General features: G+C 39.0%; 48 protein-coding genes (2 of these 48 running past the window's edge). 23 read left to right on the forward strand and 25 right to left on the reverse strand.

The features are described 5' to 3' along the window. From R2Q70_RS10350 to R2Q70_RS10380, 7 genes are all read right to left on the reverse strand, one after another. On the reverse strand, positions 1–399 hold the 5' end (the start) of the coding sequence (locus R2Q70_RS10350; protein WP_316807521.1) for a RagB/SusD family nutrient uptake outer membrane protein. The gene continues 972 nt to the left of window position 1, outside the view; 399 of the gene's 1,371 nt are visible here — the first part of the coding sequence; its start codon is at positions 397–399; the stop codon falls past the left edge of the window. 10 nt (positions 400–409) lie between these two features. Further along, positions 410–3,721 (reverse strand): TonB-dependent receptor, encoded by a 3,312-nt coding sequence (locus R2Q70_RS10355; protein ID WP_316807522.1) that lies wholly within the window; start codon positions 3,719–3,721, stop codon positions 410–412. An 89-nt stretch (positions 3,722–3,810) separates the two neighbouring features. Then, positions 3,811–4,833, reverse strand: coding sequence for a FecR family protein (locus tag R2Q70_RS10360; protein WP_316807523.1), 1,023 nt, complete (start codon positions 4,831–4,833; stop codon positions 3,811–3,813). 58 nt (positions 4,834–4,891) lie between these two features. Next, positions 4,892–5,440: an RNA polymerase sigma factor gene (locus tag R2Q70_RS10365; RefSeq protein ID WP_316807524.1), complete on the reverse strand. Its 549-nt coding sequence runs from the start codon at positions 5,438–5,440 to the stop codon at positions 4,892–4,894. Between the two features lie 72 nt (positions 5,441–5,512). Further along, entirely contained in the window at positions 5,513–6,556 is a 1,044-nt protein-coding gene (locus R2Q70_RS10370; RefSeq protein WP_316807525.1) for an aminotransferase class I/II-fold pyridoxal phosphate-dependent enzyme, read from the reverse strand. Positions 6,557–6,559: 3 nt separating this feature from the next. After that, complete coding sequence (locus tag R2Q70_RS10375) at positions 6,560–7,585, reverse strand: glycosyl hydrolase family 18 protein (protein WP_316807526.1); 1,026 nt, start codon at positions 7,583–7,585, stop codon at positions 6,560–6,562. 57 nt (positions 7,586–7,642) lie between these two features. Then, on the reverse strand, positions 7,643–8,887 hold the full coding sequence (locus R2Q70_RS10380) for a D-alanyl-D-alanine carboxypeptidase (protein ID WP_316807527.1): 1,245 nt from the start codon (positions 8,885–8,887) through the stop codon (positions 7,643–7,645). 135 nt (positions 8,888–9,022) lie between these two features. On the opposite strand from R2Q70_RS10380, the gene R2Q70_RS10385 reads away from it, so the two are divergent. The 6 genes from R2Q70_RS10385 (at position 9,023) to R2Q70_RS10410 (ending at position 15,757) form a co-directional block, all read left to right on the forward strand. Then, positions 9,023–10,270, forward strand: a complete 1,248-nt coding sequence (locus R2Q70_RS10385) for an aspartyl protease family protein (RefSeq protein ID WP_316807528.1) — start codon at positions 9,023–9,025, stop codon at positions 10,268–10,270. Between the two features lie 94 nt (positions 10,271–10,364). After that, the gene (locus R2Q70_RS10390; RefSeq protein ID WP_316807529.1) at positions 10,365–12,878 is read left to right on the forward strand and encodes a zinc-dependent metalloprotease; all 2,514 of its coding nucleotides are present in this window, start codon (positions 10,365–10,367) and stop codon (positions 12,876–12,878) included. A gap of 168 nt (positions 12,879–13,046) precedes the next feature. Continuing rightward, positions 13,047–13,913 carry a phosphodiester glycosidase family protein gene (locus R2Q70_RS10395; RefSeq protein ID WP_316807530.1) on the forward strand — a complete coding sequence of 289 codons (867 nt, stop codon included), beginning with the start codon at positions 13,047–13,049 and terminating at the stop codon, positions 13,911–13,913. A gap of 16 nt (positions 13,914–13,929) precedes the next feature. Further along, positions 13,930–14,856 (forward strand): hypothetical protein, encoded by a 927-nt coding sequence (locus R2Q70_RS10400; RefSeq protein ID WP_316807531.1) that lies wholly within the window; start codon positions 13,930–13,932, stop codon positions 14,854–14,856. 104 nt (positions 14,857–14,960) lie between these two features. Continuing rightward, entirely contained in the window at positions 14,961–15,152 is a 192-nt protein-coding gene (locus R2Q70_RS10405) for a cold-shock protein (RefSeq protein WP_010599196.1), read from the forward strand. Positions 15,153–15,229: 77 nt separating this feature from the next. Continuing rightward, a complete protein-coding gene (locus tag R2Q70_RS10410; protein ID WP_316807532.1) occupies positions 15,230–15,757 on the forward strand; it encodes an RBBP9/YdeN family alpha/beta hydrolase in 528 nt (175 codons plus the stop codon). A gap of 72 nt (positions 15,758–15,829) precedes the next feature. On the opposite strand, the gene R2Q70_RS10415 is transcribed toward R2Q70_RS10410, so the two are convergent. From R2Q70_RS10415 to R2Q70_RS10430, 4 genes are all read right to left on the reverse strand, one after another. Beyond that, positions 15,830–16,312 carry a hypothetical protein gene (locus R2Q70_RS10415; RefSeq protein ID WP_316807533.1) on the reverse strand — a complete coding sequence of 161 codons (483 nt, stop codon included), beginning with the start codon at positions 16,310–16,312 and terminating at the stop codon, positions 15,830–15,832. Then, entirely contained in the window at positions 16,309–16,890 is a 582-nt protein-coding gene (locus tag R2Q70_RS10420; protein ID WP_316807534.1) for an RNA polymerase sigma factor, read from the reverse strand. The genes R2Q70_RS10415 and R2Q70_RS10420 overlap by 4 nt, the downstream gene beginning before the upstream one ends. Positions 16,891–17,106: 216 nt before the next feature. Beyond that, positions 17,107–17,427: a multidrug efflux SMR transporter gene (locus R2Q70_RS10425; RefSeq protein WP_316807535.1), complete on the reverse strand. Its 321-nt coding sequence runs from the start codon at positions 17,425–17,427 to the stop codon at positions 17,107–17,109. Positions 17,428–17,496: 69 nt separating this feature from the next. After that, positions 17,497–18,063, reverse strand: a complete 567-nt coding sequence (locus R2Q70_RS10430; RefSeq protein ID WP_316807536.1) for a Crp/Fnr family transcriptional regulator — start codon at positions 18,061–18,063, stop codon at positions 17,497–17,499. A gap of 139 nt (positions 18,064–18,202) precedes the next feature. On the opposite strand from R2Q70_RS10430, the gene R2Q70_RS10435 reads away from it, so the two are divergent. Continuing rightward, positions 18,203–18,568, forward strand: a complete 366-nt coding sequence (locus R2Q70_RS10435) for a DUF6249 domain-containing protein (protein ID WP_316807537.1) — start codon at positions 18,203–18,205, stop codon at positions 18,566–18,568. A 190-nt stretch (positions 18,569–18,758) separates the two neighbouring features. Here the strand turns inward: R2Q70_RS10435 and R2Q70_RS10440 are convergent, their stop codons facing one another. Genes R2Q70_RS10440 through R2Q70_RS10450 form a run of 3 tightly spaced genes read right to left on the reverse strand, consistent with a single transcriptional unit; the run spans position 18,759 to position 20,869 of the window. Next, positions 18,759–19,184, reverse strand: coding sequence for a hotdog fold thioesterase (locus tag R2Q70_RS10440; protein WP_316807538.1), 426 nt, complete (start codon positions 19,182–19,184; stop codon positions 18,759–18,761). Next, a complete protein-coding gene (locus R2Q70_RS10445) occupies positions 19,174–19,683 on the reverse strand; it encodes a DinB family protein (RefSeq protein ID WP_316807539.1) in 510 nt (169 codons plus the stop codon). The genes R2Q70_RS10440 and R2Q70_RS10445 overlap by 11 nt, the downstream gene beginning before the upstream one ends. Next, on the reverse strand, positions 19,664–20,869 hold the full coding sequence (locus R2Q70_RS10450; protein ID WP_316807540.1) for a HAMP domain-containing sensor histidine kinase: 1,206 nt from the start codon (positions 20,867–20,869) through the stop codon (positions 19,664–19,666). The genes R2Q70_RS10445 and R2Q70_RS10450 overlap by 20 nt, the downstream gene beginning before the upstream one ends. A 223-nt stretch (positions 20,870–21,092) precedes the next feature. On the opposite strand from R2Q70_RS10450, the gene gltX reads away from it, so the two are divergent. From gltX to R2Q70_RS10505, 11 genes are all read left to right on the forward strand, one after another. Continuing rightward, positions 21,093–22,601: a glutamate--tRNA ligase gene (gene gltX / locus R2Q70_RS10455; protein ID WP_316807541.1), complete on the forward strand. Its 1,509-nt coding sequence runs from the start codon at positions 21,093–21,095 to the stop codon at positions 22,599–22,601. Positions 22,602–23,328: 727 nt separating this feature from the next. Beyond that, positions 23,329–23,859, forward strand: a complete 531-nt coding sequence (locus tag R2Q70_RS10460) for a hypothetical protein (RefSeq protein WP_316807542.1) — start codon at positions 23,329–23,331, stop codon at positions 23,857–23,859. Positions 23,860–24,302: 443 nt separating this feature from the next. Then, entirely contained in the window at positions 24,303–24,992 is a 690-nt protein-coding gene (locus R2Q70_RS10465; RefSeq protein ID WP_316807543.1) for a hypothetical protein, read from the forward strand. A gap of 189 nt (positions 24,993–25,181) precedes the next feature. Then, a complete protein-coding gene (locus R2Q70_RS10470; protein ID WP_316807544.1) occupies positions 25,182–25,622 on the forward strand; it encodes a hypothetical protein in 441 nt (146 codons plus the stop codon). A gap of 283 nt (positions 25,623–25,905) precedes the next feature. Then, positions 25,906–26,742 (forward strand): neutral zinc metallopeptidase, encoded by an 837-nt coding sequence (locus R2Q70_RS10475; RefSeq protein WP_316807545.1) that lies wholly within the window; start codon positions 25,906–25,908, stop codon positions 26,740–26,742. Positions 26,743–27,004: 262 nt separating this feature from the next. Further along, on the forward strand, positions 27,005–28,138 hold the full coding sequence (locus R2Q70_RS10480; RefSeq protein WP_316807546.1) for a hybrid sensor histidine kinase/response regulator: 1,134 nt from the start codon (positions 27,005–27,007) through the stop codon (positions 28,136–28,138). An 18-nt stretch (positions 28,139–28,156) separates the two neighbouring features. Beyond that, on the forward strand, positions 28,157–31,738 hold the full coding sequence (locus tag R2Q70_RS10485; protein ID WP_316807547.1) for a response regulator: 3,582 nt from the start codon (positions 28,157–28,159) through the stop codon (positions 31,736–31,738). A 17-nt stretch (positions 31,739–31,755) separates the two neighbouring features. Next, positions 31,756–32,130 carry a two-component system response regulator gene (locus tag R2Q70_RS10490; protein WP_316807548.1) on the forward strand — a complete coding sequence of 125 codons (375 nt, stop codon included), beginning with the start codon at positions 31,756–31,758 and terminating at the stop codon, positions 32,128–32,130. Further along, positions 32,127–32,945 (forward strand): protein-glutamate O-methyltransferase CheR, encoded by an 819-nt coding sequence (locus R2Q70_RS10495; protein ID WP_316807549.1) that lies wholly within the window; start codon positions 32,127–32,129, stop codon positions 32,943–32,945. The genes R2Q70_RS10490 and R2Q70_RS10495 overlap by 4 nt, the downstream gene beginning before the upstream one ends. Further along, on the forward strand, positions 32,930–33,514 hold the full coding sequence (locus R2Q70_RS10500) for a chemotaxis protein CheB (RefSeq protein WP_316807550.1): 585 nt from the start codon (positions 32,930–32,932) through the stop codon (positions 33,512–33,514). The genes R2Q70_RS10495 and R2Q70_RS10500 overlap by 16 nt, the downstream gene beginning before the upstream one ends. 34 nt (positions 33,515–33,548) lie before the next feature. Then, positions 33,549–33,914 (forward strand): response regulator, encoded by a 366-nt coding sequence (locus tag R2Q70_RS10505; protein ID WP_316807551.1) that lies wholly within the window; start codon positions 33,549–33,551, stop codon positions 33,912–33,914. A gap of 6 nt (positions 33,915–33,920) precedes the next feature. On the opposite strand, the gene R2Q70_RS10510 is transcribed toward R2Q70_RS10505, so the two are convergent. From R2Q70_RS10510 to R2Q70_RS10525, 4 genes are all read right to left on the reverse strand, one after another. Further along, entirely contained in the window at positions 33,921–34,880 is a 960-nt protein-coding gene (locus R2Q70_RS10510) for a DUF3137 domain-containing protein (RefSeq protein WP_316807552.1), read from the reverse strand. Beyond that, positions 34,880–35,434, reverse strand: a complete 555-nt coding sequence (locus R2Q70_RS10515; protein ID WP_316807553.1) for a LemA family protein — start codon at positions 35,432–35,434, stop codon at positions 34,880–34,882. Before R2Q70_RS10515 ends, R2Q70_RS10510 begins: the two co-directional genes overlap by 1 nt. A 52-nt stretch (positions 35,435–35,486) precedes the next feature. Next, on the reverse strand, positions 35,487–37,322 hold the full coding sequence (locus tag R2Q70_RS10520) for a hypothetical protein (RefSeq protein WP_316807554.1): 1,836 nt from the start codon (positions 37,320–37,322) through the stop codon (positions 35,487–35,489). Positions 37,323–37,383: 61 nt separating this feature from the next. Then, positions 37,384–39,171, reverse strand: a complete 1,788-nt coding sequence (locus R2Q70_RS10525; protein WP_316807555.1) for a hypothetical protein — start codon at positions 39,169–39,171, stop codon at positions 37,384–37,386. Between the two features lie 342 nt (positions 39,172–39,513). On the opposite strand from R2Q70_RS10525, the gene R2Q70_RS10530 reads away from it, so the two are divergent. Next, positions 39,514–40,155 carry a DUF47 domain-containing protein gene (locus tag R2Q70_RS10530; protein WP_010599217.1) on the forward strand — a complete coding sequence of 214 codons (642 nt, stop codon included), beginning with the start codon at positions 39,514–39,516 and terminating at the stop codon, positions 40,153–40,155. 12 nt (positions 40,156–40,167) lie between these two features. Further along, the gene (locus R2Q70_RS10535) at positions 40,168–41,178 is read left to right on the forward strand and encodes an inorganic phosphate transporter (protein WP_010599218.1); all 1,011 of its coding nucleotides are present in this window, start codon (positions 40,168–40,170) and stop codon (positions 41,176–41,178) included. Positions 41,179–42,291: 1,113 nt separating this feature from the next. On the opposite strand, the gene R2Q70_RS10540 is transcribed toward R2Q70_RS10535, so the two are convergent. Together R2Q70_RS10540 and R2Q70_RS10545 are read right to left on the reverse strand one after the other, a co-directional pair. Further along, the gene (locus tag R2Q70_RS10540; protein ID WP_316807556.1) at positions 42,292–43,587 is read right to left on the reverse strand and encodes a carboxypeptidase-like regulatory domain-containing protein; all 1,296 of its coding nucleotides are present in this window, start codon (positions 43,585–43,587) and stop codon (positions 42,292–42,294) included. Then, complete coding sequence (locus R2Q70_RS10545; RefSeq protein WP_010599220.1) at positions 43,580–44,158, reverse strand: RNA polymerase sigma factor; 579 nt, start codon at positions 44,156–44,158, stop codon at positions 43,580–43,582. Before R2Q70_RS10545 ends, R2Q70_RS10540 begins: the two co-directional genes overlap by 8 nt. A gap of 467 nt (positions 44,159–44,625) precedes the next feature. On the opposite strand from R2Q70_RS10545, the gene R2Q70_RS10550 reads away from it, so the two are divergent. Then, on the forward strand, positions 44,626–45,861 hold the full coding sequence (locus R2Q70_RS10550) for a DEAD/DEAH box helicase (protein WP_010599222.1): 1,236 nt from the start codon (positions 44,626–44,628) through the stop codon (positions 45,859–45,861). A 59-nt stretch (positions 45,862–45,920) separates the two neighbouring features. Further along, positions 45,921–46,832 (forward strand): AEC family transporter, encoded by a 912-nt coding sequence (locus R2Q70_RS10555; protein ID WP_316807557.1) that lies wholly within the window; start codon positions 45,921–45,923, stop codon positions 46,830–46,832. Between the two features lie 304 nt (positions 46,833–47,136). On the opposite strand, the gene R2Q70_RS10560 is transcribed toward R2Q70_RS10555, so the two are convergent. Beyond that, positions 47,137–48,564: an L-serine ammonia-lyase gene (locus tag R2Q70_RS10560; RefSeq protein WP_316807558.1), complete on the reverse strand. Its 1,428-nt coding sequence runs from the start codon at positions 48,562–48,564 to the stop codon at positions 47,137–47,139. A gap of 124 nt (positions 48,565–48,688) precedes the next feature. Between R2Q70_RS10560 and R2Q70_RS10565 the strand changes: the two genes are divergently transcribed. Continuing rightward, on the forward strand, positions 48,689–49,690 hold the full coding sequence (locus R2Q70_RS10565) for a TonB family protein (protein ID WP_316807559.1): 1,002 nt from the start codon (positions 48,689–48,691) through the stop codon (positions 49,688–49,690). Between the two features lie 4 nt (positions 49,691–49,694). Here R2Q70_RS10565 and R2Q70_RS10570 read toward each other — a convergent pair whose 3' ends face one another. From R2Q70_RS10570 to groL, 4 genes are all read right to left on the reverse strand, one after another. Beyond that, on the reverse strand, positions 49,695–50,354 hold the full coding sequence (locus tag R2Q70_RS10570; protein ID WP_316807560.1) for an MgtC/SapB family protein: 660 nt from the start codon (positions 50,352–50,354) through the stop codon (positions 49,695–49,697). A 22-nt stretch (positions 50,355–50,376) separates the two neighbouring features. Then, positions 50,377–51,396, reverse strand: coding sequence for a PorP/SprF family type IX secretion system membrane protein (locus R2Q70_RS10575; protein ID WP_316807561.1), 1,020 nt, complete (start codon positions 51,394–51,396; stop codon positions 50,377–50,379). Continuing rightward, on the reverse strand, positions 51,396–57,311 hold the full coding sequence (locus tag R2Q70_RS10580) for a PKD domain-containing protein (protein WP_316807562.1): 5,916 nt from the start codon (positions 57,309–57,311) through the stop codon (positions 51,396–51,398). The genes R2Q70_RS10575 and R2Q70_RS10580 overlap by 1 nt, the downstream gene beginning before the upstream one ends. Positions 57,312–57,627: 316 nt before the next feature. Continuing rightward, positions 57,628–57,671, reverse strand: the 3' portion of a protein-coding gene (gene groL / locus R2Q70_RS10585) for a chaperonin GroEL (protein WP_316807563.1). The gene runs 1,591 nt beyond the window's last position; 44 of the gene's 1,635 nt are visible here — the last part of the coding sequence; the start codon falls outside the window, past its right edge; it ends in the stop codon at positions 57,628–57,630.

Raw genomic sequence — 57,671 nt, forward strand, 5'->3', positions numbered from 1 at the left:
TGTTGCATCCGCCATGCTGATACCCGGAGCTCTATCTAAAACGATATTGCTGCGGTAAATCGCTTTATAATGTCCTTGCCACGATGCCGCTAAAATATTGTTGGCCGAGGTTTCTGAAAACACTTCGATGGAGTTACGAACACCAGCTCCGGAACCCGGATCGTTGTCGGTAACATTATCTCCCCGTATTTCGCCTAAGGTAAGCAGGTTGTTTCCGTATAAACTATCGGTTTGCAAAGCATCGTAACAGCTAACCAGGCCGCCTTGTAAACCTTTTTCATCCACATAAAATGTATTCTCAGTGTATGAATCAAGGGGTTTTAAATCTAAAAACTTTTTACAGGATGTAGCCGAAATAATTAAGCTGCCTGCTATGATTGGTATGATATATTTATTCATGATCTTCATTTTATAAAGTGATGTTTAAACCGATTGAAGTTGTTTTAGCCGTTGGATAAACGCCATAATCTTCGCCATTTGTTGTTGCGGCAGAGCGGTTGGTAACTTCAGGATTGTAACCGGTGTATTTTGTAAACGTAAATGGATTTTGCATGGAAACATATAATCTCACTTTGCTTAAAGATAGCTTTTTGATTAAATCTGTTGGGAAAGTGTAACCTAATGCAATGTTGCGGATACGTAAATAAGAACCATCTTCTACATGCCAGGTTGAAGTAGTTCCGTTACTTCCTTTGGCTACACGATTTGCCCTCACATCTTGTCCGCTACCCGGATTACTTTCAGAAACCCATCTATCTAAAGAGCTGATCATGTTATTCATATTACCTTCTTTATTGGCAAAATATCTACGTGAAAGGTTAAGGATTTTGTTTCCGTAAACACCTTGCATCGACACATTCAAATCAATGCCTTTATATTCTGCGGAAGTTGCAAAACCGTAAGTGAATTTTGGAAGATAATTGCCTACAATTTCACGATCCTTGGTTAAATCAATTACGCCATCACCATCAACATCCTTAAATTTAAAATCACCTGGTTTCGAAGTATTCAGATCATAATTCCCCTGAGTATCCAAATAATGAGGATAAGCATTTACTTCTGCCTGATTAGCAAAAACGCCCAAAACAACTGGTAAATAATATGATCCGATTGGCTCACCAACTCTGGTTAAAAAGTATGCGTTGGCAACTGAACCTGTACTGATGATATCTGCATTGCCTGGTCCTAACTCAACAACTTTATTTTTGTTTTTAGAGAAGTTGGCACTTGCAGTCCATTTTACGGCTCCAAATTGTTGTTGCGTACCAAGGTTAATATCGATACCGCGGTTATTCACTTTACCAATGTTTTTCAATTCAGAAGAAAAACCTGTGGTTAAGGGCACCGGAACGTTTAACAATAAATCAGTGGTGTTACTGTTATAGGCATCAACTGATAAAGTTAATTTATTGTTGAAAAATGCCGCATCGAAACCAACGTTCAACTGAGTTGTTTTTTCCCAGCTTAAATCATCATTTGGCTGCGCAAATGGAGCTGCACCATTCACAACGCCTGGCGTTCCACCGCCGAAAATGTACCCGTAATTGGTCATGGCACCTTGAGCCAGGTAATTCGGGATATTAAAGTTACCGGTTTGACCTAAACTCGCCCTGATTTTCAAATCAGAAATCGCTTTCGCATTTTTCAGGAATTCTTCTTCCGATAATCTCCAACCCACAGAAGCTGATGGGAAATAACCCCATTTGTTATTTGATCCAAATCTTGAAGATCCATCGGCCCTTACCGAACCGGTGAATAAATATTTGCTTTTATAGCTGTACTGCAACCTGGCAATACCCGAGGCTAAAGACCATTGTTGTCGGGTTGAAGTTCCATTGGTTACTAAACCGGCACTTAAATACTCAATCTGATCACTGATAAAACCTCTGGTTGCTACGGCATAATTTCCACTTAAATCATCTTTCTGGTTTGACCAGCCTAATAAAGCGCTTAAATTATGATCGCCAAAAGTTTTAGTGTAGTTTAAAGTATGTTCTAACAGCCAGTTAGTTTCTCTTATTGTTCTCGAACTTGCCTGTGCATCGGATAATGGATTGCCAGCGGTATTTGACAATGGAATAATTGATGGTCTGAAGGTATCTTCAGCACTGCTGAAAATATCTACACCCAACTGAATTTTGTATTTCAGATCTTTGATGATTTCAGCCTCTACGAACGTACTTCCTGTTAATCTGTTCGATCCTACATCATCTTTTTGCAACATGGCCAAGGCAACCGGGTTCCAGGCTTGTGTTTCGCCATTACCTGTAATTATAGAACCATTTGGCAAAGTGGTTACCTGTCCCGGGCTCCATGAGTTTTGAGCAAAACTATAGCTTCCATCTGCGTTGTAAACCGGCCAAAGCGGCGAATAATGTAGCGCTGATGCCACGATACCGCCAGTATTTAAGCCATTGGCGTTTCCTGCATTATAGGCACCATTCGCGTTCAACCTTTTTTCTTTGATTAAAGATGGCGTAATATTCACACCATATCTGAAAATTCCTTTTTTACCATCCAGATTAAGTCGGCCGCTGTATCGTTTAAAACCGCTGTTTAAAATAATACCATCCTGATCAAAATATTCAAGTGAAGCATAATATTTCATGGTTTCGCTTCCGCCTGCAGCAGAAATTGAATGGTTTTGAATTTTTGCTGTTCTGAAAATTTCATCCTGCCAATCAGTATTTGTTAAACCCTGCTGTCCATTTAAATAGGGAAGAATTTCTGTTGGTATCACTGCGCTGGTATTGTTTCCAGAATTAACCAATCGCTGTGCATTGCTGTCATTAATGTTGTAATTAACGCGTGGTAAACCGGTTGCCGCATTTCTTCTGTTGATGGCATCCATTGCGTCAGCATAGGTATTATTTCTCGATTCAAGGGTCATTTGTGCATACTGATAAGCATCCATCATATCAATTTTGTGCGCAAGGCTTTGCCAGCCGGTATAACTGTTTACGCTGATGGCGGCTGCACCTGTTTTACCTTGTTTGGTAGTAATTAAAACCACGCCGTTTGATCCACGGGAACCATAAATGGCAGCTGATGATGCATCCTTTAAAACCTCAATGGAGGCAATGTCGTTGGTGTTAATGGTATTGATGTTATCATTCGAGATTGGAACACCATCGATTACATACAGTGGATTCGAACCGGCAGTAATGGTACCAACGCCACGTACTTTAATTGAAAGCGCACCTCCAGGTGTTCCTGATCCCTGCGAAACCTGAACACCAGCCATTTTACCTACCATCGCTTCTGCAGCATTGTTAATCGGCTGGTTTTCCAAATCAGAAGCCTTAATACTGGCAATGGCAGTAGTTACGTCTTTCTTTTTCTGACTACCATAACCAACCACTACCACATCGGTTAATGATGATGCTGCCGGGTTAAGCTGAATCAGCAAAGTAGCTTGTTCGCCGGCTTTAAGTAAATAATTTTCGATGGTTTTAGTGGTGTAGCCAATAAAAGAAGCACTGATGTTGTAAGGAACACCTGCAGATAATCCGGTGATCTGGAATTTTCCTTCGGGGTTGACCATAATCCCTTTCTTCTCATTGGTTTTGGTGTTGAGTAAAACGATGGAGGCACCAATTAGCGGGGCGCCGGTTTCATCTTTTACAATCCCGGTAATCTCTGATGTTTGAGCCCAGGCCGTTGCCGCTACTGATACAATCAGCAAACAAAGCAACAAGTGTTTTGTAAATTTTCTAAGCATAGTGAAATGATTAATTTGTTTGTTTTAGGCAATAGATTCCCCATACTGCATTTGATGACAGCATCGTTCTTCGGTAATATTTGTTTGTTTTATTTTTTGATTAAGTAACCCTCTGCTACTTTTTCCTTTGTTAGTTTGTTTAATTCTGTGAGCTCTGTAAGTATCTGGTTTATCGTTTGATTTAAGTTTAGTGTTCCTGTAAACGACATTTCTGAGAAATCATCGGCATTGAATATAATTTTGGTGTTGTAATGTTGCTCCAGTTTCGCAAATACCGCTGCTAGCGGCGCCTGGCTAAAAATTAATTCTGATTTGATTTCTTTCTTCGAATGAATTTGATTTAAGGCCTCTACATTTAATTTATTTTCCACCCTGTTAAACACCAAAGCATTTCCTGGAAGCAGGATTTTGCTGAACATTGAGTTTTTGCCTGCTGAATCAACATCTTTAACCCACACTTTTCCGGTATGAAGTTTTACTGTAATGATTTTGCTTTTTTCATCGGCAACGATGGTAAATGATGTACCTAATGCGGTAGTAGAAACACCCTTCGCATAAACCACAAAAGGATGCTTTTTATCCTTCTGTACATGAAAATAACTGGTGCCCGATAAAAAAACTTCACGTTTTGCTGCTACAAAAGGAAGGGCATATTTTAATTCTCCACCTGGATAAATTTTAACAGTAGATTGATCCGGAAGCGTGAATTCCTGAATTTTATCCGTGAAATTGTTAATCGATTTTAAGCTGATCTGGTTGGCCTTGCTTGTCTTTTTCGGAATGAACTTCGCAACCTTTTCCTTAAAATCAGGTTTTTGAGAGGCATAAAAAATAGTGCTTACAACCAATAAAACTGCCGCGGCTATAGAAGTAACGGTAAGCCATAAGTGTTTGTGTTTTTTGCGCAGCGTTTGTTTCTTTATGGCTTCAAACATTAAGTCGCTGCGCTCAAACGTCATTGGGAAATCTTCGGCATCATCCCATTCTTCTTTTTGCACCAAATGATCTGGCAACTCGTCAGTTTCCCGCAAATAATTTTCCACCACCAGCTTTTCTTGCGGGGTACATTTATTCTTGAAATATTTATCCAACAGCTGATCAGAAACATTCATATTAAGCAATACGATTGAACTGACTGAAAACCCGTAACCGAAAAAAATAAATTTTTATTTATTTCAAAAGCCCGAAAAGGATAAGGAGATACGCGATACTGGCATAGCCACTAAGCTGCTTTGTAGCTAAGGAAATATGTTTTTCTACCGTTCTCGGAGATATGGAGAGTTTTTCTGCGATTTCTTTATACGAATATCCATGTAATCGATTGAGCACAAAAACCTGTTTACGGGTAGGGGGCAAACAGCTCAAAACCACATCCAGTTCTTGTTTCGCTTCGTAAAGTTTTGATTCTGCTGCCGAGGTTTCCAGCAATTCCTGATGGTAGGTTTGAAGATTTCGGTTATCGTTTGCGATCTTTTTAAAATAATCAAGCAGCGTGGTTTTGGCAATTTTAAAAAGCTGAACATCCAGCGGAAAATCCTCAGATAGGGTATGTTTGAACCGCCAAAGCTTTATAAATGCCAATTGGGTAAGTTCTTCAGCCTGGTTTTCGCAAGCCGTTTTCTTGAAAAAATAAGCGTAAACTTTCCTGTGCCATAGTTTAAAAACTATTTCAAAAGATAAATGATCTCCTTCTTTGATATTTTGGATATAGTTTGACACAATGGCTCAAAACTATCTGGTTAGTATTAGCTGGAAATAAATATAGTGTTAATTAATTCATTTGCTAACTTTTTATTTTAACACCGAAATCAGTTGATCAATATCTTCTGGCTCATGCCAGCTGCTTAAAACTATTCGATTGATGGGTTCGCTATCTGCATTGGGGTAGGGAAAAGAAGAAATCAAAATATTGTGTTTCAAAAAATCCTTCGCTAAATTCGGGTAATTGTTCAGATAAGCGGGAAAACCCTGTTCAAATTTCCATGTCAAGTTAATTGCATCGCTAAAGTGGTCGATGTTTCTTTGCAACTTTTTCCAGGCGGTTTGGTATAAATCTTTTGCATGTATAAAGGCATAGAGCGCAGCTGCAGCAGGTGGAGATGCGCCAACAAAAATGTTCGTGCTTTTAAGCTGTTGAATGATTTCCTTCGATCCCAATACCAGTCCAGCATCAACGCCCAGTGCTTTAGCCATCGATGCCACAACAACGGTTTCTACATTTCTGAGTTTGGGCAATTGGCTAAAAGCGCCCAATCCAATGTTATTTATGCCTATTCCGTGTGAATCATCAACAATGAGTATAATTTTTTTGTCGGGTTTAATTTCTTTCAGAAAATCGAAATCGTAAATTTCAGGAAAAAGATTATTCATGGAATTGCTAATCAGCACATGGTTTTCCTCCTCCGATGAATTTATGGTTTCGATGGCGTGATTTTTCCATCGACTAAATGAATCAGTTGTGGTATCGGGTTGTGCATTTAACCAGAGCGCCGGATGTGTTGCCGGCGCATATATTACCTTTCCAAAAGGTGACAGCGATTTAACGGTGAGTTGTGCGGCCAGATAACCGCTTGAAGTAATCAATGCATCATCGGCTAAAAATCTTTGTGCCGCCTCCTGCTCAGCATCTTCATAAATGCCTAGCTGAATATTGTTGTTTCGGCTGGTGCCATTATTCAGTCCAAATTTCTTAATGCCTTCAATGTATAAATCAATAAAAATCTCATTTTGAGAAATACCCAAATAGGCTGTTCCGCCAAAATAGAGGTAAGTTTTTCCGTTAACGACAACGGTATTTGAAAAAGGTTGATTAATCGATCTAAAATCGCTGTTCATTTGTTAGTTGTAATTTCTGCCCAGCTCATCATTTGCCGCCTTGATGATTGATTTGCTGCCATTATCATCATGGTAAAACTCCCAGAACATAATTCCATTGGCCGTTTCTTTAGCAAGTTTGGCTTTTTTCTTCGTGGTTAATATACCATTAAAATAATATTGAACACCATCAATGGTCGCATAATCGAGATTCACATCTGCGTTTGCGTTAACGAAATCGCGGTAGGCTTTTGATGCATTTGCTGCATTTTTACCATAAGCAGGAATGCCCAATACTGTTTTTTCTTTGGGCATACTGCGGGTGCCCATCCAATAGTTTAAACTCGCTACCGCCATGTTGTAAGAAGCATGCTGAATCGGTTCATCTTTGTCCCAGCCAATGCCATCATAAACCATAATGTTAAAGAAATCAACCGCTGGAAATACATCAGATTTCAAACCATCACGAATACTTCCGGCGTATACGCCAGGTGTAATGGCAGCGCTCAAAAACTTATTGTATTTGTGCAGCGAATCAGATAGTTCTTTCATCAACAAAACATAATTGTCAGCAGAGCCATCGGCGGTGCTTGGATATTCCCAATCCATATCTACACCATCTAAATTATTGGTTCGGGCAAAGCCTAGCACATTTTTAACAAATAGCTTCCTTGCGGTGGCCGATGCTGCCATTTCTACAAAAATGCTGCGTGTGCCTGAAACCGAAATGCCTGTTTTAACACCATTTGCCCTGGCCTTTTGCATCACAGCCGCAAACCGCGATGGCTGTTCTAAACTGGCCAATGAACCATCGGCATTTGGGTTCAAAAAGGCGTAGAACAGATGGGTAATCATCTTAAATTTTGCATCGGCAACACCATTCGGATCGCGATAGCTTGGAAAATACGCTATAACCTTGAAACTGTTATCTGGTATGTAAGGTTTTGTTGGATCAACAGGTTTTGGTGGTTCAATAATATCTGCGCTTTTTTTGCAGGATGAAATTCCGATTACCAAAATCGTGGCGAACAAAAAGTAGATTTTTTTCATAGGATTAGGTGTTAATGTAAGTTTACATATTATCGCTATTAAATTTCTAAAATCTCCCTAAAAACTATCGTGAATGTAAGTCATAATTCTGACCATTTCGGCCCTAACTTCTGCAGTTGGTTTATTAAAATTGTTATTCATGAAAGCATATATGTAGGTTTTTCCTTTTTTAGTGAGCACATAACCGCTTTGATTGTGAACGCCACCTAACGACCCAGTTTTACCATACACAAAGGGTTGATCTGTTTTCGGGTAAGCATTTCTTAAGGTTCCACTTTTCCCACCTGCAGGCAACATATCAAACAACTTTTCACGGTTGTTCACCAGGTGGTAGATAGAATCCAAAAGGTAAACATTATCTCTTGGCGTAAATAAATTCTGGCGTGATAAACCCGAGCCATCCGCCCATTTTACCTTGTCAGGCAGAAAAGAAAGGTATGTTTTGGTAATATGTTGAATGGCTTTCGTAGTGCTTAATGTGTCACCCAATTGGTCGGAACAAACCAGCAATAGGTGTTCTGCTATAAAGTTGTCGCTCGGCAACATCATATGCTTCAAAACCGAATCACGTTTAGCACCCGGAAGTGTTTTCGCATTGGCAGGGATTTTCATGTTTATGACACCAACTGATTTGTGTAGGGTGTCAGAAAGCACTTCTACCGTAGTTTGGATGCTTGTTTTGTATGGATTTTGCTGATTATAGCCAGGTTTTACATCAACCAATGGATATTTGAAATGGTTGGTCAAAAAATCTCTTGTCACCTGAAATCCGCCAGTGGTTTTACTCGAATCTACTTCAAAACAATGCGCAAAAACTTTTGGTGAGATGTTAATTTTATTCCTGCTGAGGTAAGTAGAGGTAACCATATTATCCATGATCGGCATTTCGGTAATTTCCGGCTGATAGTAATAATCATAATCATCCCAGCTCCAGCCATCGCCGAAAAAGGTACCGGTATATCTTCCTGGGGCAAAAAATAATTTCTTATTCGATGCTTGTAAAAAGTTATAAGCCGATTTATCTTTCACTGCAAACTGTAAAAATGAAGGATCTCCTGTACCCCAAAATATTAGTGAATCATTACGTTCTACATATTTTAACGCCGGCATTTGCTCAGGCAACATTTTTAAACTGGCAAAAAAAGTATAGAGCTTGGTGTTTGAAGCTGGTGTGAAATATTTATCAGCATCTTTCTCAAAAATCATCTTCTTATCTTCCATGTTATAAAGCGCAAAACCTACCTGATATTGCTTAATCACCGGTGAGTTTTTAAATTCTTTAGCCACCTTTTTTGCGATCATTTTGTCGGTTGAACAGCTCGATAAACTAAATAAACCGATAACGAAAATAACGAAGAACGTAGGCCGAATTTTATTAAGAAACATGTTAATGATTTAGAGGTGATAATGATCAACTAATTTATTAAATTTAATTTAATGTTAACCAAATATGCTTCTGTTATCCGCGTCGGTATCCACAAAATTACCATTTGTGTGGGCTTCCTGTTATTTGGCTTACACGCTATGGGGCAAGAGTTTGCCTTTCCTGCGAAAAAACAAAAGCAATCCATCCAGTTTAAGTGTGTTAAAAACCTGATTATTATTCCGGTTTATATTAATGAAAAGGGTCCGTATAACTTTGTGTTGGATACGGGTGTTGGCCCCATGATTATTACCGATCCATCCATTATCGACACTTTGAATTTTAACTTAATGAGAAAAATTAAACTATCTGGACTTGGTTTAGATATTGTTGATGCATACGTTTCTCAAAACATTTCTGCAAAAATTGGACGGGCTAAAATTAACTACATTCCAACCGCCGTTTTAAAGGAAGATTTGTTCAACTTGTCCGGGCATTTGGGCCTCAAAATTTATGGCCTGATTGGTTATAGTTTTTTCAATAGTTTTATTGTAGATATTCGCTACAGTGAAAGCAGGATCATTTTCAGCGATGTAGACAGCAAGGTTAAATACAGAGGCGATAAAATCCCTATCGTTATCGAAAATTTAAAACCCTACGTAGATGTTGTGGTAGATATGTATGGGGGCAATAAAGTGGGCGCAAGGCTTTTGATGGATACCGGCGCCAGCCATGCACTTTCAATGGAAATGTTAACAGGAAGTGCATTCCCGCTTCCGGAAAAAAAAATTAAAGCCAATTTGGGGATGAGCTTGAGCGGGCAAATTAAAGGTTATGTTGGCCGGGTGCATGCTTTTCATTTAGGTAAATATACTTTTAAAGATGTGGTTTCGGGCTTTCCTGATTTTAACTCCATTTCACAAAAGATAGATTTAACTTTTCGCAATGGCAATTTAGGTGCTGAAGTGCTGCGCAAATTTGATGTTCAGTTAAACTATCAGGAAAAGTTTATGTACCTGAAACCAAATAGTTATGCGAATGTGCCCTTTCAATATGATATGATTGGCATGGTCATTTACCTGGATCAGGATAAATACAAACGTTTAATTGTTGGCGAAATTGATGAAGGTTCGCCGGCAGAAAAGGCGGGTTTGTGTCCTTATGATGAAATAATTGGCGTAAATTTTAAACCCGTAGAAGCCTATTCCTTAAATGATTTATCGGAAATGTTTAAATCAAAAGCAGATAGAACGGTTATTTTTGAGATGGTGAGAGACAATAAGGTTTTTTTTAAAGTGGTTCGGCTCGAAAAGCGAATTTAATTGATCGGTAATTTTATGGTTACAAAATGTTTATAAGGTAACAAGGCTATAACTTCGGGCTCTTATTATCATAAAAACCACATAAACATTATAAATGAAGAAACAAGTTAAGGTACTTGCATTAGCGGGTATTATGGTGCTTGGTTTGGCTGGAACAGATTCAGTACACGCACAAAAAAAATCAAAAAAGGGTTCAACTACCCCGGCCACTCCTACAGCAGCAACTGCTGCGGCAGCAAAAAAAGAAGGAATTAAACCATTTTCGGAAGTAATTACTGCGAAAGCAAGAACTACAAACGGTTTATTTAAAATCCATAAGGTTGATGATAAATGGTATTTTGAAATTCCAGATTCTATTATTAACCGCGAAATGCTTGTGGTAACCCGTTTAGCAAAAGCACCTGTAGGTATTAAAGTGGGTAATCAACAATATGGTGGCGAGGAATTAAACGAGCAGGTTTGGAAGTGGGAGAAAAGAGGTAAGCAGGTTTATATCCGTGTACCGAGTTATGCAACCAAAGCAGATCCAAAAAGTGATATGTTTGAGTCAGTACAAAATTCTAACCTGGCGCAAATTTTGGCAAGTTTCGAAATTAAAGCTTACAACAAAGATACAACAGGTGTAGTGATCGATGTAACCGATTTCTACAATGGTGATATTATGGCGATTGGAGCTACTGACCAAATCCGTAAGGCTTATAAAGTAATTACTTATGACGCAACACGCTCCTATATCGATACGGTGAAAACTTTTCCAATTAACATTGAGGTTAAAACGGCAAAAACGTATCGTGCTGCTGAATCACCTACTGATAACAGCAATGGCGCTGTAACTTTAGAATTCAATACTTCGATGTTATTGTTGCCAAAAACACCAGTAAAAGCAAGGATTATGGATAGCCGCGTAGGCTACTTTGGTCAGTCGCAGATTGATTACGGTACAGATGCGCAGAAAGCAGAACGTACGGCATACATCCACCGCTGGAATCTGGTTCCGAAAGATACGGCAGCTTATATGCGGGGTGAATTGGTAGAACCGGTAAAACCGATCATCATTTATATCGATCCGGCTACACCGAAAAAATGGGTTCCATTTTTAATCCAGGGCATTAACGACTGGCAGGTGGCTTTCGAGGCTGCAGGTTTTAAAAATGCCATTTTTGGCAAACAGGCGCCAACAGCGCAAGAAGATCCTCAGTTCAGTGTAGAAGATTCGAGATATTCAGTAGTTCGTTATTTTGCTTCGGATATTCCAAACGCTTACGGCCCACATGTAAGCGATCCACGTACAGGTCAGATTTTGGAAACACACATTGGCTGGTACCACAATGTGATGAGTTTACTGCGTAACTGGTATTTTGTGCAAACTGCGGCAGTTAACCCTGAAGTGCGTAAAGCAAAATTTACCGATGCGCAAATGGGCGAATTGATTCGTTTTGTTTCCTCTCACGAGATTGGCCACACTTTAGGGTTGCCACATAACTTCGGTTCCAGCTATGCATATCCGGTTGATTCTTTGCGTTCGAAAACATTTACGGATAGCCACGGAACAGCACCTTCAATTATGGATTATGCCCGTTTCAACTACATTGCTCAACCTGGCGATGGTGTAACAAAACTTCACCCACAAATTGGTGAATATGATAAGTGGTCAATTAAATGGGGTTATTCATGGATCCCGGGCAACAAAACCGCAGAGCAGGAAAAAGAGGTTTTAAACCAATGGACTTTAAAAAATGCTGGTAATCCACTTTATTTTTATGGCCGCCAGGGAACCACTTTAGATCCTCGTTTACAAAGTGAAGATTTGGGTGATAATGCCATGAAAGCCAGTAACTATGGTATCGCAAACTTAAAACGTATTCTTCCGAATGTAGAAAAATGGACTTACCAAAAAGGTAAAGAGTACAGTGATTTGAAAGAGATTTACACCGAAATTGTAGGCCAGTACAACCGCTACATGGGTCATGTACTTACCAATGTTGGTGGCATGAGCGAAAACTTTAAAACTTACGATCAGGCTGGCCCGGTTTACAGCTATTTATCAAAAGCAAAACAAAGGGAAGCCGTTTCGTTTTTTAACCAGCAATTGTTTACTACACCGCTTTGGTTAATCAATAACGATCAGTTGAGTAAATTTGATAACGGCACACTTTTAAACAGAATTAAGGCTGTACAGGCCAATACTTTGGTTAATCTTTTAGCGGCACCAAGAATTGCCCGTTTATTGGATAACGAAGCTAAAAATGGAACAGCAAAAGCTTATACATTGCCTGAGTTATTCAAAGACATCAAAACTTCGGTTTTTGCGGCAGGTAGGGCCGATGCTTTCAAACGCAACTTACAAAGGGCTTATGTAGATCGTTTAGGCTATTTAATGACGACAGAATCAGAGTTGCCTCCAGGTTTTCCTGCCGAATATGCTGCCAGCTATGGTTTAACACCAATCAATGTGAGCTTATCAGATATTCGCCCGTTGGTTAGAGCCGAATTGAAAACATTATCTGCAACAACGAAAGCCCGCTCTGCTGCTGGCGATGCAATTACGAAAGCACATTACGATGATCTAAGTGTGAGAATTAAAAACATTTTAGATCCGAAGAAATAGTTTTGGAATTAAAGGGGAGTTAAAAGTTGAAGGTTAAAAGTTGAAAGTGATCAACCAGGACATTCAATCATTTAAACAATCTATCATTCCATCATTTTATTAAAACGGAGTAAGCCTTTTCATTGGTTTACTCCGTTTTTTTTTAATTTTAGATCAAATCATCAACCCATGTTAAAAACAATATTTATTTATACGCTGCTTTCATTCACAAGCTTTATCAGCTTCGCACAAAATGTCGATTCGGTAACAGTGGTAAAAACCAAATGGGGAAAAACCAGAATCGCGAAGCAGGTTAAACTTTATCGGCATCATTTTAATCAGAAAAATTTGTTTGCAGCAAATGAGAATATTTCTTTTCTGGAGATAAAAAATACTGGTAGGAGAGCCATTTTTGCTTTGGGTGCTGAAGAAAAAGAACTGATTACCACCAGTAACTTCGGTATTCGTGATACGGCGATTGCGGCTTTAAATGGTAATTTTTTTGACGTAAAAAATGGAGGATCAGTTGATTTTGTTCGGGTAAATGGAAAAGTGATCAATACCAACCGCCTGGATAAAAATGGGGAACGGGCAAGACATCAGCAAGCCGCAGTAGTGATAAATGATGGGAAAATTATGGTTAAAAAATGGGATGGAAGCCCAGATTGGGAAACGAAGCTTAGCGAACAAAACATCATGCTCAACGGGCCGTTATTAACTTACAACACAAACGATGAATTGTTGGATACCACATCTTTCACCCGTTTGCGTCATCCGCGGACCTGTTTGGGGATAAAACCTGACGGGAGAATCTTGTTGTTAACTGTTGATGGGCGAAATGAAAACTCAGCAGGAATGAGTTTACATGAATTAACAAAACTGATGAAATGGCTGGGATGCACAACCAGCATCAATTTCGACGGCGGTGGCTCTACCACTTTGTGGGTAAATGGAATGCCTGATGGCGGGGTAATCAATTATCCAACAGACAATAAAAAATGGGACCACGAGGGGCAACGTAAAGTGGCCAATGTGATTTTGGTAAAAAAGAAATAGTTATTTTAGCCGCTAGATGATCAAAAATATAATACAAATCTTTTTTTTAAGTCTGATGCTTTCTGCCTGTAGCTCAAAGAATAAAAAAAACGATGCTACACAGAGAGATTTTCAATTTGAGCCCGTAAAAGGGATTCGTTATGAAGAGGTAAAACGCCGTTTTAGTAACGGATTATCTTTTAACGAGCAGGGTTTTATGCAAAAACCATCGTGGATTATTGAGGTGGTTTCTGAAGATACGATGTCTGCCTGGAGTCCGCAGAAGCAACGTATGCAGAATTTTTACCTGCAATACGACCATGGAAATGTGTATAATTTTGCAGAAGAATTTTTCAAAGTAAAACATATCAGTAAAGATAGTTTGGTTTTTCAGCGCATTCAGGTAGATGGAAGGGTAATTGCCGACGATATTCGATCGGATGTAAACATGACTTTTTACGCTCAGGATTACATCAAAAACAAGCTTAAAACAACAGCCGAAATTTTGCAGCGCCCTACAAAAACCGATACAGCGTATATCGAAAAACGAGTTGCTGAAGTGAACCGTACCGATACCACCGCTTTTGCTGCTACAGAACCGGTTCAGTTCCTGCCAAAAAGTAAAATTGTAAAGGTTAAAAAATTTAGCAGTGTAGATAAATTGAGTAAACGTACTTCGGCTTACGATTACATTTTTCCCCGTTACCGAATAGAAATTGAGCGGGCATATAAAGATTTTGCTTATGAATGCCTGGCGGTGGTAGATTACACCGGAAACATAAAAATTTTGGGGGTAAATGGAGTACTTCCGGAAACTGCCGAGGGCAAGAAAAAGATGATGCAGGGTGTGGCCGATATCTACATTAGAAATCTATTTGACGTGGCTCCCGGAACCACGTTAGGCATTCCGCATAACAGCGAAATTACAATGATGATTGTTGGAAAGGCAATTAAAAAGCCTTAGTAATCTGCTGTTTACAAAGTTTTAACGTTAAAAAAATGTTAAAATTTATTTTGATTTTAAAAATTAAAACTTACCTTGCAGACTTAATTTTAATATTTAATACAATGCAAGAAGGCACAGTAAAATTCTTCAATGTAACTAAAGGTTTTGGCTTTATCATCCCTGCGAATGGCGATAGCGAAATTTTTGTTCATTCAACAGGTCTTATCGACGAAATCCGTGAAAACGACAAAGTACAGTACGAAGTTGCTAACGGTAAAAAAGGCTTAAACGCCGTTAATGTGAAAGTAATCTAATTATTATCATATTTACACTGAAGCCCTGATTGCATAAATCGGGGCTTTTTTATTTTCAAAAATTCTTGAATTTAAGTATGACCAACTATTTTATCATCCCAGGTTTGGGTAATTCGGGCCCTGATCATTGGCAAACACATTTTGAACATTCAGGCAATAATTTTCACCGAATCAATCAACAGGAATGGGATGCGCCTGCCTCCAAAGACTGGATTGAAAAAATCGAATCTACTTTAATAAATTATGATTTATCAACCGTTGTTTTAATTGGCCATAGCTTGGGCTGTGCAGCTATTGCCAACTGGGCAAACGCATACAAAAAAACAATTAAAGGCGCTTTGTTGGTTGCGCCAAGCGATCTGGAAGCGCCACGTTACGACTTCCCAACGGTAGGTTTTGATCATGTTCCTTTAACTAAAATTAATTTCAAAACCATTGTAGTGGCAAGCAACAACGATGAATGGGTGAGTTTGGAAAGGGCAGCACTCTTTGCCGATCATTGGGGTAGTGAGTTCATCAACATTGGCGATGCTGGTCATATCAATGCGGTTTCAGGCTATGGCAAATGGCCGGAAGGATTGGAGATTTTGAAAAGATTGGGATAAATGAAACCCGCAGGTTTTGCAAAACCGAAGCTTAAAAATCCAGCTTAAAACATAAAACCTGCGGGAAGATAATTATTTGTGCACCATTTTCTTCCTCAACAAATAATCTAAAAAAACCAACCCTAATACTAAATCAGCAAATAAGAAACTGTAAAGCATGGTTGGCGTAATGAATTTGTTCAAGTTAAAATTGGCATTTATTTTAAAATTGAGATCTGAAAATTTGATGTCAGCATTAAAAAGCGCATAACTAAAAATCGCCAATATTGAAATGACGAAAAATGCACCAATTCCATAAATGATATTGGTATTTACTTTCGTTTTCATGGTTACAGGGGCAGGTGCTAAGGCTATACCTTCCATCACATTTCTGGTAAAAGACATTGAAGGTTCGTCCAATTCCATTTTGCCAAAAGCTAAATTTAAACTCAATAATGCCTCATACTGAAGCTTAATTTCCGCATCCACATTAATTTTGTCTTCGATCAATTTTGCTTCGGAAACGCTTAGATTTTCGTCAATGTAATCCCAAAGCTGTTGTTCTATTGTGTTCATAGTAACTCCTTTACTTCATCTTGTAACAAATATTGTAATTTTTCTTTAAGCCTGTGCCTTGCCCGGTGTAGTTTCACTTTAATGGTATTTGGCTCCACATTCAGCATTTCACCTATTTCCTCCAAACTCTGCTCGCCCTGATAAAACAGGGTGATGATGGTGGCATCGTCAGGCATGAGCATTTGAATGGCCTCATTTAAATATTTGTGGCTGTCTTGCCTTTCGTAGCCATTCGCGTTAAAGCTTGAAGTATGATTTTCAAGTTGTAAAAACGTTTCCTCATCATTAATGGATGATGTATCCAATCTTTTCTTACGTAGAAAAGTCATGGCAGTGGTATAGGTAATGCTATACAACCAGGTGCTAAATTTTGCGGTCTGTTTAAAAGTTCCTAAAGCTTTGTAGGCCTTGATGAAACAATCCTGGGCAATTTCTTCGGCATCTTCCCTGTTTTTAGCAAACCTTAGAGCAAGCGTAAATACAAATCGCTGGTGGCGTTTAACTAACAAAGCATATTGACCGCAATCTCCGTTCAATACGTTTTGAATCAGCATTAAATCTGTAAGTTTTTGCTCCATGCTTACCTCTAAGACTACATTAGCGATCGGCAGGTTACAGGCTTGCTTTAAAAAAGTTGCAGGTTATGAGTTACAGGTTATAAGTTACGGGTTACGGGTTTGGATGCTTACGTAATCCTTAAAGTAAAAAGTATAAAGTAAAAAGTATAAAGTTGCCGCATGGTGCCAGAACAGTATTAATTGCCTCAGCCATGTAACCTGCAACTTTTAACCCGACTAATGAGAGGCAAAAAACTTCAAACCAGCAATTGATCCAATTAAGGTGCAGATGAAAAATATCCGCCAAAAGGTAGCCGGCTCATTGAAATATGCAATGCCAATAATTACCGTCCCCACGGCGCCAATGCCCGTCCATACGGCGTAAGCGGTGCCCATTGGCAAGGTTTGGGTAGCTTTATTCAGCAATAAAAAGCTCAAAACAATACATATAAAAAATGCGGCGCTCCATTTGATATTGGAGAAATTGTTTGATAGTTTAAGACAAGTGGTAAAGCCAACTTCGAAAAGGCCGGCAATAATCAGGATGATCCAGTTCATAGTATAAATGTTTGCACAAAGGTATTACCATTGATTTGTGCTACATTTTACAAATGTTAAAAAATGGACTTATTTGTAGCTCGCCCTGATTCTGCTCAACGTAACTTGTGTAACTCCTAAATAGGAAGCGATATGTTTCAGTGCAACTGTTTTGATTAATTCAGGCTGTTGGTTCACAAATTCCCGGTATCGCTGCGTTGCATCTTTGAATGAACGGTCGATTAGCCGCCTTTCTGTAGCTATTAGCTCCCGCTCGGCAATTTTTCTGCCCCAGTTTGCCAATGCTAAATGTTGCTCGTATAACTTAAATAAGTCAGCCAGTTTAATCTGGAACAATGACGAATTTTCTAAGAGCTCGATGTTTTCATATCCGGGATTATTATTGATATAACTGTTGTACGACAGTAAAACATCACCTGCCTGCCCAAACCAAAATGTAATCTGTTGATTTTCTCCATCCGAATAGGCCCTGGCAATTCCGCTTTCCAAAATATAAAAATATGGCTCAACTTTATCGGCGTGTATCAGTATGGTACCTTTCTTATGGTTAACCAACTTGCAATGCGTAGCCAATAAGTTTAAAGCGTCATTGTTTAGCGAACTAAATATTTTGATGTTTTTTAATTTCTCCTGCAAAGCCTGATGTTTATAGAATAAAGCTATAGATTTTTTTTAAGCAAGCCTGTAACCTGATTAAAAACCTTGTAGTCATAATACACAGAACACGATTCAATAAAAAAGAAAAACAAAAATTCACACTTAAAATATTAAAATCATGTTAGGTATATTAGTTCCAATTTCACTTTTTTTAGGCGCATTCGCGATGATATTCGGAATCCGCTATTTGTCAAATAAAGAAAAAATGGCCATGATCGAGAGAGGGATTGACCCGGGGGTACAAAGGGCAACGCCAAAGCCATTTCTAAGTTTGAAATTCGGTTTATTGTTAATGGGTTTAGGACTTGGGTTATTAGTTGCCATATTTGTGGTAAGAGGCGTTTTCGGTAGAGATATGACAAGTGGTGAGATTAGTCAATCGGTAGCGGTTTATTTCGGATGCATCGGGGTGTTCGGCGGATTGGGTTTAATCGTTTCTTACGTAATTGAAAAGAAATGGTTGGATCAGGAAGCCCTAAAATAGTTCGGTTCACCGATAGTTTCCAGCAGATTTCGCTGACTTTCGCAGACTGCTTACGTACGTTTCAACGAGCGTGTAAATAAATGATCTGTTTTACGATTTAATCATCAGGCTATTATTGCACCCGTTGCAAACGAGCGCAGGCGAGACATCCTTAGTTTTCTGCGGTAATCAGCAAAATCTGCGGGATTCTTTATGCAGTCGGTTTGTTAATTACCGCTACCGTTAACCTGCTAATGCAACTCATCTTGCCGCGATCATTATAAATTTTGATATCCCAGATGTGGGTTTTGGCACCAATATGAATTGGCGTACAAACACCTTTAACCAAGCCGCTTTTTACAGGTCGCAAATGGTTGGCATTTACTTCCAAGCCAACGGCAACATATTTTTCGGGGTCAATAAGCATATAAGAAGCAATGCTGCCTAAAGTTTCGGCTAAAACCACAGAAGCGCCGCCATGCAAAATACCTGCAGGCTGGTGTGTACGTTCATCAACAGGCATGGTGCCGGATATAAAATCGTCGCCGATTTCGGTAAACTGAATATCCAGCAAAGCACCGATATGGTTTTTCGGCCGTCCATTCAAATCTTCAACAGTAAAATCTTTAAACCACATGATAACGTTCTTTTAATACACCAACATGATGAATGATGTGCCCTGCAGCAATAAATAAAATAGACTTTACATTGATCTCCCGTTCTGAAGCAACACCTTTTCTCGCTAATTCTGCCTCATTCAAACTTTTAAAAAAGTAAAGATTGGCTTTCCGCAGTGCCGAAAACTCCTCAATCATATCTTCGTAATTTCGTTCACTAAAACGAGCATTCAACACATATTCATCTTCACCAAAACCCGGCAAGTGCTGCGGTTCATTTCTGGCAAATGCAGTCATCCGGTAAACGAAAATCCGCTCACAATCTATAATGTGGCCAAGCATTTCTTTCAAAGTCCATTTACCCTCTGCGTAAGCAAAATCTTCTTTTTCTTTGTTCGATTCGAAAAGCGCCGGAATGCTGAAAACCTGTTCTTCCAAAACTTCCATAATGTCGCCATCAACTTTGCTGATGTAGGTTTCGCCCCAAGCCGGATACTCGTTAGGTTGTGGTCGGTTCATATCTTAAACTGCTTTTTAAAATGATTCTGAAGGTTGTTCCTTTACCAAGTTCTGATTCTTTGACGAAAATTTCACCGCTGTGGTAGTTTTCTACAATACGTTTGGTTAACGATAAACCAAGGCCCCAGCCACGTTTTCTCGTCGTGTAACCTGGTTGAAACACGGCATCGAATTTCGATCTCGGAATTCCTTTCCCACTATCAGTTACATCGATAAATACCTGTTCTTTGGCTAGGTTTTCGATGATGTTCACGGAAATAGAACCTTCATTTTCAATGGCATTGGCTGCGTTTTTCAACAGGTTTTCAATCACCCAATCAAATAAAGGTACGTTTAGCAAAGCCCGAACCTGCTCATCACCAGTAATGCTAAACTTCACTTTGTCTGAGGTACGCACTTTAAAATACCTGATAAAATCGCTGATTACAATATAAACGGTATGGTCTTCCAGGATAGGTTTGGAGCCAATTTTAGAAAAACGATCGGTAATAATTTCCAAACGTTTAATGTCATTTTCCATTTCGGCAATCAATGGATCGTCTTCTGCATCAAATTTTGATTTCATCAGCTCCGTCCATGCCATGAGCGAAGATATCGGAGTACCGAGCTGGTGCGCCGTTTCTTTCGCCAAACCCACCCAAACATGATCTTGTTCATCCCGCCGGGCAGAACTGAAAGCGGTATAGGCAGTTAAAAGGAAAAGAAAAATCACACCCATTTGAATGTATGGGAAATATCTGAGCTGGGTAAGGATAAACGAATCTTTATAATAGGCAAGCTTCTCTTGTCCCATAATATTCATAACCACAGGTCGGTGTTGCTTTCGCATGGTAGATAGTTCTCTAACAAAATACAAACTGTCGTAAACGAGCTTATCATTATCTGGATACCATGTCTTTGTACTGTCTAGGCCGCTTGATGATAGAATCGTGCCATCATTATTCACAACAATAACAGGCATTTTTGTATTCTCACGAACGTCTTCAACTACACTGGTAAAGTTATCATTATCATACAAAAGCATTGATCTTTCTGTAATCTTAACCCAAAGCTGAAATTGTGCAGCCTCTTCCCGCTCCATTTTTTTTACGAAAGAGTCAGTGTAAAAAACTGATGCTATGCCGATTAGGATCGCAAATATGAGCAGGAAAAATTTCCAGCGGCGCTTCTTTTGATAAGGGTTCATGCTTTAGGTAGGCAAATTACAATAACAAAACGATAAAAAAAGAAAACCATTATGATTTTTAGCAAACCATAAATAAGTTATTTCACGCATAATTGCTTCATAACAGATGAGAACAGTATAAAATAAATGAAAAACATATCTTTGTGCTGAGCATAGTGCATAGCGCTTCAGGTATGGATTACACCATAGCTTTCGCCCTTAACTCCCTGCTCTTTGCTTCATTATGGATAAAAAAGTTAGAGTAAGATTTGCCCCAAGCCCAACCGGAGGACTGCATTTAGGCGGTGTTCGTACGGCGTTGTTTAATTATTTGTTCGCCAAAAAGAATAACGGAACCTTTGTGTTGCGTGTAGAAGATACCGATCAGAACCGTTTTGTAGAAGGTGCAGAACAATATATTGTAGATTGTTTAAACTGGTGCGGCATTGCGCCGGATGAAAGTCCGAACAAGCCGGGCGCTTACGGACCCTACCGCCAGAGCGAACGCAAACCGAGTTATGACAAATTTGCAGCACAACTAATTAGTGATGGCTACGCTTATTATGCTTTTGATACCCCGGAAGAATTGGAAGCAAAGCGAAAAGAAATACCAAATTTTCAATACGGGCAGGCCACACGTATGCAAATGCGCAACTCTTTAACACTTACGTTGAGTGAGGTAGAGGAGCTATTGGCTGCTAAAACGCCACATGTGGTAAGGATAAAAGTTCCTGAGGATGAGATTGTTCATTTTAATGATTTAATCCGTGGCGACGTAAGTTTTGAAACTTCGTTGGTTGATGATAAAGTTTTATTAAAGGCGGATGGAATGCCAACCTATCATTTAGCCGTTGTGGTTGATGATAAGGCTATGGAGATTTCTCATGCTTTCCGCGGCGAAGAATGGTTACCATCAGCGCCTATTCACATTTTATTATGGAAATATTTAGGTTGGGAAAACGATATGCCAGCTTGGGCACATTTGCCGTTAATCTTAAAACCTGATGGACATGGTAAACTAAGCAAACGCGATGGCGATCGTTTAGGTTTCCCGGTTTACGCCATGAACTGGACAGATCCAAAAACCGGTGATGTTACCAAAGGTTTCAAAGAAATGGGTTTTCTTCCAGAGGCTTTCGTTAACATGTTGGCTTTATTGGGCTGGAATGATGGAACTGATCAGGAATTATTTTCACTAAAAGAACTTGAAGATAAATTCTCTATTGAAAGAATCAGCAAAGCCGGAGCAAAGTTCGATTTCGAAAAAGCAAAATGGTATAATCACGAGTGGATCAAATCGGAAAGCGCAGAGCGTTTAGCGCCAAGCGTAAAAGTAGCCTTGCAAAAAGCGGGAATTGAAGTTGAAGATGAAAAATTCTTAAATACTGTAATTGATCTGATCAAAGACCGCTGTAATTTGCTGCCTGATTTCGTAGCGCAAAGCGGATACTTTTTTACTTCGCCTGCTGAATATGATGTGAACGCCGTAAAACCAAAATGGAGCGCTGAAAAAGCAGATTTCTTTAACGCCTTTGCTGAAAAACTAACTTTAACTGATGCCGTAAGTGAAGAAACAGCATTTAAAGCATTGGCAGAAGAAAAAGGATTTAAACCTGGAGAATTAATGCTACCCTTCCGAATTATGTTGGTGGGAGGCAAGTTTGGTCCGGGAGTTTTTGATATTGCTGTACTGTTAGGCGTTGAAGAAACAAAAACAAGGATAGCTAAAGCTGTGAACTTGTTTAACATTTAATGATAAATACAAGTACGAATCAAGCCAGAAAGAAATTTCTGGCTTTTTTATTGTTCGTGCTTATTCATAATTATTTTTCAATTTGTAATTGTTTATCTAAAAACAATTCTGATATTAGATTTTCATCATCCCTAAAATAACCAGAAAATTATTTTAAAACATATGATGAATAAATTAACACTCAACAAAGGTAAAGCGACCGCTTGCCTGATTCTTTTTTGCCTATTATTATTGGAGACTAAAATTGATTGGTTCTGACTTTAGCGGACAGTTGCAGCCCCCCTTTTTTATTTCCCCTGCTAACGTACGCCTGTGGCGTATAAAATAGCAAGAAGATTCTTAAACAGAATGATTAGAAAATCAAGGATAAAGGGTGATTTTCAATTAAATATTTATAATAATTTTAAGCAAGTGCACACGCGACACGCGTGCGCCAGCGAGGGGCATCTCGAAGTTTTAATTAAATGAGGATTTGAAATCCTCTGTTAACGCACGCCTGTGGCGTATAAAATAACAACATGATTCTTAAACAGAATGATTAGAAAATCAAGGATCAAGATGATTTGCAATTAGATATTTATAATGATTTTAAGCAAGTCCACACGCGTGCGCCAGCGAGGGGATTTTCAATTAAATATTTATAATAATTTTAAGCAAGTGCACACGCGACGAAATAATGCCACCATTTGGGTTGATTTTTATAATTTTAATATTAATGATTAATATAATGAAACTTGAGTTAATTTTAATTTTGAGCTATTTGGTTTTTACAGGTTGTCGCTTTGAACATACCAGATGTACAAAATTAACGCCTTCAGACACAACGTTAATAATCTATAATATTCTAAATGGAAATAAATTCTTGGAAGAAAACACTGAAACTGACACTATTTTTTTTTTAAGGAACAAATTTTTCAATAAAAGTTTTCCTACACACACAAAGCATTTTGTTGTAAAAAGTTTGGAAGATAATTCAAGGGCAAGAATGTTTAATCTTGGCCCAGGATTCCCAAATGATGGTCGTCAAAGGTTTACTGTTTTTAAATTTAGTTACAAAAATGACACAGTTAAAACTGGAATAAATGAGCATGGTACCAATTTATTTTATGAAACTGAATTGGTACAGCATCAAAAACACTGGACAATTACAAAGCAAAATATTTCACCAGGTGGTAAACTAGAAAAATTCGACTATGAACATGAGCAATGGTACAAGGAGCTAATAAAAAGATTAAAGCCTAGTAAATCAGACTTTTAGCGGCTGCATTTTTATATGAGGCCCTTTGCTGGTGCATGCCTGTGGGCTCATGTTTTGGAAAATATGATCCTACTACAAAAATAATACTAATAAAAAAGGAAATGGTTATAGGTTTAGAAACCATCCAGCTCTTCGAGATGTTCTGAAAGGCATCTCGAAGTTTTAATTAAATGAGGATTTGAAATCCTCTGTTAACGCACGCCTGTGGCGTATAAAATAACAACATGATTCTTAAACAGAATGATTAGAAAATCAAGGATCAAGATGATTTGCAATTAAATATTTATAATAATTTTAAGCAGGTGCATACACGACACGCGTGCGCCAGCGGGGGGGGGGAGAAAAACTGATTGCTCCTTCCAGAGTTTATTTTAGAAAAAAATAAATCAATGATATGAAGAAGATTTTTTTTTACCATAATAGCATTTTTAGCTGTATTGACCTTGGCACTTGCTCAAACACAAAATGATAAACAAATCATTATTGAAATTCAAAAGTTGACTCGGTTAAAGTGGGATTACGAAAAGTTTGAGAAAAGACCTCAAAAAAGAGACTCAATTTTAGTGCTTTATAAAAACCAGATAAATAAGATAAAAAAATCTCCGGAGGTCTATTTAAAATATATTAATTATGCCCTAAAAAATCAGAAGATTCAGTTATCAAAAGAATCCAGCCCATATAAATACATATCAGAAGGATTATCTGTTTACGATACCAAAAGCCACTTTATCAAAGAAATAGATTTGTATCGAATTATTAAATATTATCTGTTCAAAAGAAATGATGAGTTATTGCCTGAAAGCTTTCGCGGTCTTCCTGTAGTTGATGAAAAGAATTATATAAAACAATATACTCCTAAACCTGGTGAACGTAGAACTGCTATTAAATACCTAAAAGAGAACATGAAATTAACTCCGTTGCAGTTAAAATTTATTAGGAATCGTAATAACATAAAAGATGTTACCGATATGAAAAAATATTTGGATGAAAATGGCCTCAGTTTGGAAAACAAAGAATTTATTACATGGGCTATCGATTATTTGATAAAACGAAGCTGGGTTTCTGTAGGCTGGCTTGAAAACGTGTATAACGCAGGTCGGCAAAATAACTTACCGCGAGATAGAGAGACGTAAATATTTTCTTCATTTGGCAGTTATGAAATAATCGAACATCCCTCGCTGGCGCACGCCTGTAGCGTGTGAGGTAAACGAACTTGAATTAATGGTTGTTTTAACAAATGCACACGCGACACACTTGCGCCAGAAAAAGGGGGATTGCTGTGAGGCGATATAAGTACCCAAAAGATAATATTTACAAAATAAATGAAAAGTAATACAACTTTAACATTCATTTTCTTGCTTACAACATTATTCGGATGTACGCAAGAAAACAATAAATTTCCTGGTAAAAAGGAGTTTATTGAAATACTATCAAAATCACTTATTGATGAAAACTTTTATGAAAGATCTGATTTTCATCAAAGTGGAAAAGATATAAAATGTATATATATAATCAGCAACTATCCAATAAAGCAAGCAATAGAAATAAAAGGAAGAAATTATTTTATAAATTATCCTCTTGAAGAAAGCATAAAAATTTATCAAAAGATTAAAGTAGAAATCTCTAATATTTCGGCTAAAGAAATAATTATACTGCAAAAGTATCCATCAGATACTAAGGATTATGTAAAGGGGGAGTTTATTTTTAGGTTTGAAAAAAACAAATGGATTCTTTCAAGTAAAAGAGTAGGGAATATAAATTAAAATTTATGTTAGTTTTAACATTGCACACGCGATATGCGTGTTCCAGCAAATGAATTTTGATATTGCCGTATGGTTAGGCACTGAAGAAACCAAAGCTCGAATTGTAAAAGCTGTTGATGTGTTTAGCAATTAATAAAAAATATAAGTTGGATCAAGCCAGGAAGAAATTTCTGGCTTTTTTATTGCTTCAAAACCTAAAAGAATAAATCGGGAAATAATTTCTAATTTAGTCTAACAATTGTCCCAACATTTAGGTTATCCATTTAATTAAAAAATTAAAATTATGCAGTGGTTTGGTAAAGGAAGTAACAATGTAGAAGATGGCAGAAGCGGAGGCGGAGGTAAAACCATTTTAGGTGGTGGAATTGGGATTATAGTTGTGGTATTGGGTTTAATCTTCGGGAAAGATTTAACAGGTGTAGTGGGGCAGCTTCCTAGCTCGCAGGGAACAGAAGAAGTAAAACAAGGTGTTCCCGCAAACGATCCGCAAGCTGTTTTTGTATCTGGTGTTTTAGAGTCAACGGAGCAGGTTTGGGATAAAGAGTTTGAAGCCATGGGTAAACAATATGAACATCCAAAACTAAGACTTTTTAGAGATGGCGTTCAAACGGCTTGTGGAAATGCAAGTTCGAATGTTGGCCCTTTTTATTGCCCGGGCGATCATAAAGTTTATATCGATTTATCATTTTATGATGATTTAAAAAACCGTTTTGGTGCTGCCGGCGATTTTGCCCAGGCTTACGTTATCGCTCATGAAGTTGGACACCATGTTCAAAACATATTGGGCATTTCTGAAAAACTGGATCAAGCCCGAGGGCAGGTAAGTGAAAAAGAATACAATCGCCTATCGGTTAAGCTAGAACTTCAGGCCGACTTCTTTGCCGGCTTATGGGCACACCATGCACAAAACCTCAAAGATTTTAAGCTGGAAGAAGGCGATATTGAAGAAGCCTTAACGGCGGCGAATGCCATTGGTGATGATAAATTGCAAAAGCAAGCCACTGGCGATGTGCAGCCAGATTCTTTTACGCATGGTACTTCTCAGCAACGCATGTACTGGTTTAAAAAAGGATTTGATACCGGAGATATTAAACAGGGCGATACGTTTAGCCAGTTGTAATTTGGCTTTTGAGGGGAAAACTTAAATAGTTGTAATTATTGGCCACCTAAACCTGATAGTAATGTAAAGCGCCCGCTTTTTTTCAAAGCGGGACTTGTAATGGATAGCAGGACGGTATTTCATGAACAGCACAAAAAAGCTTTTCAAAAAAAAATACTAAAAAGTTAAAACATTCCTAAAACTTTGTTGTTTGTACCTAGTTAAAGAGATTTTGTCTCTAAACCAAACATAATTATCCAAGCGCCCTATTTGTATAATAAACATGATCCTTATAGTTGATGACAGACCCGAAAACCTTATTTCGTTACAGAAAGTATTACAAGCGCATAATTTTGAGGTTGAAACGGCATCATCAGGAGAAGAGGCACTAAAAAAGGTATTAAAAAACAATTACGTTTTAATTATTCTTGATGTTCAAATGCCTGATATGGACGGCTTTGAAGTGGCTGAGGCCATCTCTGGTTTCAGCAAGGCGAAGGATACGGCCATTATTTTCTTATCGGCAGTAAATACCGAACTTAAATTTATTACTAAGGGTTATTTGAGCGGAGGTTTAGATTACATTACCAAGCCTGTTGATATTAATGTGCTTTTGCTTAAAATCAAAACGTTTTACCGCATTTACGAGCAAAGCAGAAAACTGAATGAAGTACAGGAAAAGCTGCTCGAAGAAATAGAGTTTAGAAAGCAAGCTGAGCAAAAGAAAGATGAATTTATTAGCATTGCCAGCCATGAGTTAAAAACGCCACTAACCAGTGTAAAGGGATACATACAGTTGCTGCAACGTAGCTTAACTAAAGACAATAAGGAAATGGCCCAAAACCATTTGGAAAAAGCCAGTGTGCAGCTCGAAAAGCTAAATGAACTTATTGTTGATCTGCTCGATATTTCGAAAATTGAAAGCGGGAAAATGAAGTTTAACATGCAAAGTTTTTGTGCCGATAATATGGTTAATAATGCCATTGAAATGTTGCAGCAATCCAATCCTGATTTTAAAATAACCAAATTAGGCAAAACGAGCGAGAATATTTTTGGTGACGAAATGCGACTAGAGCAAGTTGTGATCAATTTTATTACCAATGCTATCAAATATGCGCCGGGCACCAACCAGGTAAATGTAACAATGAATATTCGTGATGGAAAACTTTATCTGGCTGTTAAAGATTTTGGCATCGGCATTTCTGCCGAGCAACAAGATAAAATATTCGATAAATTTTATCGTGTAGAAGAAAGCAGTCATCGTTTTAACGGTTTAGGTATTGGCCTTTATATCTGCGCAGAAATCATCAAACGTCATGGCGGTACAATCGGTGTAAATAGTGTTCCTGACGAAGGCTCAGAATTCTATTTTATTATTCCCATCACCGAAGCAGAAATCCTCCAAAATCAACTCTAGTCATCTCCAAAATATAGAATGAAAACTACTCTTAAAAATAATTTACGTTTAGGCTTGGGCTTGTCGCTCATTATTCTTTTTATCAGCTCACTGGCCTCGTATATAAGCATAAGTAACCTGATCAAAAGCACCGAGCTTGTTAAACACAGCGATCAGGTTATTCTCGATTCTGAAAATATTATTTCTTATTTAAAGGATGCTGAAACCGGGCAACGCGGTTTTTTATTAACCGGAAATAAGGTTTTCCTTGCACCCTATTATGGAGCGAGTGATTCGGCTGCATCAATCTTAAAAAGGGTAGAAGCTTCTACAAAAGACAATCCGGTGCAGCAGAAAAATGTGGCATCACTTCGTAACATCCTCACCAAAAGGATGGGCATTATAAAATCGACAATTGAGATAAAGGAACTTGATGGGACGGTAGATGCAACGGTTTTGTTTCAGGGCAAAGTGTATATGGATGAAGCCAGAGAAACGGTTAATGCATTGATTAAGGAGGAGCGAAGATTGCTGGACTGGAGAACAGCAGAACTTAATAAACTAACCTCATACACGCCAATACTCATTTTAATTGCTGCCGCTTTGGCAATTTTAATTACTTTATTCTTTTACAGGAAAGTATCAATAGATTTTGATGAGCGTGTTAAACTGCAAGAAGAAATTGAAAGCAAAAAATACGAGATGGAGAAACGTATTGCTGCCATTAAGGAAATTGCCTATCAAATCTCGATCGGGAATTATGGTGTAAAGCTGGATAGCCAGAGCCAGGATGACATCGGAGAACTTTCCGAATCGCTAAATACGATGTCGTTTTCGCTTAAAAAATCGTTCGATACCCTTGCCGAAAATGAATGGTTGCAAACCGGGGTAGCCAATTTAAACGTAAAAATGGTTGGTGAAAAAGATGTTTTTCATTTAGCTGATGATATTATCGAATTTTTAGTTACCTACACTAAGGGCCAGATCGGCGCAATTTATTTGTTTAAAGATGATGGTTACCTTCACCTAAAAGGGAAGTATGCATTGGAAGGACAAAATCTTGTTCCGGTAATTGAACTTGGTCAGGGTTTAATCGGTCAGTCGGTAAAAACCGGTAAAAATATTTTACTGGAAGATGTTCCACAAAGCGAACTAACCATTACTCATGCTACAGGAAATATTAAACCTGCGCAATTGTTGATTTTACCGATCATTAGAAACGGAATCTCGATAGGAGGTTTAGAAATCGGCACCATCACTGCATTTACCGAATTGCAAATGCATTTTTTAAACCAGGTGCTCTCTGATGTCGGAACAGCGTTATTGGGTGCGCAAAACAGGCAGAAACTGCAACAGCTGCTCGAGGAAACCCAGGCTCAATCTGAAGAACTGCAAGTACAACATTCTGAGCTAGAAGGCATGAATGCCGAGTTGGAAGCGCAGGCACAAAAACTTCAGGCCTCGGAAGAAGAGTTGAGGGTGCAGCAGGAAGAGTTGCTTCAAAGTAACCAGGAACTAGAAGAAAGAAGCAGTTTGCTGGAAGAAAAAAACGAGCTGATTGAGGAAAGAAATGTCGAAATCCAGCAAAAGGCAGAAGCTTTGGAATTAAGTACGAGATATAAATCTGAGTTTCTGGCCAACATGTCTCACGAATTGCGTACGCCATTAAATTCTATCTTGTTGTTATCTAGGTTGATGGCCGAAAATGAAGCCATGGACCGAGAGCATCAGGAATATGCGGAAGTGATTCAGAGTTCAGGACAAGGATTGTTGAGTTTGATCGATGAGATTCTCGATCTTTCAAAAATTGAAGCCGGTAAAATGGAGCTCGATCGATCGAATGTTAAGGTTGATGATATCGCCCTGAACATGCGCTCGTTATTCAATCCGCTGGCAAAAGAGAAAGCTTTAGCATTAGTTATTGATCAGGCAGCTGATGTACCTGAATATTTCCACACAGATAAAATGCGTTTAGAGCAAATACTGAAAAATCTGTTGTCAAATGCCATCAAGTTTACATCAACAGGGTCGGTAACCTTAAATATCGAGAAGAATGAAAAACTAAATGCATTGGTTTTTAAAGTAACCGACACGGGTGTGGGCATCGCTCCTGAAAAACAGGCGATGGTATTCGAAGCATTTCAACAGGCAGATGGATCTACCCGACGAAAATTCGGAGGAACCGGGTTAGGCCTGTCCATTAGTAGGGAATTGGCTAAACTTTTAGGTGGTTATATTGATTTGAAGAGCAAGGAAAATGAAGGTAGTATTTTCATTTTAACGCTTCCTATTGATAAAAACAAAGGTTTTGAGGATGTAAAAGATCCATGGGAAAAACCAGCGCCGGTAGCAGTTGAGCCTGCTAAAGTGAGTCATTTAACGGTGAGCAACATTCCACAGGAAATTGAAGACGATCGAGACAATATTCAACCAGACGATAAAGTAATCCTCATTGTTGAAGATGATACGCCGTTTGCCAAAACCCTGCTTGATTTTACCAGAAAACGTAGTTACAAGGGTTTGGTTGCTGTGCGTGGCGATGTAGGTATTGAAATGGCAAAAGCATATAAACCTTTGGCGATTTTGCTTGATATTCAACTGCCAATTAAAGATGGATGGCAGGTTATGGAAGAACTAAAGTCGGATCCGGCGACACGGCCGATTCCGGTGCACATCATGTCATCGCTTCAGGTTAAAAAAGAAAGTTTGCTAAAAGGAGCGGTAGATTTTATCAATAAACCATTTGCTTTCGAGCACATGCAGGAAATTTTCTCCAAGCTTGAACACGCCCTAAGCAGACACCCGAAAAAGGTACTGATTGTTGAAGAAAATGAACAACACGCGAAAGCTTTGAGTTACTTCCTGAGCAATTTCAACATTCAAACTGAAATCGTTAATCAGGTAAATGAAGGTGTTTCTGCCTTACACAAACCTGATGTAAACTGTGTTATCCTGGATATGGGAATTCCGGATAAGCATGCTTACGAAACTTTAGAAGTGGTGAAGAAAACGCCAGGGTTAGAGAATTTACCCATTATCATTTTCACGGGTAAAAATCTCTCGAAAGGGGAAGAAAACCGAATTAAGCAATATGCAGATTCGATTGTGGTAAAAACAGCACATTCTTACCAGCGTATTTTAGATGAGGCTGGTTTGTTCCTGCACCTGGTGGAAGAGAAAAGCCGTGAAAAAACTAAGGCACCAAAAGCATTTTCTGAGCTTCAAGATGTGTTAAAGGGTAAAACGGTGTTGGTTGCAGACGATGATGTTCGGAATATCTTCTCGCTGACAAAAATGTTGGAACAGCATCAAATGAAAGTACTTGCCGCTACCGATGGTAAGGAAGCACTGAAATTGTTAAATGAAAACCCACAAGTGGATGTGGTTTTAATGGATATGATGATGCCTGAACTCGACGGTTATGAAACGACAACAGCCATCAGGCAGGATATCAAATATCGCAATCTGCCAATTTTGGCCGTAACGGCAAAAGCCATGATGGGCGATCGGGAAAAATGTATTGCAGCCGGCGCTTCTGACTATATCAGCAAACCTGTTGATATGGATCAACTTGTTTCATTGCTAAGAGTTTGGTTATACGAAAATCACTACAAAGCTTAAACCCATTTAAATAAAATATGCCTCAAAAATTAATTCTGATTATTGATGATGATAATAGAAACATTTTCGCTTTAAAAGCTGTTTTAAAGGCCAAAGGTTTCGATTGTTTATCTGCTACCAGTGCCCGTGAAGGTTTTTCAATGATGGAAGAAAACGGAAATGTTGCCGTTGTGCTGATGGATATGATGATGCCAGATATGGATGGCTATCAGGCCATTGCTGCAATGAAAAAATCGGAGAAAATGCAAAATATACCCGTGCTTGCGGTTACCGCACAAGCCATGGTGGGCGATAAGGAAAGATGTCTTTCTGCAGGCGCTTCAGGTTATGTTTCAAAGCCTATAAATGTTGATGAGTTATTAATACAAATTGAAGAGGTTACAAGTAAGTGATAAGTGATGCGATAGATAACGAACAGGTTGAAACATTATTAAGTGATGTACTGGAAGTTCATGGCTACGATTTTCTGGAGTATTCGCATGCATCAATTAAACGTAGAATAACGAGGTTATATACTTTAGATAACTTTGTAAGTTTTGCGGAGTTTAGGTATGCTGTTAAAAACGACAAACAGTATTTTAAACGTTTTCTAGAAGAAATTACGGTAAATGTTACCGAGATGTTTCGCGATCCAGGTTTTTACAGCTCGCTTAGAAACGATGTTTTACCCCTGTTGGGCACCTATCCATTTATTAGAATTTGGGTTGCGGGCTGTTCTACGGGAGAAGAAGCCTATTCTTTGGCCATTTTATTAAAGGAACTGAATCTGTTGCACAAATCGCTTATTTATGCTACTGATATTAATCCATCGGTTCTAGAAAAAGCAAAAAAAGGGATGTTCCCCCTTAATTACCTCAAAGGATATTCAGAAAATTATGTCAACTCTGGAGGTATTAAAGATTTTTCTTCTTACTATTCTGCTAACTATTCATTGGCTAAATTTGATGAATCGTTAAGCAATAAGATGATTTTTTCTACGCATAACCTGGTTTCGGATCATTCATTTAATGAGTTTCAGCTTATTTTATGCAGAAATGTGCTCATTTATTTTGACAAAGAATTGCAGCATAAAGTGTTTCAGTTGTTCGATAATAGCCTGGAGAAACTGGGTTTTTTAGCATTAGGGAGTAAGGAAAGCCTTGATTTCTGGCCTGGAGCTAAGCAATTTAAGCGCATTAAACTCGAAAAGATATGGCGGAAACTCTAACAATCGGAAAATGCAGTGCGCTGGTTATTGGTGGATCTGCCGGGAGTTTAGATGTGCTGCTCGAAATATTTCCAAGCCTGAAAACAGCAATCAACTTCCCAATTATTTTAGTTACCCATCGAAAATCGGGAAATGATTCCTTATTAGCTGACTTATTGCAAAGCAGAACCGGGTTAAAGGTAAGAGAAGCGGAAGAAAAGGAATCAATTTTGGCAGGCCATGTTTACATTACACCAGCTGATTATCATTTGCTCATTGAAAATAATAAAACAATCTCGCTCGATTATTCTGAAAAGATAAATTATTCGAGGCCTTCAATTGATGTTACTTTCCAGTCTGCTGCGGAGGTATTTAAAGATGAGTTGGTGTGTATATTGCTGTCAGGATCAAATGCCGATGGGGTAGAAGGATTAAAAATTGTAAACAATTTAGGTGGTTTAGTGGTTATTCAAAATCCAAATACGGCAATTATGCCTTATATGCCACAACAAGCGGTTAATAATGTGAAACCGCACCTTATTTTAGATAGCTTTGCAATGGCTGGGTTCATAAACAACTTAATTAAATAAATAGAGAATAGATTGCCTTTTGGGAGATAAATGTATGGCTGAAGCAAAAAAAGTATTTGTTTTTGATGATAACAGGGATATTTTAGACTTGTGCACTTTCATATTAGAAGACGCTGGTTACGAGATCAGAACATCGGAAACAGCAAACGAAATTGAAAGTCAGGTTGCCGCTTACATGCCCGACATTATTTTTATGGATAACTGGCTGCCAGATTTAGGCGGAATACAGGCAACAAAAGCAATTAAAAGTAATCCGGAACTGAAACATATCCCCGTAATTTATTTTTCTGCCAACAATGATATTTCGGCACTTGCCGATGAAGCCGGTGCGGATAGTTATTTATCAAAACCTTTTGATATTGAAGCATTGGAAAGTATCGTAAGGAAGCACTTGAGCTAGCGCAAATTAATTCTTCCCCCAGATTCTGGTATTGAGATCTAATTCTCTCACAATATCATACATAAATTTTATTGCCGTAATATCCTCGTTAAGCAATTCGGGGTTAAGCAACGATTTAAATATTGGTGCTTCAAAATAATTCCTGTTTAGCGGAAAAGCGATATACATCCTCGATTCGATAAAGGACAGTGAAATGGAGTATTTTGAGTTGTTATTTAACTTTAAAATGCGCTCCATCATGGCTGGAGTAAGCAAATAACGTGATTCTACCTGATCGGTTCCATAAGTTAAAAAGGTCTTATCAAAATCAACATTCTCCAGTTTAATCACATCTTTATCACTAAAAGAGAACAGGTTTTTTGAAAACCAGGCGCCTAGGGCACTCCCAAAATCCTTTGGGCGAACAATGGTTACGCCATTAAAGTGTTTATTAAAATCTGCCGCAAAAATAATCCCTTTAAAAATGTCGTGCCACTCTGTTCTGGTGCCATTTTTAGTTTGCGTAACTGTTTTGTATTCGGCATGTACTTCCGCGAAATAAAACCCGGTTTTATCAGCTTTTCCGCACACTAAATCTTCAGTTTTGTATCGGTCAGGATCTTTCGTAAAAAGCTGTGAATAAATAAATTCTTGGGCAAGAATCCCTCTGTAAGGATCAATAGTTAAGCTTGCATCTAAAAAACGAAGCGCTTCGCCAATTACATCCCTTTTGTAAGCTTCTTTATAGGCTTGCAATTCATCTCCGATTTTATAGAGTACAATTCCACCATAAATTATCGGAATTAAACCAGCAACAACAGCAGGGCCAACAAACCCGAAAACTATTCCAGCAATGGCTAAAATAATGCCGCCTCCAATAAAGAAATAACCTTTTTTTTGTGTCGAAGCAATTTTTTGACGCTCCACTTCCATGGTGGACAATACATTTTGTAAAGCCACATTTCCTTCCAAACTAAAAAACTGCATTAGTTGTTAAACAGGTCTTTTGCACTAACGTTCCGGCGTTCCTCTGCTGCGGTTTCTAAAACAGGAACTGGATGGAAATTTAACGCTCCGGCGAACAAATTTCCAGGAAACATCATAATGGCGTTATTGTAATCAGTTACGGCTGCGTTGTAAGTGCGTCTGGCGGCAGCAATCTGTTCCTCGCTTTCCGTCCAGGTAGTTTGTAAGTTGATAAAATTGGTGTTGGCTTTCAAGTCGGGGTAATTTTCAACATTAACCATCAAACCTTTAACGCTACTGCTTAACTGACTGTCGATTTGTGCTTTCTCCGCATCGCTGATATTTCCGGCAGCAACTTTTGTTCTAAGCTCAACGATTTTCGATAATGTTTCAGACTCGTAATTGGTGTATTGTTTAACTACTTCAACCAGGTTAGGAATTAAGTCGAAACGCTTTTTAAGCATGACATCGATTGCAGAAAATGCATTGGTTACCTGGTTTTTCTTGCCAACAAGCGAGTTGTAGAAGAAAACACCAAAAAGGAAAATGGCGATGAGAATAATTGCGATAATCATAGTTTAGTTTATGTTTAGATATTAAAGATAGGAAAACGTTACAAAATAGAACTTAACGTTTCTCGTTTCTGGCTTGTTCCCTTTCCCGTTGCTGTCTTCGTTCTAATCTTTTTTGTTTTCGAAGGCGATGACTTTCCTGCATATCTTTAAAGTTTTTAATATGCTTCCTGATTTCCTGTTGCTTCTCATCGGTGATGCCTACACTATTTTTAATGCCCACAAAAAGGCTTCTCCAAATCAGGTTGAAAAACGAAGTATTTTCAATACGACTATAATTTACTGAAGCCGATGTAAATTTTCCATCTCTGCCCGGATTTTCAGCATTAATGATTAATGCGTTGGCCAGTATCGACAACAAGCCACGGGTTACCAGGTGGTCTTTATCCGGATCGTTTCTCATCAAAGCAACCGAAAGGTCGTAGTAGTAGAAATCAACCTTTCCTTTTGCCCCATCATTATTTGCCTTAAAATTAAAGCGAAGTTTATCTACAATGCCTCTGTTTATACGAACCAAACCCAAAGGCTTCGTAATTTGGTTTAAAACCCTTGCATTGAACGTATGAAGCTGGCCTTTGTAGGCAAACCCTCCATTTTTATCCAGCAGGTCGAAATTAAAATTCAAATCCAGTTCTCCCTGCCCTAGCAGGTAAGTTTTCAAATCAACCTCCATAAAAGGGTTAATGGCTTTGATTTTGGTTAAATTGGTTACGTTTTTAAAAACACCTGAAGTGTGCTCAAAAGATATTTTTCCTCTTTGCTGGCTTTCAGGATTATAAACTGCGTAGCTTACATCAACATCTTTGAGTTTGATTTTTTGGATCAGCACCGGAGCGCTAATGTTTTGTAGCAACTGGTGCGGAAATCGACGAACCCTATTTTCCAGGCTATCCGTAGGGTCAAAGTTTTTCCCAAGGCTATTATCATTGAAAACAGAAATAAACCCATTGGCAATAGCCATTTCTTTTGCCCTAAATTCCTGTTTACTGATGTAAAGTGGAAGATCAATTCCGTTTAACAGTATGTCGCTCATTTGTATGTGAAACCGATCTTTTGCGTAACCCGCTACTTTGCCAAACTTCATTTCATCATACAGCGGTTCTACCTGGAATTTGTTGATCCGCAGATTCCCTGTAGAAGCTTTAAAATCGAGCTGGTTAAGCTTAATATTGTACATCTTATCAGGGGTGGGGTAAGTATAATCCTTTAAGTTGATGATGACATCTTTAAGCAAATAGAACCGATCTGGATCTTCAGCAGAAGTAGAATCAACCAATAAATCTTTTAAGGTAATGTTTAAATCATCAATAGCGAAAGGCGTGGCGTTAAGTACATTTTTATTAACGTATTTGAAACTCGCATCCCTGAAAAGAATATTATTGATGCTAAATTCTTTCAGGTTTTGAGAAATCATCGCGTAGGGCGATTTTATAGGTCGAGGCGGCCGGTTCTCATTAAATGCAAATTGCCTGTTCATCATCACCACTTCTGGCCTATCAAAAATTACCTCTTCTAATTGAAGTTTTTGATGCCGGTAAAGCGTAAGCGGATGAAAATGTTTAACCTGAAGTTTTTTTAGCGATATAGTATAAAGGTTGTTCGGCGCCCTTTTTAAAGTAATCAACTGGTTGAATCGGTTGGTATCCGGAATGATTTTTACATTATATAACGTTGCGCTTCCGGTTAAAATGTTGGTAGAAACTTTTGAGAAACTGATGGTATATAAGCTATCCGTTGATTTATATAACAGCGTTTTAATGCGGTCACTAAGTATCGGTCGCGATTTTACATTTAAAAACCAAGCTAATCCTGCAAGTAATGCGAAGACGATTAAAGTTACTGATGCAATCCACTTTATAATTTTGTATTTTTTTCTTTTGGTATCGGGCATTTAACGGCAGGACTGGTTTTCACAGCAATATACATTTATAATTTTAATGTAAAAACAGGCATTAGTTTTTCTCTCTCTTCGCTTTGCGGGCTTCTTTACTATCTTCCCGTTTCTGTTCTCTTATTTTCTTTGCAATTACCTTTTGTTGCTTAACAGGATTTTTTTCAGGCACAACACCCACACCAACAATATCTTTTATGCCGACAAATAATGTCTTCCACATCAGGTTAAAAAATGAAGCCGAGTTTATCCTCGTATTGGTCATTTTTGCCGTTCTAGGCGGATCGCCTTTGCTCGGATTTTCATCTTTAACTAGAAGTGTGTTTGCTAAAAAAGATAAAAGCCCCTTTTCTTTAGTTCCTTCGCCGTCAATGTTGTCAGAAAGTAACTTCACCTTCAGGTTGTTATAAAGCATACTCATTGAGCCAGACGCAGTGCGTAAATTGCCACTTGCTTTAAAATCAATATGCTGAACATTTCCGCTTTCGATTTCTATCAGGCCTAAATTTTTAGATAAGGAATTCAGATTTTTAAAATCGAACTGGCCTAAACTTCCGCTGTAACCAAAGGCACCATTTTGATCTGTCAGGTTAAAATCGAGCTTTACATTTAGTTTTCCGCTGCCCATTAGCAACGAATTTAGATTGGCCACAGCATGATTATTTTTAGCCAGGCGTAAACTATCATTAGTTACATTTAAAATATTTCCTGTTAGGGTTTTAAACGTAACCGATCCCGTTTTTTTACTTGCCGGATTATATTCTGAGTACCTTACATCGATGCTCCGCAGTTTTACCGTATCAATGGCTACGGGCATATTCAGCCTTTTTAAAGCCATGTGGGGATAGTTTTTTCCCTTATCGAATCCTGGTGGAGGAGGAGATTCTCTGCTCATAAAAACTTCAACTTTTGCCGGACCGATTTTCACGGATTTTGCTTCAAGTTTACCATCGGTGTTCAGTTTGATAAAATCGACTCCGTTAAACTCAACTGTGGCAAAGCTTAAATCGTAACGATCTTTTTGAACTTTATATTTACGGGCAAACTCGAGTTCGGGATAAAGTGGCTTTAAGATCAAACCTTTAATGCTGATTTTTCGGGAAGAATATGAACCTTTAATCGTATCTACCTTCATGCTGTACATCTTGTCTTTCGTAGTCGATTTGTAACCTGCCACCTGAAACGAAATATCTTTTGTATAATAAAATCGTGTAGTGTCTTTACCAGAAAGGGAATCGAGCAGAAAATCATTTACGTTAATATCAAGGTGCTTGATGCTGTTTTTGGTTTTAACAGCGGTGCTTTTATTGATGTAATCAAAATCAGCATCAACGATTTTGATGCGATGCACCCTGGCCGATTTAAAGGTTTTAGAAATCTGTTCATAAAGTGATTTTTTAACCTTCGCAGTATCGACTTTCTTCGGTACCTTATTAAAAATCACATTGATTGATGGGCGATCGAGTAAGATCTCGTTAATATCCAATCGCTTTTTAAAATAGGCGGTTAAAATGCTGGTTCGTGTAATCTGAAGCTTTTTAAGTTTGATTTCAAAAGTATGTGCGGGAGCAAGATGCTGTTTTTTTAAAGTGTCAAAAACCATAGTGTCTGGCTTAAGCGTAACATCCCGAATGGCCATACTACCAGTAATCACATTTAAATTAATGCTTTTGAAATCAATGCTATAAAGATGGTTTGATCCGTTATAAACCCCTTCTTTTATTTTTTCAGTGAGGATAGGCTTCCAGCGGGCACTAATAAACATGGCTCCGAAAGCTAAAATTAAGATCAATCCGCCCAATATACTGCCAATCCAAATCCAAAGTCTGTTTCTATTTTGAGCTGTCATGTTTATGGTTTATCGATATAGAACAGATAGTTCGCAGAAAGGTTTGCTTTGGCAATTTCGCCATTGCGAACCGGCTTTTGTAGATAAACCTGATATGAGCGAACACGGATCCCGATATTTCATCGGGAGCAGTAAAGCGATTAGCTCGATGGAGTTCCTTTGGAACAGGGCTGATGTTACCTAATGGCTACTTACATTCATTTCTAACCTCTCTCAACCTAACTGCGTAGCTCTTAAATGTTTATCAAACGAACAGATCAGCAAACAATTTCTTAATATAATTAATGAATTAACATTAACTTAACATTGAGCTTGTAGCTTTGCAGCATATTAGAAATTAACATGAACAATATTTTTAAGTTCTTTACACCTCAAGATAGAAAATTTCATCCTCTTTTTGAGCAGGCTGGTAGCAACGCATTGAAAATTGCTGAAGCGCTTTTAGAAATGGTTAGCACTGCTGATGCGGAAAGCAGAAAAACAATTTTTAAAGAAATTGAGCGCCTGGAGCACGTTGGAGATGATATTACGCATTCGATTTTCTTAGAGCTGAGCAGGAACTTCATCACACCATTTGACAGGGAAGACATTCACCAATTGGCTACTGCTGTTGATGATGTTGCCGATTATATCTATGGTACAGCAAACCGCATGCAAATGTACAATATGAATACCATTAGTGAGCCAATTGTGAAGATTGCAGAATTATTGGTTGAAATGTGTACTGATATTGATAAAGCGATTAAAGAATTACGCAGTTTCAAAAACATTCGTGTGATTGCTGATGCTTGTATCCGCATTAACAGCGGCGAAAACCAGGCTGATTATGTATTTACTTTAGCAGTTGCCCGTTTATTTGAATACGAAACCAATGCGATTGAATTAATTAAACAAAAAGAGGTTTTACAAACGATAGAAAAAGCGACAGATAAATGTGAAGATGTGGCGAATGTGCTTGAAACTATCCTGGTTAAAAACGCTTAATATTAAACAAACATGGTAACTACCTTATTGGTTGTTGTTGTAATTCTAGCTATTGCTTTCGATTACATTAACGGCTTCCACGATGCCGCTAACTCGATTGCAACAGTTGTTTCTACAAAAGTGCTTACGCCTTTTCAGGCGGTTTTGTGGGCTGCGCTTTTCAATTTTGCAGCTTACTTTTATTTTACCGATCATAAAGTAGCCAATACGGTTGCTAAAACGGTTATTGAAAATTATATTACACTAGAGGTAATCCTTGCCGGTTTAGTGGCCGCTATTATCTGGAACTTATTAACCTGGTGGTATGGCATTCCTTCCAGTTCTTCGCATACCTTAATTGGTGGTTTTGCCGGTGCCGGTATGACACATGCTTTGTTAACTGGTGCTAGTCCGATGGACGCTGTAAACATGGGTTACGTAGTGAAGATCGTTTCGTTTATTGTGCTGGCTCCAATTATTGGTTTGGTTATTTCTGTTGTTTTAACATTGATCATCATCAACATTTGCCGCTATGCAAAACCAGCAACAGCTGAAAAATGGTTTAAACGATTACAGTTATTATCGTCTGCAGCCTTGAGTTTCTTTCATGGTGGTAACGATGCGCAAAAAGTAATGGGTATTATTGCTACGGCACTAATTGCAGCTAAAGTCATTCCTGATTTTGATTCAATGCCTTCCTGGGTTCCAATTGCCTGTTATTCGGCAATTTCATTAGGTACCATGAGCGGTGGCTGGAAAATTGTGAAAACCATGGGTTCGAAAATTACGAAAGTTACAGCGCTGGAAGGTGTTGCTGCCGAAGGTGCTGGCGCCATTACTTTAGGAATTACAGAACATTTTGGTATCCCAGTTTCTACAACACATACCATCACCGGTTCGATTGTAGGTGTGGGTGTGGTAAAAAGCGTTTCTGCCGTGCGTTGGGGTGTAACCATCAACTTAATTTGGGCCTGGATTTTAACCATCCCAGTTTCGGCCACATTAGCAGCCATTATTTACGGAGCAATTTATTACTTCAAATAGAACAAAATCCATCATCCATATTTAAGACTAAGGCAAATCGCTTTAGTCTTTTTTGTTTTAAAGGAAGACGGAAGCATGGAATTTGTGTTTACTCGGAACCCTACCGAACCAATGAAAATATGCTTATAAGCTTGCTGCTGCATTTTTTTGAACCATTTAGGCATATAGATCATATAGTTTTTTAGATTTCACACAAGGTCAACCATGCTTTTTCTATATGTCCTAAATGTCTATATGGTTCTTAATTTATAGATTTTGGTAACGAAAGCCATTGTTTGAAGGACTAGCCAAACGAATGATTCTCATTTGAATATAAGCCATAGGCATATCGATCATATAGTTTAGATTTCGCACAAGGTAAACGATGCTAATCTATATGTCCTAAATGTCTATATGGTTCTTAACTTATAGATTTTAGTAACGAAAGCTATTGTTTTGAAGGACTAGTAAAGCTAATGAATCTCAGTTTATGCTAAACCATATAGGCATATAGATCATATAGTTTAGATTTCGCACAAGGTAAACGATGCTAATCTATATGTCCTAAATGTCTATATGGTTCTTAACTTATAGATTTTAGTAACGAAAGCCATTGTTTTGAAGGACTAATAAAGCGAGTGATTCTCAGCTGATTCTAAACCATATAGGCATATAAATCATATAGTTTTTTAGATTTCGCACAAGGTAAACGATGCTAATTCTATATGTCCTAAATGTCTATATGGTTCTTAATTTATAGATTTTGGTAACGAAAGCCATTGTTTTTGAAGGACTAATAAAGCGAGTGATTCTCAGCTGATTCTAAACATATAGGCATATAGATCATATAGGTTTTTAGATTTCACACAAGGTCAACCATGCTTTTCTATATGTCCTAAATGTCTATATGGTTCTTAATTTATAGATTTTGGTAACGAAGTCCATTGATTTTGAAGAACTATCCATGCTAAATCTTAGTTGATTCTAAGCCATATAGGCATATAGATCATATAGATTTTGGATTTTGCACAAAATAAACGATACTTATTTTATTGTCCTAAATGTCTATATGGTTCCAAAAACTAGAGATAAGTAATGCCTGCAATACGCTATACTGAGAATTCGTTCAAAAGCCTAAAACTTAACACTCAACTCCACCAGGTCATTTCCGTTTTTAGGTAGCACCCAATCCGGTCCGTTTTGAACAAGCCGTTTGGCTTCCGCATCAGCTTTAGTATTAAGCGATTTGATTACTTTAATATTTGTTGGGCGACCATTTTTCCTAACCTTAAAACTTAAAATAACAAATTGTTCCGGCCCTTTAGGGTTATACAGTTTATTGTTATTTTCAAGATATTGGCTATAATTAATGGTCGAAACAGGAATCGGTTTGGTGATCTCTCCGATAGATTTTCCATCCAGGTTTTGTTCCGCCCGAAGCATAATTTTAGGAGCCGGAATATTTTCCTTTTTGCGACCGTTTGAGCCTACGATTACTGCAATTTCATTTAACGATTTATCGCCGCTCATGGCATTTCTAATCGCATTAGGATCTGCAACATTTGTAATCGGCCGTTCTCTAAACCCAATGGCATTAATTAACAAGTCTTTATCCTTAACGTTGCTATCAGCGGGTAAAGCAAAATAGCCATTAGCATCTGTAGCGGTAACTTTGTTCGATCCTGATAATTTAACCACGGCACCTTCCACTGGTTTACCATTACTTTCATTTAATACATTGCCGCTAAATACCACTCGGTTTGAAGCAATAGCAGGTGCAGCAGCAATTATCGCATCATTAGTAACAGATGCGGCTTTCATTTTTGCGGTATTATTGAAAGCAGTAGCTTCTCCTTTTGCCTCACTCACTTCCTGCGGTCTAATTTCCTCTACTTGCGGAAATCTACTTGCCGACTTCACAACTGGTGCCTGCCTGGTGTTTTTAGCCAAATTGCCAGTTTTGGCTTCAGTAATTGCCTGATCTATTAATGCAGATTTCGTAAGCGCCGGAGCGGTGTCAACTTTTTTTGGTTTTGTATTGGCCAAAGCCGCGGTGGTATCTAAATTAACTACAACACCTTCCTGCCTTCTGGCAGCAGTTTCAGCATTTTTACGATTGGTTTCACGCATAAAAAACAAAATGCTCACTGCAATAAAAGCAACCGTAGCAGTTGCAGCAATACTTAGCCGATGTGTGGTAATGCCCCACATTTTACGCTTAATCGGTTTTTCCGAAATGCGATCGTAAAGCTGTTTTTGTAAAATAGAAAGGCTTTGTTTCCGCTTGGGCGATTGTTTCAATCCTTCCAAAGCTTCGGCCACGAACGGATCCTCCAAGGCCTGCCGCTCAACGAAGTGCATAGCCTTGGCATCAAGCTTACCATCAAGGTAATCTTCCAGAACGTCAATATCTAACCAATCGTTATTCACTACTATTTTTCTCTATACAAATCTTTAAATTCCGCTTTCCGTTTTGGATATAGCTTTTCACCTTAAGCATGTCGTAGCCCGTAATATCGGCCACTTCCTTATAACATTTCTCCTGTAGATAGAATAAATCTACGCTTTTTCGCTGTTCTTCGGGCAAGGTTTCCATGCACTTTTCCATTATGGTAAGCTGCGTTTCTTTTGTGTCGTCAATATCCAGATGCACAAATTCGCTGTTTTCCACAAAAGTATCATCAATAGAAACGTTATTTTGCTTCGAAGATTTCCTGAGCGCCATTAAGCAATGGTTTCGCGTTAAAACATGCAGCCAGCTCTTAAAATTCTGCACCTCATGTATTTTAAGTTTTTTCACCAGTTCCTCAAAAATCTGCATCACGGCATCTTTGCTCAGCTCCTCATCCTTAAAATAGTTCAGGCAAACCCCAAAAACCAGGTGCATATATTTATTGTACAGCGTACCCAATGCGTCTAAATCGCCGGTACTTTTATACTCGGCAATTAAATCGGCATCATCTTTCTGGTTAATTCCAGCTATGTTTTTTATAAACTTCAAAAAATTGGGCAGCTATGATAAATATCCTCAAGTATAAAAAATATTTTTCAGTAAGGACAGAAATAACCTAAAATGGTTTTCATCCGGAAGGGAAAGATTTTATTTATTTGAAGCGCAAAGGCACTGCTAAAGTTAAAGTTTGCTCCCGTTTTTCGCTTTTACGCTTCGCTCGTCATACTTCCTCGCTGCAGGGTAACGCTGCAACCGGGGCTAGAAATCAAATTTTGATGCTTTTTTTAAGGTTTTCAAATGCGCAACCTATAGTTTCAGGGAGCGGGCTAAAGCAAAAGCCAAATAGAATTGCCTTGTCAGGAGACTGCTATTGCCAACGGCTAAAAACCGAACATTTGCAGAACGAAAATAATAAATACAACAGGCTATTTTGCAATTATAAATTCAAGATGGATTGGCGTTTGCTATTCGCCGTAATTTGAGGTACTTTTGCTGAAATACATAAACACAACAGATTGAATTTTAACGACTTTAATTTTAACCCCGATTTGCATGAAGGCCTGATGGCTATGGGGTATAAAAGCGCTACTCCCATACAAGAACAAGCTATTCCTGTAATTTTAAATAACCACGACCTTATTGCCTGTGCGCAAACCGGGACTGGAAAAACAGCAAGTTACCTCTTGCCGGTAATGGAAAAGATCAGTCGTGCTCAAGACAGGCATAACAATACCTTGATTTTAGCACCAACACGCGAGCTTGCGCAACAAATTGATTTACAGGTAGAAGCTTTGGCTTATTTCACCAACATCAGTTCATTGGCCGTTTACGGCGGTGGCGATGGCATTGCATATGAGCAGCAAAAACGCTCCATGCGTGATGGTGTAGATATTATCATCGCTACGCCTGGCCGTTTGATGGCGCATTTATCTTCAGGTGTTTTAAAGTTAGAACATTTGCAGCACCTGATTTTGGATGAAGCCGACCGTATGCTTGATATGGGTTTTTATGATGACATTATGCGCATTGTAAGTTATCTACCTAAGAAACGGCAAACGCTGCTTTTTTCAGCCACCATGGCGCCAAAAATCAGGAAAATGGCAGGAAGTATTTTGCATGAGCCAGAGCAGATTACCATTTCTATTGCAAAGCCTGCTGAAGGAATCGATCAGCAAGCTTACAATATCCACGATCAGCAGAAACAGGCTTTACTAACAGATATTTTTAAAGACGAAACGTATAAAAGTGCCATTATCTTCGCTTCAACCAAAGAGAAAGTAAAAGCTTTATACAAAACTTTTAAATCTTTAAAGATCAAAGCAGAAGCTTTTCACTCAGATTTGGGGCAGAAAGAACGCGAAGATATTTTGTTGGCTTTTAAAAATCGCCGTTTACCAATTATCATCGGAACGGATGTTTTATCGCGTGGTATTGATGTAGAGGGTGTTGATTTGGTAATTAATTACGATGTTCCCGGCGATCCGGCAGATTATGTACACCGTATTGGCAGAACAGCTAGAGCCGCCACCAAAGGAACCGCAATTACATTGGTTAACGGAAGAGATAAGCGCAAGTTTGATAACATTGAGAAACTGATTGAAAAAGCGGTCCCACGGATGACTTTGCCAGAACACATTGCTACGATGGAAATCACCCATGTAGAAGAAAAGCGACCGCAACATCCGAAAAACAATGGCAAGAAAAAGGTTTGGCATAAGAAAAAACCGAAGCCAAGTAGTCCTACCTCATAAATTTAAAAACGCCGATTAATTAATTGGCGTTTTCTTTTATCAATATTTTTGCACTCCTCATGGCAAATTTCATTCTTATTGGTTTATGTATTATCGCTGGTATTCTTTTCAGAAAAAGCAAAACGCTGCCAAAAGATGCACACAAGGGTATTAATGCCTGGATTATTTACATCGCACTTCCAGCTACTTCATTTAAGTATTTGCCTCACATTAGCTGGTCGAATGAATTGTTATTTCCTGCTTTGACACCAATTTGTGTGTGGTTGTTAGGATGGTTTTTCGTTACCTTTTATGCGAAATTCAGCAATATTAGCCGGGCAACTTCCGGAGGATTGAAACTGGTCAGTTCATTAAGCAATACTTCATTTATTGGATTTCCGCTCATCATCGCTTATTTCAGCGAAAAGGAAATTGCAACAGCAATCATTTGTGATCAGGTTACCTTCACTTTATTATCAACAATTGGAATTGTGGTTGCCATTCGTTCTTCTCAGCAACAGAAATTAAGCGCAAAATTGGTGTTTAAAAAAGTGTTAACTTTTCCACCTTTGCTGGGTTGTATTTTGGCATTAATTTTACCCCGATTTATTAACCTTTCGCCTCTTGATGTTTTGTTCGATAAGCTTTCGGGAACTGTTGGTCCCCTGGCCTTATTTTCAATTGGTTTGCAACTTAAATTTGGTGGCTGGTTTAGCGAAATCAAACACATCAGCTTTGCGTTATTATACAAGTTGATTTTAGCACCGCTTTCCATTTTAATCATCGCTTTAATTCTGGGTATGAACGGCATGATTACCAAAATAACGATATTCGAAATGGCGATGCCTACACTGTTAACCGCCGGAGTGGTGGCAGATCAATACAATTTAAATCCAAAAGTTTCCAACTTGGTGGTGGGTGTGGGGATTTTACTTTCGTTTATCACAACGGCTATTTGGTGGCTGGTGCTTACGTATTCGGGATTGGTTTAAGTAATTTGCGACATATGTTCGTGACGATTAAACCACAAAGACACGAAGGACACAAAGATTTTTTTTTGATGATAGAATACTATACTCCAACCCTCTCTTTTGTAGCATTAATGCCCTGCCAAATCTTCTCCGGAAGATAAGAGGATATCATTTCTCGTAATCGATAATTAGATTTTAGTTTACCCACTGAAAATAAGAAAAAGTTATAACTGAGGGTTAAAACTATTACTCCATAAATCCCTCTTTCCAGGAAAGGGAGCGCTCTAATTGGCCCATGAATAAACTTTCAAAGGGAGAGGGTCTTTTAACACTCCGGCAAACTGATTGGAATATTCGTTGCCAAACCACCATCAGAAGTTTCTTTGTATTTAGCATTCATATCCAAAGCCGTTTCCCACATGGTATTTACAACAGCATCTAAACTTACTTTAGCTTTATCAGGATTACTTTGCAGCGCCAGCTGACTAGCAGTTATGGCCTTAATTGCGCCCATGGTATTTCTTTCGATGCATGGAATTTGCACCAGGCCACCAATCGGATCGCAGGTTAAACCCAAATGATGCTCCATGGCAATCTCTGCAGCCATTAAAACCTGTCTTTGTGAACCACCCAGGCATTCGGTTAAGGCGGCAGCAGCCATTGCTGAAGAAACGCCAATTTCTGCCTGACAGCCACCCATTGCTGCCGAAATAGTGGCGCCTTTCTTGAAAATGCTTCCTACTTCTGAAGCACAGGCAATAAATTGGATAATTCTGTCTTCTGAATAACCATCGCAAAAGGTGATAAAATATTGCAGCACCGCAGGAATAACCCCAGCGGCACCGTTTGTAGGTGCGGTAACCACCCGACCAAAAGAGGCATTTTCTTCATTAACGGCAAGCGCAAAACAACTCACCCAATCTAAAATATAATTGAATCCATTTCCACCTTTACGAATGGCTTCTACCCATGAATTGTAATCGTTATATGCTGATTGGCCAATTAATCGTTTATTTAATGGAAAAGCTCTTCGGGCAACATCCAATCCGCCAGGCAAAAACCCAGTGGTATGGCAACCACGGTAAATGCAATCACGCATTACGGCAAAATGTTGCAAGATACCTGCCTTGGTTACCGCTTCCGGACGCCAGGCCAGTTCATTTTCCATCACGATTTCACTTACCTTCAAACCTGTAGATAAACACCAGTGTAAAAGTTCTTTCGCTTTCTCCACCGGAAACGGTAAATCAACCTGTACTTTTTGGCTGTTGTCTTCACCTTCTTTAACCACGAAACCACCACCAATAGAATAATAGGTTTCAGAAAAAGCTTTGCCGTTGTTTAAAAATGCCTGAAAGGTAACTGCATTTGGATGGAAAGGAAGGCTTTCAGCAAACAGAAATAACAGATCGTTATCGTAATCAAAATCAATGATCAGGTTTCCTGCCAGATTTAATTTTTTATCTTTTTGAATGCTTTCAAAAGTTGGGGTAACAGCATCTACATCAAAGGTTACCGGATCTGCACCAGTTAATCCCAATAATATGGCAACATCAGTTCCGTGGCCTTTACCTGTTTTGGCAAGCGAACCATAAAGCAATATTTTAACCATTTCTACATCAGCCAGTACACCTTGTTGTAAAAGCGATGCAGTAAACTGCTGCGCTGCCCTCCACGGACCAAGCGTATGCGAACTCGACGGCCCAATACCGATTTTGAAAATATCGAAAACTGAAATTTGTTCCTTAATCATGATAAGTTAGTTACACAAATCTATGATTTGTTTTTATAATTTGCCTTTTTATCACAACATGTTCTTTACAAAAATGTAATGCATCTTACTTAGTTGTTACATCAATTCTCAGTAGCTTTGCCGCATGAAATTACGCTTACTCTTATTCGTATTCTTGGCTACGTTTACCTTCGCCCAAGCTCAAAAAAAGAAAAACGTTTATTATTTAAAGGAAAATGGTAAAGAAGTGGCTACCAGAGAAGAAGCAGACTTTATCAGGGTGATAGAAGAACCGGATTCGGGAGATAATCGATTCCACTTGTTAGAATTATATAAAAACGGCAAACGAAAATCTCAGGGATACATCAGTGCCTTTGAACCAAGATTAATTTTCGAAGGGCCAGTGATGAGTTTCGATAGCTCAGGTAAAAGAACCCAGGTAATGAACTACCTGAATGGTTCGCTTTCTGGCGTGTCTATCTTTTATCACAGAAATGGTAAAGAAAGAAGAAGATCGGAATACGTTGAGGCGAAACCAGTAAGTGATCAAATGATTGGGATTAACTCTTCACTTACCGATTTCATCTTTAACACCAACGCTAAAATCATTTATGATGCAGATTCGAATGGTAAAGTTAACATCACAAATGGAAACGGACATTTAGTTGAAATAACGAAGTCTGGAGATGGACAGCTGGTAGAGGAAGGTGATTATGTAAATGGTTTTAAGCATGGAACCTGGAGTGGAAAGTATTCCGATAAGAGCGATACTTTTCAGGAATTGTATGAAAACGGCAACCTGAAATCAGGCGAAAGCACTAAAGATGGTAAAGTTTATCCCTATACGGCTACAATGGAAGCACCATCATATCCCGGCGGTCAGCAAGCCTGGAATAAATATATTGGTTCCTCAACAAAATATCCTGCAGAGGCTTACAAAAATGGCATAAAGGGCAGGGTTTTTTTAAATTTTGTGATCGATCAAAAAGGCAACCTGGTTGAAATCAAAATAGATAAGCCTGTGGATCGGTTACTGGATCAGGAAGCCATTAGGGTACTTAGTGCTGCACCTCGGTGGAAGCCGGCCAAACAAAGAGGCGTGCCTGTTAGGGTGAGGTATAATCAAAATATTAACTTCAATTTTTAATCGCTTAAAAATCAAATTCGATAATATCGTTATCCTTTAACATCTGTTCCACAAATTTTTGGTGGTTTTTTGGTGTTCCGGTGGCAGTCCAGTTTCCGGTAATAACATTATTTACCAATTGGTGTTTTCCACGTTGTGGTTTAAGTTTGTTTTCTCTAAAAACCTGTTCGTAACTTTCTAAATCGCCATGCGTATGTTGTTTTTTAACAATGCGATAAACCCTTTTGGTAAATCGGCGATCGCCAACTTCTTCTAAAAAAGGAAAAATTATTAAGGCCAGTAAAACCACTCCGGTAACGCCAATCGCTTGTTCGTAATAGCCACTTCCGATGGCCATACCAATGGCTGCAACAATCCAAATGATGCAAGCTGTGGTTAAGCCTTTAACCCTGTTTTCCTCTTTAAAAATTACTCCAGCGCCTAAAAAACCAATTCCGGTTACAATGTTAGAGGCAATACGGTCCTGACTGGTTAACCCGATTTTAATGGAGAGGATGGTGAATAAAGTTGAACCCAAACCAATCATCATCATGGTTTTTAAACCAGCTGATTTGCTTCTGTACTCTCTTTCAGCGCCAATTAAACCACAAAGCAACGTGGCCAGTAAAAACTTATTGACTTCACTTTGTGTAATGAAATGGCTGTTATCTAAAATTTCGTTCATTGCCTCGAATTAGCAAGGCAAATTAATAAAAATCATAACATCTTAAACCATTTGCCCGACCACCATTTGAACTATTCTGAAAATATTTCTCATAACCCACGCCAATTTCAGATGTCCCTCCGGTATTGGTGTAGTTTATTTTGGAAGAAGTGGCATCGTGGCTAATGCCCACCCGAAACTTTTCTCCATTTGTTTTGCGGTTAAAAATATCAAAGATTACGGAAAACACAATCGCATCGTTTCCGCCGGCATTGCTTCCACCACGGTACCAGATGCCTGCATTTATGCTGGCGTATTTATATTGCATACCTACACTATAGGAAGTGATATTTTGCTGCTTGTAAACCACTACCGATGGAATTAAATAACTTCCATCGCGGTCATACTGATCAGGAATTAGGGTTACTTTATAGCTCATATTTCCCGAAATACGCATCGGTAATTTGGCCTGGAAGCCAGATAAAGATTCATCTGGGCGATTGATGTGGTGCGCTGCAACACCCAACATAAATTTACCGTACACCAGGTTGGTTCCGGCATTGGCATCCAGGTAAAACCGACTGTCTATGCTTGGTCTTTCCGCACCGGAAATACTGCCCGGAATATAACCCGTTCCTATTCCGATCTGATCACCGAAAACCAGTTTATCCCAGTTTAATTTTTGATTGGTAATGCCTGCCTGTAAGCCGAAAGACAGGGCGAAATCATCTCCTCCAATAATGTACGAATAACTGGCAGCAATATTATTTTTTACCAGATAAGCTGTTCCTTCAGTACTTCTGTTAAAAATTAAACCTACGCCGCTATTGATACGGTCGAGATTTAGATCGCCGGATGCGCTCATGTAAGAATAATCACTCGCCAAGCCCGACCATTGATTTCTGTATAATGCATTAAACCTGATGTCGCCTTCAAACTGGCCAGTTAATGCCGGATTCAGGTAAATCGGCGAATTGTAAAACTGCGAATAAATATGGTCTTGAGCCCATGAAAGGAATGGCAACACCATCGCAAGCACCAATAATCTTATCTTTCTCCCCATCATCTGATTAAATATATTACGCCTGTTTTTCTTGCCGGAGATGAATCATATGTCATCCCTTTCCAGTCGCTACCATTTATAAATTTTACATCTATTTTCCAGTAGTAAACGCCCTGCGGCTGATCTTGTCCTTTAAAAGTTCCGTCCCATCCTTCTAGCGGTGCACCATCATCAAGTTGTGTGGTTTCCCATAATAATTGTCCCCATTTGTTAAACACGCTCATCTTCCAGTCTTTGATGCCTTGTCCCTTGGCCTTGAAGGTTCTCAACTCGTTCTTTGCACTGGCAGGCATGAAAGAGTTGGGTAGATTAAGGTTTCCGGGCACACCAATAATTCTAACTGATTGCGTTGTGGTGGCTGAACAACCTTCTTTATTCAATACCTTAAGGGTGACCGAATACACACCATCCTCAGCATAAGTTCGGTTAGGATTTTGGAGTGTAGATCTCGATCCGTCGCCAAATGTCCATTCCCAGCTAACTGCCCCGGTGCTCAGATCCTTGAAACCAAAAGTATAGTTTGGAATAGATAATTCATTTCCCGGGCTAACCGAAAATGTTGCCACCGGCGGATTTACCGTATTGATATAATTTGGAATGCTTACCGCATTTGTACAACCTAATGTGTTGGTAGCTGTTAAGGTAACCGTAAAGCTTTTTCCCGAACCTGAAAAAGTATGTGTAGGCTCAATGGCATTTGATGTTGTTCCATCGCCAAAATCCCAAACATAGCCAATGGCATTTAAACTGCTGTTTTTGAATTTCACCACCATGCCGTCACAGCCGCTGGTTTTATCTGCCGTAAAACTGACAACCGGCTGCTCCAAAACCTCAATTTCTTCAGTTGTTGAAGCATTTGAACAGCCATTTGAGGCGTGAAGTGTAATCGTATATTTCCCCGCTTTAGCGAAAGTGTGCGTAACCACTTCAGGTGCACCGTTCGTCACTTTTGTGCTTCCGTCACCGAAATCATAAACGAAGGTATTGGCGCCTTTGGTATTGTTGTAAAAGTCTACCTTTAGCGGAGCGCAGCCACGTAGTTGGTTGCTATTCACCACCAATTCCGGAACAATAGAATTTGGTGAAACCCGGATGGTGTATTGAGATTCTGTTGAACCACATTCATTGGTGGCCAGCATTTTAACAACATAATCCTTAACTGCAAGTGTGGTGTAGGTGTGAGACACACTGTTTTTGTCAGTTACCGTTAATGTTTCCCCATCGCCGAAATCATAAGTATAACTGCTTGAATTTCCAGGCGAAGTATTGCTAAAAGTAACTTTGAAAGGGGAGCAGCCTGCTGTTTTATCAGGAGAAAATATAGAAACTGGTTTGGCCTTCACCAAAACTTCTGATGTTTGCGTAGTTACGCCACAAGGTGTAGTGGCCGTAAGTGTAACAATGTAAGTCACATCTTTTCCGGTAGGGTCAGCATTATAAACCACAGCCGCAGGCTGAGCTAAATTAGAGGTAGTTCCATTTCCAAAATCCCATTTAAAAGCAGCTGCTGTTAATGAGTTTGATGTATTGCTAAAAGTTACGCTTAGTGGTCCGCAGCCATTGGTTGTGCTTTGGGTGTAGGCTGCTTTTACATCCTGCTGTGTAGCAAAAGTATGTGAGGTTTCGTCACCGCTGCAACCGAAGCTACTGGTCACCACAAGTTTGATCACTACATTTTGGTTCTGACCAGTAAGGGTGTAACCTGGAAAAGTAGCACCGGTGCCAATTTGAGTTCCATCCGCAAACCAGGTATATGTTGCATTGCGATCAGGATATAAAGTTGCGCTTACATTGGTACTTGTTAGCTGAAAAGGGGCGCATCCTTTATCCTGGGTGTATTTAATTTCTGCTTTTGCAGGCGGATTCACCGTTAGTTTTACGAGGTTACTTAGACTGGTAGAACAAGCTCCGCTGCTCACTGAACGACGGTAAAAAATGTTTGTAGCAGGATTTGGTGGCGTAAAATTGATCGCCATTGCAGCCAAAACATCGCTCCATGTTTGTCCGTCAGTACTCGATAGCCACTGATAACTGAAATTTCCATCTCCACCAACAGGAGTTGATCCGGTAAGTATTGCCGCTGCCGAGCCTAAACAAATCTGCTGATCTGCGGAAATAGAGTTATTCGTGAGATCTGGCAATACATTTATTTGCAGCAAATTGCTTACCGAGGTACAGATGGCACTGTTCACTAATCGGCGGTAAGCTGATGAAGCTGTTGGTTTAATGGTTAAATCTTTAGCAACTGCCGAAGGAATATTTACCCAGTTATTCCCATCTGTACTGCTTTGCCACTGATAGGTAAAGCTACCAGAGCCGCCTGTTGGAATATTACCAGCGATTGCAACAGTCTGGCCTGAACATACTGTTGAGGAAGCACTGCTGATGCTATTTGCAATTGGTGAAAAATAGGTGATGGTCACTTCCGACGATGATGGGGGACAACCGGTAAATCCCGAAATCGTCCATCTGAATTTATAAGTTTCTCCTGGTATTAAACCGGTAGCGTTTGTGTTGTATAATGTTGGGTCGGTGAATGTAATTCCTGTCTGGCCAGAAATCAGGGTCCATAAACCATTGTTTGGGGCAGGGTTATTTCCATTCAAGGTTACACCATTACCACTGCATAAATTCTGATCGGCACCGGCATTTGCAGTAACGGTTAAAGGGTTTACAGTAACAACTGAAACAGATGATATCGCTTCCGCACAACTCCCGCTCTGAACAATTGCCCTATACTGAGTGGTTACAGTTAAGTTTGCATAAGCAAGCGGATTGGCGGTAGAACTAATGGTAGACCAGTTTTGCCCATTGTCAATAGAACGCTCCCACCTAATAATGTTTCCAACATTTCCTGATAGCGTAATGTTACCGCCGTTTGCCGTTGCGCACACTGAACTGCTTCCCGCCGTCGTTCCACCAACACTTAAAGGATTAACACTAATCACAATCTCATCGCTTGTGGTCGAACAGCTATTATCTGAAATTGTCCATTTAAAAGTATAGTTGCTACCCGGTTGTAAGCCCGAAACTAAGGTGTTGTGTTTCGTATCATCAGCAAAAGTAACTGCCGCAGGCCCGGTAACTACCGTCCACTTGCCCGAACCAACTTCAGCTTCATTGCCTTTTAATGTAAACGTGCTGGCATTACAAATGGCTTCATCTGCACCTGCGTTTGCAAGGGTTGCACCAGGGTTTACGGTGACGGTAATGGAAGCAGGTATTCCGGCACAGCTCCCGGCTGAAACAGGAGTGATGGTATAAGTTACGCTGCCCGTAGTTGTGCCGCTGTTGGTTAAAATATCATTAATTGCTGTTCCTGATGACGCGGTTGTCCTGTTGCTATTGCCTGTAATTTGTCCGGTAACTACACTGGTGTAAGTGTAATTTACGCCACTCATTGCGGAGCTTAGGGTAATGGCTGAAGATGTTTTATTACAAATGGTAAAGTTTGTAGCGGTAGCAGTAACCGTCGGATTAGGATTTACCGTAACTACAAAATTGAAAGGCGTTCCTATGCAGCCATCATTGCTCGGCGTAATTACATAAGTTACAGTTGCATTATTGGCTGCATCGGTGTTGCTTAACACATCATTTATATTACCACTTCCGCTTGAACTAAAACCTGTTGCATTTGATGACCCACTTGCCGTCCAGTTGAAAGTTGTTCCTGCAGCTGCAGATACTGGAATGTAAGACACGTTGGCGCCTGTACAAATCACCTTACCCGCAGCACTTGTAATATTAAGGTTAGGTTTTATCCTGAGGATTACATCATCATCAATCTGGTTGCATGGAGCTGCCAGCGATGTGGTAACTCTAAGTCTTAACGTCACTGTGGCGGCATTTTTTTCAGCAGCTGTCGGCGTGTAAACTGCATTTAGCGCATTTCTGTTCGGTGTAAATGTTCCGGTACCACCAATCCAGGTTTGCGTTGTCGTTGTTCCGTTAATATTTCCCGCCAGGGTAAAATTAGGATTGTTGAAGCAAATGCTCTGATCAGGACCAGCATTTACAACCGGGGCGGTAGAAAAGGTTAGTTTTTGAGTTTTAGTTACCGAACCGCAGTTGTTTTTATGTGTTACGCTAACCGTATATTCATCATAATTATCAAATTTTATGGATGGATATTTTGAATTGGCAGTTGTTCCGCCGGCGAAGCTATAAGTTCCCGTTCCAGCAGCCGTAACGGTCCAGGTATAGGTATCACTGAGGTCTTTCGATGTACCTGCTATTACAGTCCGGGTTGGGCCGGGTGTGGTATTATTAAAATCATATGTGGCTAAATTACACAAAGTGATATCGGGTGATAATGTTGCCGTAGGTGAGGCGTTAACCACTACGGTTTGTGGTGCTGAAGGAATTAAGCCACATGAAGGAGTCGAGATTCTTAGCATCAGTGTGTAAACCCCGGCAGTGCTGAATACGAACTCAGGCTCTTTGCTTGATGCATTTGTGCCATTGGCGTAACTTACTGCAGGTGTTACACTCCATGAGTAAGTATTCGCAGCGTTGCAGATATTATCCAGCACAGATTGATCAGTAGCTTTTAAGGTGCTGCCTGAACAAATAGTGGTACTAGGTAGTGTAAAAACAGGTTTGGGAGGATCCTGAATACAAATTTTCATCTCTACCGGATCAGCTTCGCAGGATCCAGAGCTATTGGATTCTAAACGGATGGTATGTTCCCCATGGCTCAGGAACTTGGTTACCAAATTATAAGATCGGGGTTTGTTCACCTCAACAGGTACACCATCTACAAACCAGTTGTAAGTTACTACATTTGGCGTACACCCAGGTGTATTGGTGTTTGGGTTTTCGCCCAAAACTGACGTGTTGGTAAAGGTAATATTGGTATTGGTACAACCCGGATTGGTATAATTAAATGAATTAACTGGCTTAACCACAACCTTGGCAGAAGAAGAAACGGGTGTACCGACATTACCACAGAAAGCGTTAGAAACATTGATGCTTACATCAAAAGCATTATAAATTGTTCCAGCACTGGATACAGATGTACTTCCGCAAGAAGATCTGATGTAAGTGTGGCTTACCTTTCCACCTAGTGCTTTGATCTCGCATAAAGTGTAAACAGAAGTCGTATTATCTCCCCATGTAATGGTATAAAGATCGCCCGGGAAGTTATTCTGAATTCCATCCGGTGAGGTAATATCTACATTAAATTCAAGAGCGCCTAACGGCAAACAAACAATATTATTCCCAGATGTACCAAAGGCTGTAATTGCTTTATTATTGATTAACAGATAGGCTTTTGTAGCAACGGTACCATCAGGATTTACAGCTTTTGCAAGGATGGTATAATGTGACTGATCTGCATTAAAGGTTTGTATTTTGGTTGTGAAATTTAAACCAGTTGTGTTGCCGTTTACCTCATTGGTCACTTTTGCAGAAACTACAGCACCCGTTGTTGATTCATTGGAAATAAAAAACTGATTGTTTGGTCTGCTGATGCAAGTTCCAAAAGTTTCGGTATTGGTTGTGTTCAGATAATTAGCAGTAAGTTTTGCCTCTGTAGCTTGCCCTGCTTTAATTTCAAATGCACCAGACTCGTTGCTTACGGAAACCGGATTTGTAGTTTTAATTCGAAGTTTGTAACCACTACCCGCAGCGATACCAGAAGTTGGAATAACGCCGTTAACATAAGTGCTATAGAAGCCAGTATAGGTTCCTATCATTTTTTCAGCAGCAAAATTTCCATTCGCATCTGATAAATACAGTTGAAAAACATTGCTTCTATCGATACACCCGGTGGATATAGCAAATGGCACAGCAATAGTGCTCCCAGGCGTAAAAGGCCCTGAATCAATTGTGCCAATGGAAATTTGGGCAAATGATGCTTTAGTAATCAAAAATGTCCCTAAAATAAGGGCATATAAAATCCATTTCCTTTTCAAACAGGTCTACATTAAAATCTCTAACACTAAGGAATGATCTAACGGCGGCTTAATATCAGTGTTTGTTTGGTTGCTGATCTTAATTACTTACATATATGTAATCAATAGCACTACGCCGTTATAAATATTCGATTACAAAGAACGTAATTTTTATGTTGCACTTTCAAATCTTTACACCAACTCGAACAAAATGAACAGGTTAACAACGGCGAAATGAGCCTTTCAGAGAGATAAAAGCACAAAAAAACCCTTAAGGGGCTTAAACCTTAAGGGTATATTTTTACACGAAATTTGTTCGTGGTATTTGGCTTTTGGATTACATCATGCCACCCATACCGCCGCCGCCCATTGGAGGCATTG

This window comes from Pedobacter agri (assembly GCF_032678665.1).
Classification (GTDB): domain Bacteria; phylum Bacteroidota; class Bacteroidia; order Sphingobacteriales; family Sphingobacteriaceae; genus Pedobacter; species Pedobacter agri_A.

Bases quoted from the DNA above. Each gene is read 5' to 3' on its own strand.
- R2Q70_RS10355 (WP_316807522.1), bottom strand. From the start codon at position 3,721: ATGCTTAGAAAATTTACAAAACACTTGTTGCTTTGTTTGCTGATTGTA.
- R2Q70_RS10360 (WP_316807523.1), bottom strand. From the start codon at position 4,833: ATGAATGTTTCTGATCAGCTGTTGGATAAATATTTCAAGAATAAATGT.
- R2Q70_RS10370 (WP_316807525.1), bottom strand. From the start codon at position 6,556: ATGAACAGCGATTTTAGATCGATTAATCAACCTTTTTCAAATACCGTT.
- R2Q70_RS10375 (WP_316807526.1), bottom strand. From the start codon at position 7,585: ATGAAAAAAATCTACTTTTTGTTCGCCACGATTTTGGTAATCGGAATT.
- R2Q70_RS10380 (WP_316807527.1), bottom strand. From the start codon at position 8,887: ATGATCGCAAAAAAGGTGGCTAAAGAATTTAAAAACTCACCGGTGATT.
- R2Q70_RS10385 (WP_316807528.1), top strand. From the start codon at position 9,023: ATGTTAACCAAATATGCTTCTGTTATCCGCGTCGGTATCCACAAAATT.
- R2Q70_RS10390 (WP_316807529.1), top strand. From the start codon at position 10,365: ATGAAGAAACAAGTTAAGGTACTTGCATTAGCGGGTATTATGGTGCTT.
- R2Q70_RS10395 (WP_316807530.1), top strand. From the start codon at position 13,047: ATGTTAAAAACAATATTTATTTATACGCTGCTTTCATTCACAAGCTTT.
- R2Q70_RS10400 (WP_316807531.1), top strand. From the start codon at position 13,930: ATGATCAAAAATATAATACAAATCTTTTTTTTAAGTCTGATGCTTTCT.
- R2Q70_RS10405 (WP_010599196.1), top strand. From the start codon at position 14,961: ATGCAAGAAGGCACAGTAAAATTCTTCAATGTAACTAAAGGTTTTGGC.
- R2Q70_RS10410 (WP_316807532.1), top strand. From the start codon at position 15,230: ATGACCAACTATTTTATCATCCCAGGTTTGGGTAATTCGGGCCCTGAT.
- R2Q70_RS10415 (WP_316807533.1), bottom strand. From the start codon at position 16,312: ATGAACACAATAGAACAACAGCTTTGGGATTACATTGACGAAAATCTA.
- R2Q70_RS10420 (WP_316807534.1), bottom strand. From the start codon at position 16,890: ATGGAGCAAAAACTTACAGATTTAATGCTGATTCAAAACGTATTGAAC.
- R2Q70_RS10425 (WP_316807535.1), bottom strand. From the start codon at position 17,427: ATGAACTGGATCATCCTGATTATTGCCGGCCTTTTCGAAGTTGGCTTT.
- R2Q70_RS10435 (WP_316807537.1), top strand. From the start codon at position 18,203: ATGTTAGGTATATTAGTTCCAATTTCACTTTTTTTAGGCGCATTCGCG.
- R2Q70_RS10440 (WP_316807538.1), bottom strand. From the start codon at position 19,184: ATGTGGTTTAAAGATTTTACTGTTGAAGATTTGAATGGACGGCCGAAA.
- R2Q70_RS10445 (WP_316807539.1), bottom strand. From the start codon at position 19,683: ATGAACCGACCACAACCTAACGAGTATCCGGCTTGGGGCGAAACCTAC.
- R2Q70_RS10450 (WP_316807540.1), bottom strand. From the start codon at position 20,869: ATGAACCCTTATCAAAAGAAGCGCCGCTGGAAATTTTTCCTGCTCATA.
- gltX (WP_316807541.1), top strand. From the start codon at position 21,093: ATGGATAAAAAAGTTAGAGTAAGATTTGCCCCAAGCCCAACCGGAGGA.
- R2Q70_RS10460 (WP_316807542.1), top strand. From the start codon at position 23,329: ATGAAACTTGAGTTAATTTTAATTTTGAGCTATTTGGTTTTTACAGGT.
- R2Q70_RS10470 (WP_316807544.1), top strand. From the start codon at position 25,182: ATGAAAAGTAATACAACTTTAACATTCATTTTCTTGCTTACAACATTA.
- R2Q70_RS10475 (WP_316807545.1), top strand. From the start codon at position 25,906: ATGCAGTGGTTTGGTAAAGGAAGTAACAATGTAGAAGATGGCAGAAGC.
- R2Q70_RS10480 (WP_316807546.1), top strand. From the start codon at position 27,005: ATGATCCTTATAGTTGATGACAGACCCGAAAACCTTATTTCGTTACAG.
- R2Q70_RS10485 (WP_316807547.1), top strand. From the start codon at position 28,157: ATGAAAACTACTCTTAAAAATAATTTACGTTTAGGCTTGGGCTTGTCG.
- R2Q70_RS10490 (WP_316807548.1), top strand. From the start codon at position 31,756: ATGCCTCAAAAATTAATTCTGATTATTGATGATGATAATAGAAACATT.
- R2Q70_RS10500 (WP_316807550.1), top strand. From the start codon at position 32,930: ATGGCGGAAACTCTAACAATCGGAAAATGCAGTGCGCTGGTTATTGGT.
- R2Q70_RS10505 (WP_316807551.1), top strand. From the start codon at position 33,549: ATGGCTGAAGCAAAAAAAGTATTTGTTTTTGATGATAACAGGGATATT.
- R2Q70_RS10510 (WP_316807552.1), bottom strand. From the start codon at position 34,880: ATGCAGTTTTTTAGTTTGGAAGGAAATGTGGCTTTACAAAATGTATTG.
- R2Q70_RS10515 (WP_316807553.1), bottom strand. From the start codon at position 35,434: ATGATTATCGCAATTATTCTCATCGCCATTTTCCTTTTTGGTGTTTTC.
- R2Q70_RS10520 (WP_316807554.1), bottom strand. From the start codon at position 37,322: ATGCCCGATACCAAAAGAAAAAAATACAAAATTATAAAGTGGATTGCA.
- R2Q70_RS10525 (WP_316807555.1), bottom strand. From the start codon at position 39,171: ATGACAGCTCAAAATAGAAACAGACTTTGGATTTGGATTGGCAGTATA.
- R2Q70_RS10530 (WP_010599217.1), top strand. From the start codon at position 39,514: ATGAACAATATTTTTAAGTTCTTTACACCTCAAGATAGAAAATTTCAT.
- R2Q70_RS10535 (WP_010599218.1), top strand. From the start codon at position 40,168: ATGGTAACTACCTTATTGGTTGTTGTTGTAATTCTAGCTATTGCTTTC.
- R2Q70_RS10555 (WP_316807557.1), top strand. From the start codon at position 45,921: ATGGCAAATTTCATTCTTATTGGTTTATGTATTATCGCTGGTATTCTT.
- R2Q70_RS10560 (WP_316807558.1), bottom strand. From the start codon at position 48,564: ATGATTAAGGAACAAATTTCAGTTTTCGATATTTTCAAAATCGGTATT.
- R2Q70_RS10565 (WP_316807559.1), top strand. From the start codon at position 48,689: ATGAAATTACGCTTACTCTTATTCGTATTCTTGGCTACGTTTACCTTC.
- R2Q70_RS10570 (WP_316807560.1), bottom strand. From the start codon at position 50,354: ATGAACGAAATTTTAGATAACAGCCATTTCATTACACAAAGTGAAGTC.
- R2Q70_RS10575 (WP_316807561.1), bottom strand. From the start codon at position 51,396: ATGGGGAGAAAGATAAGATTATTGGTGCTTGCGATGGTGTTGCCATTC.